The 49,265-nt window shown below is 70.7% G+C and carries 50 protein-coding genes and 1 riboswitch; of the genes, 20 read left to right on the top strand and 30 right to left on the bottom strand.

All coding sequences use genetic code 11. The annotated features are described in order from the left end of the window. Nucleotides 1–85: 85 nt before the first annotated feature. From AB0915_RS20160 to AB0915_RS20150, 3 genes are all read right to left on the bottom strand, one after another. Nucleotides 86–478, bottom strand: coding sequence for a DUF3040 domain-containing protein (locus AB0915_RS20160; protein ID WP_037697061.1), 393 nt, complete (start codon nucleotides 476–478; stop codon nucleotides 86–88). Nucleotides 479–751: 273 nt separating this feature from the next. Beyond that, on the bottom strand, nucleotides 752–1,510 hold the full coding sequence (locus AB0915_RS20155) for a methyltransferase (protein ID WP_366692380.1): 759 nt from the start codon (nucleotides 1,508–1,510) through the stop codon (nucleotides 752–754). 102 nt (nucleotides 1,511–1,612) lie between these two features. Beyond that, nucleotides 1,613–2,167 carry an SAV_6107 family HEPN domain-containing protein gene (locus tag AB0915_RS20150; RefSeq protein ID WP_366692379.1) on the bottom strand — a complete coding sequence of 185 codons (555 nt, stop codon included), beginning with the start codon at nucleotides 2,165–2,167 and terminating at the stop codon, nucleotides 1,613–1,615. 166 nt (nucleotides 2,168–2,333) lie between these two features. Here AB0915_RS20150 and AB0915_RS20145 point away from each other — a divergent pair, with 166 nt between their 5' ends. The 5 genes from AB0915_RS20145 (at nucleotide 2,334) to AB0915_RS20125 (ending at nucleotide 8,370) form a co-directional block, all read left to right on the top strand. Then, nucleotides 2,334–3,134 (top strand): ATP-binding cassette domain-containing protein, encoded by an 801-nt coding sequence (locus AB0915_RS20145; protein ID WP_366692378.1) that lies wholly within the window; start codon nucleotides 2,334–2,336, stop codon nucleotides 3,132–3,134. Beyond that, nucleotides 3,106–5,193 carry a YhgE/Pip domain-containing protein gene (locus tag AB0915_RS20140; protein ID WP_366692377.1) on the top strand — a complete coding sequence of 696 codons (2,088 nt, stop codon included), beginning with the start codon at nucleotides 3,106–3,108 and terminating at the stop codon, nucleotides 5,191–5,193. Before AB0915_RS20145 ends, AB0915_RS20140 begins: the two co-directional genes overlap by 29 nt. Nucleotides 5,194–5,222: 29 nt before the next feature. Beyond that, the gene (locus AB0915_RS20135) at nucleotides 5,223–5,834 is read left to right on the top strand and encodes a TetR/AcrR family transcriptional regulator (protein ID WP_366692376.1); all 612 of its coding nucleotides are present in this window, start codon (nucleotides 5,223–5,225) and stop codon (nucleotides 5,832–5,834) included. 354 nt (nucleotides 5,835–6,188) lie between these two features. Next, a complete protein-coding gene (locus AB0915_RS20130; RefSeq protein ID WP_366692375.1) occupies nucleotides 6,189–6,818 on the top strand; it encodes a DUF4126 domain-containing protein in 630 nt (209 codons plus the stop codon). A 31-nt stretch (nucleotides 6,819–6,849) separates the two neighbouring features. After that, on the top strand, nucleotides 6,850–8,370 hold the full coding sequence (locus tag AB0915_RS20125; protein ID WP_366692374.1) for an NAD(P)/FAD-dependent oxidoreductase: 1,521 nt from the start codon (nucleotides 6,850–6,852) through the stop codon (nucleotides 8,368–8,370). A gap of 129 nt (nucleotides 8,371–8,499) precedes the next feature. Here the strand turns inward: AB0915_RS20125 and AB0915_RS20120 are convergent, their stop codons facing one another. The 7 genes from AB0915_RS20120 to AB0915_RS20090 all read right to left on the bottom strand — a co-directional run bounded on the left by AB0915_RS20120 (nucleotide 8,500) and on the right by AB0915_RS20090 (nucleotide 15,208). Next, nucleotides 8,500–9,405 carry a hypothetical protein gene (locus AB0915_RS20120; protein ID WP_366692373.1) on the bottom strand — a complete coding sequence of 302 codons (906 nt, stop codon included), beginning with the start codon at nucleotides 9,403–9,405 and terminating at the stop codon, nucleotides 8,500–8,502. A gap of 50 nt (nucleotides 9,406–9,455) precedes the next feature. Further along, entirely contained in the window at nucleotides 9,456–10,373 is a 918-nt protein-coding gene (metF, locus tag AB0915_RS20115) for a methylenetetrahydrofolate reductase [NAD(P)H] (RefSeq protein WP_366692372.1), read from the bottom strand. Nucleotides 10,374–10,527: 154 nt separating this feature from the next. Continuing rightward, nucleotides 10,528–11,181 carry a thiamine phosphate synthase gene (gene thiE, locus AB0915_RS20110; RefSeq protein ID WP_366692371.1) on the bottom strand — a complete coding sequence of 218 codons (654 nt, stop codon included), beginning with the start codon at nucleotides 11,179–11,181 and terminating at the stop codon, nucleotides 10,528–10,530. Between the two features lie 127 nt (nucleotides 11,182–11,308). Continuing rightward, a complete protein-coding gene (locus AB0915_RS20105) occupies nucleotides 11,309–11,674 on the bottom strand; it encodes an Rv2175c family DNA-binding protein (RefSeq protein ID WP_345515685.1) in 366 nt (121 codons plus the stop codon). Nucleotides 11,675–11,716: 42 nt separating this feature from the next. Further along, nucleotides 11,717–13,465: a peptide-N4-asparagine amidase gene (locus AB0915_RS20100; protein WP_366692370.1), complete on the bottom strand. Its 1,749-nt coding sequence runs from the start codon at nucleotides 13,463–13,465 to the stop codon at nucleotides 11,717–11,719. Between the two features lie 119 nt (nucleotides 13,466–13,584). Then, nucleotides 13,585–14,838, bottom strand: coding sequence for an FAD-dependent oxidoreductase (locus tag AB0915_RS20095; RefSeq protein WP_366692369.1), 1,254 nt, complete (start codon nucleotides 14,836–14,838; stop codon nucleotides 13,585–13,587). A 28-nt stretch (nucleotides 14,839–14,866) separates the two neighbouring features. Continuing rightward, nucleotides 14,867–15,208, bottom strand: coding sequence for a hypothetical protein (locus tag AB0915_RS20090; protein WP_366692368.1), 342 nt, complete (start codon nucleotides 15,206–15,208; stop codon nucleotides 14,867–14,869). Nucleotides 15,209–15,320: 112 nt separating this feature from the next. Beyond that, a riboswitch (TPP riboswitch) is annotated at nucleotides 15,321–15,433 on the top strand. Between AB0915_RS20090 and thiO the strand changes: the two genes are divergently transcribed. The 6 genes from thiO (at nucleotide 15,431) to AB0915_RS20060 (ending at nucleotide 21,176) form a co-directional block, all read left to right on the top strand. Continuing rightward, nucleotides 15,431–16,639: a glycine oxidase ThiO gene (gene thiO / locus AB0915_RS20085; protein ID WP_366692367.1), complete on the top strand. Its 1,209-nt coding sequence runs from the start codon at nucleotides 15,431–15,433 to the stop codon at nucleotides 16,637–16,639. Its footprint overlaps the riboswitch before it by 3 nt. After that, a complete protein-coding gene (gene thiS, locus AB0915_RS20080) occupies nucleotides 16,636–16,854 on the top strand; it encodes a sulfur carrier protein ThiS (RefSeq protein WP_366692366.1) in 219 nt (72 codons plus the stop codon). The genes thiO and thiS overlap by 4 nt, the downstream gene beginning before the upstream one ends. A 2-nt stretch (nucleotides 16,855–16,856) precedes the next feature. After that, on the top strand, nucleotides 16,857–17,651 hold the full coding sequence (locus AB0915_RS20075) for a thiazole synthase (protein WP_366692365.1): 795 nt from the start codon (nucleotides 16,857–16,859) through the stop codon (nucleotides 17,649–17,651). A gap of 123 nt (nucleotides 17,652–17,774) precedes the next feature. Further along, nucleotides 17,775–19,676, top strand: coding sequence for a Stk1 family PASTA domain-containing Ser/Thr kinase (gene pknB / locus AB0915_RS20070; RefSeq protein ID WP_366692364.1), 1,902 nt, complete (start codon nucleotides 17,775–17,777; stop codon nucleotides 19,674–19,676). A 6-nt stretch (nucleotides 19,677–19,682) separates the two neighbouring features. Next, entirely contained in the window at nucleotides 19,683–20,540 is an 858-nt protein-coding gene (locus AB0915_RS20065; RefSeq protein WP_366692363.1) for a deoxyribonuclease IV, read from the top strand. 84 nt (nucleotides 20,541–20,624) lie between these two features. Further along, complete coding sequence (locus AB0915_RS20060) at nucleotides 20,625–21,176, top strand: DUF4396 domain-containing protein (protein WP_366692362.1); 552 nt, start codon at nucleotides 20,625–20,627, stop codon at nucleotides 21,174–21,176. A 146-nt stretch (nucleotides 21,177–21,322) separates the two neighbouring features. On the opposite strand, the gene AB0915_RS20055 is transcribed toward AB0915_RS20060, so the two are convergent. Next, nucleotides 21,323–21,955 (bottom strand): sulfite oxidase-like oxidoreductase, encoded by a 633-nt coding sequence (locus AB0915_RS20055; RefSeq protein WP_366692361.1) that lies wholly within the window; start codon nucleotides 21,953–21,955, stop codon nucleotides 21,323–21,325. Between the two features lie 154 nt (nucleotides 21,956–22,109). Here AB0915_RS20055 and bfr point away from each other — a divergent pair, with 154 nt between their 5' ends. Beyond that, nucleotides 22,110–22,589: a bacterioferritin gene (gene bfr, locus AB0915_RS20050; RefSeq protein ID WP_366135040.1), complete on the top strand. Its 480-nt coding sequence runs from the start codon at nucleotides 22,110–22,112 to the stop codon at nucleotides 22,587–22,589. A gap of 46 nt (nucleotides 22,590–22,635) precedes the next feature. On the opposite strand, the gene AB0915_RS20045 is transcribed toward bfr, so the two are convergent. Further along, the gene (locus AB0915_RS20045) at nucleotides 22,636–22,968 is read right to left on the bottom strand and encodes a (2Fe-2S)-binding protein (protein ID WP_366692382.1); all 333 of its coding nucleotides are present in this window, start codon (nucleotides 22,966–22,968) and stop codon (nucleotides 22,636–22,638) included. A 169-nt stretch (nucleotides 22,969–23,137) separates the two neighbouring features. After that, nucleotides 23,138–24,484, bottom strand: a complete 1,347-nt coding sequence (locus tag AB0915_RS20040) for a class II 3-deoxy-7-phosphoheptulonate synthase (RefSeq protein WP_366692381.1) — start codon at nucleotides 24,482–24,484, stop codon at nucleotides 23,138–23,140. A 405-nt stretch (nucleotides 24,485–24,889) separates the two neighbouring features. Between AB0915_RS20040 and AB0915_RS20035 the strand changes: the two genes are divergently transcribed. Continuing rightward, the gene (locus tag AB0915_RS20035; protein ID WP_076973970.1) at nucleotides 24,890–24,946 is read left to right on the top strand and encodes a trp operon leader peptide; all 57 of its coding nucleotides are present in this window, start codon (nucleotides 24,890–24,892) and stop codon (nucleotides 24,944–24,946) included. 98 nt (nucleotides 24,947–25,044) lie between these two features. Further along, nucleotides 25,045–26,913, top strand: a complete 1,869-nt coding sequence (locus AB0915_RS20030; RefSeq protein ID WP_366692360.1) for an anthranilate synthase family protein — start codon at nucleotides 25,045–25,047, stop codon at nucleotides 26,911–26,913. Between the two features lie 187 nt (nucleotides 26,914–27,100). Here the strand turns inward: AB0915_RS20030 and AB0915_RS20025 are convergent, their stop codons facing one another. The 5 genes from AB0915_RS20025 to AB0915_RS20005 all read right to left on the bottom strand — a co-directional run bounded on the left by AB0915_RS20025 (nucleotide 27,101) and on the right by AB0915_RS20005 (nucleotide 31,080). Beyond that, nucleotides 27,101–28,105: a 2-hydroxyacid dehydrogenase gene (locus tag AB0915_RS20025; RefSeq protein ID WP_366692359.1), complete on the bottom strand. Its 1,005-nt coding sequence runs from the start codon at nucleotides 28,103–28,105 to the stop codon at nucleotides 27,101–27,103. 77 nt (nucleotides 28,106–28,182) lie between these two features. Then, nucleotides 28,183–28,314, bottom strand: a complete 132-nt coding sequence (locus AB0915_RS20020; RefSeq protein ID WP_366692358.1) for a hypothetical protein — start codon at nucleotides 28,312–28,314, stop codon at nucleotides 28,183–28,185. A gap of 30 nt (nucleotides 28,315–28,344) precedes the next feature. After that, the gene (locus AB0915_RS20015) at nucleotides 28,345–29,055 is read right to left on the bottom strand and encodes a response regulator transcription factor (protein WP_366692357.1); all 711 of its coding nucleotides are present in this window, start codon (nucleotides 29,053–29,055) and stop codon (nucleotides 28,345–28,347) included. After that, nucleotides 29,052–30,284 (bottom strand): DUF5931 domain-containing protein, encoded by a 1,233-nt coding sequence (locus AB0915_RS20010; RefSeq protein WP_366692356.1) that lies wholly within the window; start codon nucleotides 30,282–30,284, stop codon nucleotides 29,052–29,054. The genes AB0915_RS20015 and AB0915_RS20010 overlap by 4 nt, the downstream gene beginning before the upstream one ends. Before the next feature lie 52 nt (nucleotides 30,285–30,336). Beyond that, complete coding sequence (locus AB0915_RS20005) at nucleotides 30,337–31,080, bottom strand: lysophospholipid acyltransferase family protein (protein ID WP_366692355.1); 744 nt, start codon at nucleotides 31,078–31,080, stop codon at nucleotides 30,337–30,339. Nucleotides 31,081–31,275: 195 nt separating this feature from the next. On the opposite strand from AB0915_RS20005, the gene AB0915_RS20000 reads away from it, so the two are divergent. Together AB0915_RS20000 and AB0915_RS19995 are read left to right on the top strand one after the other, a co-directional pair. Then, nucleotides 31,276–32,055, top strand: coding sequence for an alpha/beta fold hydrolase (locus AB0915_RS20000; RefSeq protein WP_366692354.1), 780 nt, complete (start codon nucleotides 31,276–31,278; stop codon nucleotides 32,053–32,055). After that, the gene (locus AB0915_RS19995; protein WP_366692353.1) at nucleotides 32,048–32,701 is read left to right on the top strand and encodes a hypothetical protein; all 654 of its coding nucleotides are present in this window, start codon (nucleotides 32,048–32,050) and stop codon (nucleotides 32,699–32,701) included. Before AB0915_RS20000 ends, AB0915_RS19995 begins: the two co-directional genes overlap by 8 nt. Nucleotides 32,702–32,716: 15 nt before the next feature. Here the strand turns inward: AB0915_RS19995 and AB0915_RS19990 are convergent, their stop codons facing one another. From AB0915_RS19990 to AB0915_RS19965, 6 genes are all read right to left on the bottom strand, one after another. Then, nucleotides 32,717–33,502 (bottom strand): endonuclease/exonuclease/phosphatase family protein, encoded by a 786-nt coding sequence (locus AB0915_RS19990; protein ID WP_366692352.1) that lies wholly within the window; start codon nucleotides 33,500–33,502, stop codon nucleotides 32,717–32,719. An 80-nt stretch (nucleotides 33,503–33,582) separates the two neighbouring features. Then, nucleotides 33,583–34,524: an ROK family glucokinase gene (locus AB0915_RS19985; RefSeq protein WP_366692351.1), complete on the bottom strand. Its 942-nt coding sequence runs from the start codon at nucleotides 34,522–34,524 to the stop codon at nucleotides 33,583–33,585. A 75-nt stretch (nucleotides 34,525–34,599) separates the two neighbouring features. Beyond that, nucleotides 34,600–35,058, bottom strand: coding sequence for a DUF5304 domain-containing protein (locus tag AB0915_RS19980; RefSeq protein WP_366692350.1), 459 nt, complete (start codon nucleotides 35,056–35,058; stop codon nucleotides 34,600–34,602). A 106-nt stretch (nucleotides 35,059–35,164) separates the two neighbouring features. Beyond that, complete coding sequence (locus AB0915_RS19975) at nucleotides 35,165–36,502, bottom strand: ArsA-related P-loop ATPase (RefSeq protein WP_366692349.1); 1,338 nt, start codon at nucleotides 36,500–36,502, stop codon at nucleotides 35,165–35,167. A gap of 4 nt (nucleotides 36,503–36,506) precedes the next feature. Next, nucleotides 36,507–36,956, bottom strand: a complete 450-nt coding sequence (locus tag AB0915_RS19970) for an SRPBCC family protein (RefSeq protein ID WP_366692348.1) — start codon at nucleotides 36,954–36,956, stop codon at nucleotides 36,507–36,509. Between the two features lie 105 nt (nucleotides 36,957–37,061). After that, nucleotides 37,062–37,868: a metallophosphoesterase gene (locus tag AB0915_RS19965; protein WP_366692347.1), complete on the bottom strand. Its 807-nt coding sequence runs from the start codon at nucleotides 37,866–37,868 to the stop codon at nucleotides 37,062–37,064. A gap of 281 nt (nucleotides 37,869–38,149) precedes the next feature. Between AB0915_RS19965 and AB0915_RS19960 the strand changes: the two genes are divergently transcribed. Continuing rightward, nucleotides 38,150–39,946 (top strand): AMP-dependent synthetase/ligase, encoded by a 1,797-nt coding sequence (locus tag AB0915_RS19960; RefSeq protein WP_366692346.1) that lies wholly within the window; start codon nucleotides 38,150–38,152, stop codon nucleotides 39,944–39,946. A gap of 67 nt (nucleotides 39,947–40,013) precedes the next feature. Here AB0915_RS19960 and AB0915_RS19955 read toward each other — a convergent pair whose 3' ends face one another. After that, the gene (locus AB0915_RS19955) at nucleotides 40,014–41,156 is read right to left on the bottom strand and encodes a glycosyltransferase family 4 protein (protein ID WP_366692345.1); all 1,143 of its coding nucleotides are present in this window, start codon (nucleotides 41,154–41,156) and stop codon (nucleotides 40,014–40,016) included. 98 nt (nucleotides 41,157–41,254) lie between these two features. Between AB0915_RS19955 and AB0915_RS19950 the strand changes: the two genes are divergently transcribed. Next, nucleotides 41,255–42,541, top strand: coding sequence for a glycosyltransferase family 87 protein (locus tag AB0915_RS19950; RefSeq protein ID WP_366692344.1), 1,287 nt, complete (start codon nucleotides 41,255–41,257; stop codon nucleotides 42,539–42,541). Here AB0915_RS19950 and AB0915_RS19945 read toward each other — a convergent pair. The 5 genes from AB0915_RS19945 to AB0915_RS19925 all read right to left on the bottom strand — a co-directional run bounded on the left by AB0915_RS19945 (nucleotide 42,498) and on the right by AB0915_RS19925 (nucleotide 47,973). Next, a complete protein-coding gene (locus AB0915_RS19945) occupies nucleotides 42,498–43,739 on the bottom strand; it encodes a hypothetical protein (protein ID WP_366692343.1) in 1,242 nt (413 codons plus the stop codon). The two genes, AB0915_RS19950 and AB0915_RS19945, sit on opposite strands and share 44 nt — an antisense overlap. A 17-nt stretch (nucleotides 43,740–43,756) precedes the next feature. Continuing rightward, nucleotides 43,757–44,788: an NlpC/P60 family protein gene (locus AB0915_RS19940; protein WP_366692342.1), complete on the bottom strand. Its 1,032-nt coding sequence runs from the start codon at nucleotides 44,786–44,788 to the stop codon at nucleotides 43,757–43,759. Nucleotides 44,789–45,018: 230 nt separating this feature from the next. Beyond that, on the bottom strand, nucleotides 45,019–46,047 hold the full coding sequence (locus AB0915_RS19935; RefSeq protein ID WP_366692341.1) for an NlpC/P60 family protein: 1,029 nt from the start codon (nucleotides 46,045–46,047) through the stop codon (nucleotides 45,019–45,021). Between the two features lie 284 nt (nucleotides 46,048–46,331). Beyond that, nucleotides 46,332–47,693, bottom strand: a complete 1,362-nt coding sequence (locus tag AB0915_RS19930) for an NYN domain-containing protein (RefSeq protein ID WP_366692340.1) — start codon at nucleotides 47,691–47,693, stop codon at nucleotides 46,332–46,334. 37 nt (nucleotides 47,694–47,730) lie between these two features. Continuing rightward, entirely contained in the window at nucleotides 47,731–47,973 is a 243-nt protein-coding gene (locus AB0915_RS19925; RefSeq protein WP_266986548.1) for a hypothetical protein, read from the bottom strand. A 163-nt stretch (nucleotides 47,974–48,136) separates the two neighbouring features. On the opposite strand from AB0915_RS19925, the gene AB0915_RS19920 reads away from it, so the two are divergent. Both AB0915_RS19920 and AB0915_RS19915 read left to right on the top strand, forming a co-directional pair. Continuing rightward, nucleotides 48,137–48,886 (top strand): rhomboid family intramembrane serine protease, encoded by a 750-nt coding sequence (locus AB0915_RS19920; protein WP_366692339.1) that lies wholly within the window; start codon nucleotides 48,137–48,139, stop codon nucleotides 48,884–48,886. Then, nucleotides 48,883–49,164 (top strand): Lrp/AsnC ligand binding domain-containing protein, encoded by a 282-nt coding sequence (locus AB0915_RS19915; RefSeq protein WP_037694047.1) that lies wholly within the window; start codon nucleotides 48,883–48,885, stop codon nucleotides 49,162–49,164. The genes AB0915_RS19920 and AB0915_RS19915 overlap by 4 nt, the downstream gene beginning before the upstream one ends. Nucleotides 49,165–49,265 lie beyond the last annotated feature (101 nt).

Here is a 49,265-nt window from a genome sequence, read left to right as displayed (position 1 = left end):
ACGAGTTCCTGGCGGGCTTCGGCAAGACCGCCCGCGACGGCCTGCACCTGAAGGCCGCCCCCTCACTCGTCGGTGTTCCGAAGCGTTACTGGCCCTGCTCGTCGCGGCGTCGCTGCCACCGCTGCTCGATCCGGTTCATCACCGTTCGGCGTTGCTTGGGCTGACGGCGCTCGCTCCCGCCGCCGGCTGCCTGTTGCTCGCCGGGCTTGGGTGCCTTGCGCCACCCAGTGACCGCAAGGACCGCGCAGCCCAGCATGACGAGGAATCCCACCACGCTGATCCAGATCTGCTGGGCGACCATTCCGGCCATGAGGAGCGCGATACCCACCAGGAAGCCTGCGACCGCCTGGTAGACCCGTCGTCGGGTGTATGTACGCAGCCCGCTTCCCTCGAGCGCTGTCGCGAACTTGGGATCTTCGGCGTACAGCGCTCGCTCCATCTGCTCGAGCATTCGCTGCTCGTGCTCCGAGAGCGGCACGGAGTCCTCCTCGTCGTCGGCCGCGGGGGGGCGGCCGGTATGCGGCCCTTCCAGGATAGGCAGGGAATCACCCCCGTGAAACCCGCCCGCATCGCCAATCAGCCAGTCCGGGCCGCCACGACGGCTCAGCTGCTGAGGCGTAGATTCCCCAACCTCCGATCCGTCATGCCGGATGGTGTCCCCCGATCATACGTGGCGCGGCCCCCGATCGGGCGTCCTGGGGCGTACTCCGTCTGCGGCTGCGTTGCTGATCAGCCGCGCTGCGGCCGCCCCTCAGGCGCCCTTGGTGCCCAGAACGTGCAGCTGGGTCGCGACCGACTGGAAGGCCGGCAGTTCCGCGACGGCGCTCTCCAGCTTGAGCAGCGCATCCATCGCACCGGGTTCGGTGTCCACCAGGACGCCCGGTACGAGGTCGGCGAAGACCCGTACACCGTGGACCGCGCCGACCTCGACGCCCGCTGCGGAGACCAGCTCGGTGAGCTGCTCCGCGGTGTACCGCCGGGGCACCGGGTCGCCCTCGCCCCAGCGGCCCGCCGGGTCGGTGAGCGCCCGCCGGGCCTCGGTGAAGTGCCCGGCGAGCGCCCGGGCCAGGACGGCGCCGCCGAGTCCGGCGGCGAGCAGGCTGAGTGCACCGGACCGGCGGAGCGCGTCAACCGCGTTCCGTACGCCCTCGGCGGGGTCGTCGACGTACTCCAGGACTCCGTGGCAGAGCACCGCGTCGTATCCACCGCGCTCGACCACCTCGAACAGACCGAGGATGTCGCCCTGGACGCCGCGGACGCGGTCGGCGACCCCCGCCTCGGCGGCGCGGCGCTCCAGCGCGAAGAGCGCGTTGGGGCTGGGGTCGACGACGGTGACCTTGTGGCCGAGCCGGGCGACCGGCACGGCGAAGTTGCCGGTGCCACCGCCGGTGTCCAGGACGTCCAGGGCGTCCCGGCCGGTCGCCTTGACCTGGCGGTCGAGGGCGTCCTTGAGGACCTCCCAGACCACGGCGGTACGGAGGGAGGCGCGGGGGCGCAGCTGGTCCGACACGGCAGATGACTCCTCGGCACGGTGCCGCCGCTGACGGCGGAGCGTGAACAGTGCAGGTGATGCAGGTGCTATCCACCCTATTGCCTCGGGCCACCACCGCCGTCATCCCGCGTCGGACCGCTCCCTCCGGGCCTGTGGGAGTGTCGGCTGGAGCACCAGCAGCCGCTCGACGAGGCGCAGGAACATGGCCGCGTCGCGCAGCAGATCGTCGGCGTCACGGCTGCTGGCCGCCCCAGGTATGCCCGCTTCCGCGCGGGCCCGGCGGCGGGCCCCGGAGGCGAACAGGGCGCTCCATTCGGTGAGCTCCGGGGCAATCTCCGGGAGGACCTCCCAGGCGCTGCGGATCCTTTCCCGCCGCCGCCTGGTGGTCTCGGGCCGTCCCCGTGCGGCGAGCACGGCGGCAGCAGTGCGCAGGGCCGCGAGGTGGGCGGTGGCATAGCGCTCGTTCGGCACGGTGAGCACCGCGGCCTCGTCGAGGCCGATGCGGGCCTGGGTGAGCAGATCGAGGGCTGCGGGCGGCGCCGTGGCGCGGCGCAGCACGGGGTGGACGTCGTTCGCCGGACCGCTCGATGGGGAGGACGGGGCGGGGCCGGTCGGTGAGGGGGCAGGGCCGCCTGCGCGGCGCCGAGAGGCGGCTGCTGCGGACGAGTTGGCCATGACGAACCTCCTGTCGTCGTGTGACGGCTCCGTGGCCGTGTGTATCCATCGTGGGGGTCACCACTGACAATCTGCCCCGATCGGCCCCTGACCTGCACTTTTGCTTCAATCGCGAGTTCGGGCTATTTTTTTTGCACTGACTGGTCAGTCTAAAAAAGGAGAGTCTGTGGACAGCCCGCACGGGGCAGCTGTCACCGCCGAGGACTTCGGGCTCAAAGGACCGCGCGGCTGGGCCTTCCGGAGCGTGCGGATCGACGCCGGGCCCGGAGCACTGGTCGCGATCGAGGGCCCCTCCGGCTCCGGCCGCACCTGTCTGCTGCTCGCCCTCACCGGTCGGATGCGTCCCTCCGAGGGCAGTGCGGAGGTCGGCGGTCTGCGCCTGCCACGCCAGATGGCCGCCGTACGCAGGATCAGCGCCCTCGGCCCGGTCCCCGGGGTCAGCGAGCTCGACCAGGCCCTCACCGTCTCCGAGCACCTGCGCGAGCGGGCCCTCCTGCAGCGCCGCTTCGACGGCTCGCTGCGTGCCCTGCTCCGCCCGCGCGCCGAGCGCGCCGCCACGGCCCGGGCCCGGATCGACGCCGCGCTGGACGCCGCCGGACTCGACCCCACGACCCTGCCCAAGGCCGAGCGGACCTCCGTACGCGATCTGGAACGGCTGGAGGCGCTGCGGCTGTCCGTCGCCCTCGCGCTGATCGGCCACCCGCGGCTGCTCGCCGTGGACGACACCGATCTCAAGCTCTCCGACGCCGAACGCGCCGACGCCTGGAAGATGCTGCGCTCCGTCGCCGCCGACGGGACGACCGTGATCGCCGTCTGCAGTCAGGCTCCCGAGGGCGCGATCACTGTGCGAACGGACAGCGCCGGGGCCACGGACACCACCGACACCACAGAGACCACCGACGCCCCTGCGGCGACGGCGTCCGAGGAGGGGACGGCCGATGCGATCGCCGAGACTTGCCGCGCTTGAGCTGAAGCGTTTCGGCAGGGGGAAGCTGCCCCGCGCCGCACTCGTCGCGCTCGTGCTGCTGCCCCTGCTCTACGGAGCCCTGTACCTGTGGTCCTTCTGGGACCCGTACAGCCGCCTCGACAAGATCCCCGTCGCTCTGGTCAACGACGACAAGGGCGCCACCGCGGCCGGCAAGCGCATCGAGGCGGGTGACGAGATCACTGCCGAGCTGCTCGACTCCAAGGTCTTCGAGTGGCACGAGGTGAGCTCCGCCGAGGCCGGCCGGGGCGTCGAGGACGGTACGTACTACCTCTCGCTGACCATGCCATCGGATTTCAGCAAGCGGATCGCGTCCAGTTCGGGTGACTCCCCCGAGACCGGCGCTCTCCAGGTCCGGACGAACGACGCCAACAACTACATCGTCGGGCAGATCTCCCGGACGGTGTTCTCCGAGGTCCGCACCGCCGCCTCGACCAACGCCTCGCGTGAATTCCTGGACCGGATCTTCATCTCCTTCTCCGACCTCCACGACGCGACGGCCGAGGCGGCCAAGGGCGCCGACGATCTGAAGGGCGGGATCAGCAAGGCCAAGAAGGGCTCGAAGGACCTCGCGGACGGGCTGAAGGACGCCAAGGCGGGCAGCGGGCGCCTGGAGAGCGGGATCGTCAAGCTGAACAAGGGCGCGGGAGACCTCGAAACCGGCTCCCGGCAGGTCGCCGAGGGCACCCAGCTCCTCGCCGACAAAGTCAACGGCGTGGCTGGTGACGTCCGCCCGTTCCTGAAGGACAACGGCAAGTCGATCGGTGACACCGCCCGGCTGGTCGCCGATTCCTCGCAGACCGTACGGGACAACCTCGACGTGCTGGTGAAGGCGGCGCCCTCCGCGGCGACCGCCGCCCACAAGGCCTCCGACGATCTGGCCGATGTCTACCGCACCCGCTGCACGGAGCAGCTGCCCCCCGATCCCACCGCCTGTCCCCCGCTGAAGCGCGCCACGACCGCGGCGGCCGATGTCGCGAAAGTCGCCGACGATGTGAACATCCTGGTGAAGGACCAGACCGGAGACCTGAAGAAGCTGCGCGGGCAGCTCACCACTCTGCAGAAGCAGGCCGACGCCCTCGCCGAGCGCTCCCCGCACCTGGACGAGGACCTGAAGTCCGCCGTCGCGAAGATCAACGCGCTCAACACCGGCGCCCACAAGGTCGCCAGCGGCGCGGACGAACTGCACACGGGTCTCGCCACGGCCAAGACCGGATCCTCCGATCTGAACACCGCCGTCGGCAGGCTGAAGACGGGCGCAACCGACCTGGACGGTGGGCTGATCCGGCTGAACGACGGTTCCGCCACGCTCGCCCAGGGGCTGAACGACGGCGTCGGCAAGATCCCGGACTACGACAAGCAGGATCGCGACCGGCGCACCGACGTCATGGCCGATCCGGTCAAGCTCGCCTCCCAGTCCATGCACCAAGCCGCCAACTACGGCACCGGATTCGCGCCCTACTTCATTCCGCTCTCCCTCTGGGTCGGCGCGATGGTGGCGTACATGCTGATCCAGCCGCTCAACCGACGGGCGCTCGCCGCGGGGGCCTCCGCCTGGCGCATTGCCTTTGCCGGATGGCTGCCGGTGGCCGCGATCGGTCTGCTGCAGGTGGCCGCCCTGATGTCCGTACTGCACTGGGGGCTGGGGCTGCAGATGTCCCATGCCGCCGGGACAATCGGCTTCCTCGCCCTCGTGACCTGCTGCTTCGGTGCGATCGTGCAGTGGCTGAACGCCCGGTTCGGTGCGGCGGGACGGATCCTCGTGCTCGCGGTGCTGATGCTGCAGCTGACCTCGGCCGGGGGCACGTACCCCGTCCAGACCAGCCCCGGCTTCTTCGGTGCGATCCACCCGTACCTGCCGATGAGTTACATCGTCGAGAGCCTGCGCCGGCTGATCACGGGCGGCGGGCTGGGCCCGGTCTGGCAGGACTGCGCAGTGCTGCTGGCGTTCACTGCGGGGGCGCTGGCCCTGACCGCGGTATCCGCCCGGCGCAAGCAAGTGTGGACGCTGGACCGGCTGCATCCGGAGCTGAGCCTGTGAGCGCGCCCGGACCTGTGAGAATCGGGCGCATGGAAAGCAGTAGCAGCACGCGCCGCCAGGCCACCCGGCAGAAGCTCTACGAGGCGGCCGTCACTCTCATCGCCGAGAAGGGCTTCTCGGCGACCACGGTCGACGAGATCGCCGAGCGCGCCGGGGTCGCCAAGGGCACGGTCTACTACAACTTCAAGAGCAAGACCGAGCTCTTCGAGGAGCTGCTGCGGCACGGCGTCGGGCTGCTGACCGCTTCGCTGCGGTCCGCGGCCGAGGAGACGGCGGAGCGCGGCGGTACCCGGGTCGATGCCCTGGACGCGATGATCAGGGCCGGTCTGACCTTCATCGACCGCTATCCGGCCTTCACCCAGCTGTACGTCGCCGAGTTGTGGCGCACCAACCGTGCCTGGCAGGCGACCCTCCTGGTGGTACGTCAGGAGGCGGTCGCCGTGGTCGAGGACGTGCTGCGCGAGGGCGTCGCCAACGGTGAGCTCAGCCAGGAGATCGACATCCCGCTGACGGCGGCCGCGCTGGTCGGCATGGTCCTGGTAGCGGCCCTGGACTGGAAGGCGTTCCAGCCGGAGCGGCCCATGGACGATGTGCACTCGGCACTGTCGCTGCTGCTGCACGGCCGGGTCAGCGGGCACTGACACACCCTCCCCGGGGCGACGTCCCACACGCAAAAGCGCCGGTCGGGCGAGGCTCGATCCCCCCAAGCCTCGCCCGACCGGCGCTTCCTGTACTGCCGAAGAGCCTTCCCCCGTGGTCCACGGCCCTCCGTTGCGCACCCCCGTGCGCCCCCGCTCCGGAAGGAGTGCGGCACCCGTTCCGCCGCCCCGTGTCGGCGGTACCGGCGCTGCGCCCCTTCCGTGCTCCCCACTCTTCCGTCTGCGCAGGTGGGAGCCCATCCGCGTACCTACTCATCTCGCCGACTAGGTACGGATACTCAGAGCTGTGCACCGGACCCCACCCGGAGCGGCACGCTCCTGGTTACGATCGCGTCCGTGTCCGTACTCCCCCTGGTGTTCACAAGTGGCTGGGCGAGCGGGATCAACGCCTATGCGGTGGTCCTGTTGCTCGGCATCTTCGGCGCGACCGGAGTCAGCGACGAGGTGCCCGCGTCGCTGCAGCGCACCGATGTGCTCGTGGTGGCCGCCGTGCTCTTCCTGTGCGAGACGGTCGCGGACAGGATCCCGTACGTGGACTCGGTCTGGGACTCGGTGCACACCGTCGTCAGACCGGTCGCCGGGGCCGTCGTGGCGGCGCTGCTGGCCGGAGAGAGCGGTTCGCTGCCGGAGCTCGCGGCCGGGGCCGTCGGCGGCTCCACGGCGCTGATGAGCCACCTGGTGAAGGCGGGCACCAGGATGGCGGTGAACACCTCCCCCGAGCCGTTCAGCAACATCGCGGTGAGCACGGCCGAGGACCTCGGCGTCGCCGGGATCATCACGTTCGCGATATTCCATCCGCTGGCGGCGGCGGTCATCGCCGCGACCCTGCTCCTCCTCGGCCTGGTGGTACTGATCTTCCTGGCCTCCCGCATCCGCCGGTTCCTGCGCCGCAGAGCGCAGCGGCGGGAGGAGAAACACCTGGCCGGGACAGGTTCGGAGCCTCGTTCGCACTGGCCTTCCGGCTGAGCTGTCGGTACCGGCCGCTAAGGTCACTGACATGGCACGTATTGCGGTGATCGGCGCCGGGATGGGCGCAATGGCAGCGGCCGCCCGGCTGGCCGTGGCAGGCAACCGGGTGACGGTGTACGAGCGGTCGGAGACCTTCGGCGGCTCGGTCGGCCGGTATGCCCGCGACGGCTTCGCTTTCGACACAGGCCCCTCGCTGCTGCATCTGCCGGCCGTCTACCGCGACCTGTTCGTGAAGACCGGCAAGGAGCCGCTGGAGCGGTGCGTCACGATGACGCAGGTCGATCCGGCGAGCCGCCATCTCTTCGCCGACGGCACGGCGGTCTCGCTGCCGAACGCCTCGCGCGCCGGGGTGGTCGCCGCCCTGGACAGTGCGCTGGGGGCCGGTGCGGGCGGCAGCTGGGGCGCGTTCCTGGACCGGGCCCGCGATGCCTGGGACCGGTCCCGGCGGCCGTTGCTCGAGGAGCCGTTGCGCCCCGACTGGGAGGTGCTGGGCCGTGATCCGTACCCGGCACTCCGGCAGCGCCGACTGCTGCGCTCGGCCCGTCTGGCGGGCACGGTCGCAGAGGTCGGCGCCTGGGAGCTGACGGACCCCCGGCTGGCCGCTCTCCTCGACGGATACGCGTTGTCGTACGGCCTCGATCCGCTGCGCGCACCGGCGAGCGCGGCTCTTCTGCCGTACATGGAGGAGACGTTCGGCAGCTGGTACGTGGCGGGCGGAATCCGGGCGCTGGCGCAGGCGGTGTACGAGCGGTGCCTGGCCCGGAAGGTGGAGTTCGTCTTCGGCGCCGAGGTGGCCCGGGTCGTGGAGAGGGACGGCCGCGCAGCGGGCGTCGAGCTGGCCGCGGGCACGGTCACGGAGGCCGACCATGTGGTGCTGGGCGCCTGGCCGCACCCCGATCTGATACCGGGTCAGGGGCTCTGGCAGAGCGATGATGTGACGGCTCAGCCACGGCCGGGCGGCGGGACGGCGGTGCCGGGCCGGTTCCAGGTCCTGCTGTCACTGCGCGGCGCCCGGCCCGCGGACGCGGTGCACCGGACGGTGGTGCACGGCGCGGACGGCGCGGCGGAGCGCGAGGCGGTGTTCGGCGGCCGGCTCGCCGCAGGTCCCACGGTGACGGTGATCCGCCCCGACGACCCCACGACCCGCCCCGACGACGCGCACGAGGCAGTGACGCTCACGGCGACGGTCGCCCCGCACGGCGCGGTGGACTGGACAGACGGTGCGCTGCGCGAGCGGTACGCCGCCACGCTGATCGAGGCGGCCGGCGCAGCCGTTCCCGGGATACGGGAGCGGGTGCTCCACGCCGAGGTGCGGACGCCCGCGGAGAGCGCGGCCGACACCGGCGCCGAGGGCGGTTCGGTGCCCGCGCCCGCGCTGGCCGGGGCCGGGGGCGCGTATCTGCATCCAGGCAACCGCACCCGGTTGCCCGGGCTCTACCTCGCGGGCGGCTGGTCGCACCCGGGCGGCGGGCTCGCGCACGCCGGGATGTCGGGGGCACTCGTCGCCGGGCTCATCGTGGAGGGGGACGGCTTCCTCGGCTCCCGGTAACGGCCTCCCGGGGGAGGCCGTAAGGGGCCCGATGACCCCGAGGGGGCGGGCGCCGGGCACGTCCGGTCGCCGCTCCGTCCTCCAGCAGCCGTCGGGTTCAGCCTTCGCCCGACGGCGCGGCTCGCCCTGTCAGTAGCGGTACTGGTCGTTGTAGCCGGTGTCGTAGCCGTTCGGGAACGGCGCGGGCTGCTCCGGTGGCAGCGGCGGGTACTGCTCGCCCTCGCGCTGCTGCGGCACCCAGACGCCGCCCGGCGGCGTCTCGGAGGCGTACTGCTGGGCGTAGGGGTCTGCCGTGAACTGCTGCTGACCGCCATGGCTGTCATGGCCCGCGTACGGGTCCTGCGCCCCGTGCTGCGGGGAGCCGGTGGTGGTGCCGATGTACGGGTCGGAGTACGCGGCGTACTGCTGCTGGCCCGTGCCGTAGTCGTAATGCCCGGCGTCCTGGCTCGCGTACGTGCCCTGCCCGCCGTAGCCGTCCTGGCCGGCGTACGAGTCCTGGGCAGCCGCGGTGTACGCGGAGGAGTCCGGGTGCGGGTCGTAGGAGGCGTACTGGGGCTGCGAATGCTGTGCGGGCCGGGGGTCGGTGTAGATGCCGTACTGCCCGGTGTCGTCGGGCAGCGGCTCCGGCTCGTAGACCGCGGCCTGGCTCACCGGAGCAGGGCTGTTCGCCTCGTCCCGGTCCGAGCGGTCGTACTCCATCTGCAGGTCCGACACCTCCAGCGTCGGCTCCCGGCGGGTGCCCCGGTTGCCCCCCGACCGGCGGCGACGGCTCTCGCCCGGGCTGCCCCCTATGGCCCAGCCGGTCGAGAAACCGCGCCGGAACGAGAGCGTGACGTACGTCTGGCCGGTGGCGAACGCGATCGCGCCGACGGCGATGACGAACACGGAAGGTATCAGTACGCCGACGACCACACAGGCGAAGCCGCCGAAGGCGAGCAGGCGCCAGCGAAGGCGCGCCTTGTACTGCAGCAGCACCTCGCCGAGCAGCCACAACGCCACGATGCCGAACGCGATGTAGAGGACCGTCCAGCCCATGCCCGCCCCCTTCTACGGCCACCGCCCCGGGTCGTGGCGGGTACGGCCGGTCACGACTGCTTGTGCAGTCCGAGATTCTCGTAGATTTCGAGCGTCGCCGTCGAGTTGTTGAGCGTGATGAAGTGCAGTCCGGGCACACCCTCGGAGCGCAGCCTCGCGCAGAACTCCGTCGCGAACTCAATCCCAATGGAGCGTACAGCGGCGGGATCGTCCTTGACGGCGAGGATGCGTTCTTTCAGCGACGACGGCAGCGACGCGTTGCTGAGCTGCGGAAACCGCTCCAGCTGCTTGACGCTGGTGAGCGGCATGACCTCGGGGATGATCGGCGTGTCGCAACCCGCAGCAACCACTCGGTCACGCATACGCAGATAGTCGTCCGGATTGAAGAACATCTGCGTGATCGCATAGTCGGCGCCGGCGCGGCACTTGTCCACGAAATGCTGGATGTCGGTGTCCCAGTCGGTCGAGCGCGGGTGCATCTCGGGAAATGCGGCGACGCCGACACAGAAATCGCCGGATTCCTTGATGAGCCGGACGAGATCGGCCGCGTACCGCACACCCTGCGGGTGCTCGACCCATTCGCCCATCGGGTCGCCCGGCGGGTCGCCGCGCACGGCGAGGATGTTCCTGATTCCGGCGTCCGCATACTGCCCGATCATGTTGCGGAGTTCGGCGACGGAGTGGTCGACGGCGGTCAGATGGGCGACCGGGGTGAGCGTGGAATCGGCAGCGATCTGCTGGGTGGCCCGCACCGTCCCCGCCCGGGTGGAACCGCCGGCGCCGTACGTCACGGAGACGAAGCTCGGCCCCACTGCCTCGACACGGCGCAGGGCATTCCAGAGATTCCGCTCGCCCTTCTCGGTTTTGGGTGCCCAGAACTCGAACGAATACGACGTCTTGCCGGTCGCGAGAAGCTCACGCACAGTGGGTGCGTGATCTGTCCTGGTAGAAGGAGTGCCAAGGGCCATACTGAAGGTTAACCAGGGCGCGAGGGTGTCTCGACCAGCCCAGCGGCAATTGCCCGAATTGACTGGTGGTTTGTCCAGCCCTCGGACACTCTTCGCGCAGTCTCCGGGCGGACCCGGCCGTACATGGATGCTCGCGGCATTCCTGACGTACTTGTCAGACGTCAGCGCGTGCCCTGATCCGCTTCGCGAGCCCGGCGGCGGCCGCGGCCGGGTCATCGGCCTCGGTGATGGCCCGTACGACCACGACCCTGCGCGCCCCCGCGTCCAGCACCTCGTCGACGTTGTCCGCATCGATCCCGCCGATGGCGAACCACGGGCGCGTCCGGCCCAGCGAGGCGGCGTACCGCACGAGGTCGAGGCCCGGGGCGTGCCGGCCGGGCTTGGTCGGGGTGGGCCAGCAGGGTCCGGTGCAGAAGTAGTCCACGCCGGGCTCGGCGACGGCCGCGTCGACCTCGGACTCGGCGTGTGTGGAGCGGCCGATCACCACGTCCCCGCCGATGATGGCCCGGGCGGCGGGCACGGGCAGGTCCCCCTGGCCGAGGTGGAGCACATCCGAGCCGATGGCATGGGCGACATCGGCCCGGTCGTTCACCGCGAGGAGCGTGCCGTGGCGCCTGCAGGCGTCGGCGAAGACAGCGAGGTGTTCGAGCTCCTCGGCCGCTTCCATGCCCTTGTCGCGCAGCTGGACGATGTCGACGCCGGAGGAGAGCACGGCGTCGAGGAACTCGGGGAGGTCACCCTCGCGCCTGCGGGCGTCCGTGCACAGATAGAGCCGGGCGTCGGACAGCAGCGCGCGAGGCGTGGGCATGGTGCGGTTCCCCCTTGGGACGGAGCGGTACTGCTGGTGGCGCGAAGCGGTACGGCGGGGCGGCTCGATGCGGCGGTACGGGCCGCGCAGAGGCGCACGGCCCGTACCCCGCGTACGGTCGTCCCGGTCAGACGGCGAGCGCCTGGGCGCGGCGCTTCACCTCCGTGCCGCGATTCTCGCTCAGCGCCTGTGCGGGGGTACCCGGCAGGGTCGGGTCAGGGGTGAAGAGCCATTCCAGCATCTCTTCGTCGGAGAAGCCGTCGTCCCTCAGGAGCGTCAGGGTGCCGGAGAGGCCCTTGACCACCTTGTTGCCGTCGATGAAGGCAGCAGGCACCTGGAGCGCCCGGTTCTCACCACGTCGTACGGCGATGAGCTGGCCTTCCTTGACCAGCTGCCGCACGCGCGTCACCTCGACATCGAACATTTCTGCGATGTCGGGGAGGTGGAGCCAGGCAGGGACAAGAGCATCGATCTTTGCGTCAATCTCGGTCACAGGACAAGCCTGCCATCCCGCACTGACAGCCGATACCCGGACTCATCCCTTCAGGGCCTCGCGAACCACGTCCGCGACGCGGCAACGGGACTCCTGGTCGCTGGTGATCCAGCCGTGGGCGGACTCCAGGACACGCGAGTAGCAGGCCCCGGTGTCGGTGGTGCCCCGGTACTTCTCGGCCGAGGCTCCGTCCGCGGCGGTGACCACACCGCCCGTGCGGGCGAGGTTGCCGGTCGAGTCCACGGTGTCGTCCGTGACGGCGTCCGTGCGCCACACGCGCGCGGAGCCCGTCCGGGAGGTGTCGATCAGCACACGGCGCTGGGTGACGGCGGCCCTCAGGTCGTAGTTGTTGTAGTCGCCGTAGACCGGGATGTCCATGTCGACGTCGATGGGGTAGGACCAGGCGTGCCGCTGTGCGCTGGTACGCCCGCCCGTCCTGGTCGTCACCGTGGTGGCGCCGTGGTCGCGCTGGTGCACCGTCTGCTGCTGCCCGGTCCTGGAGACCGTGTCCGTGTTGGTGTACGCGAATTCCTGCTCGACGGTGGTGGTGACCCGGCCCTTCGAGGTCTGGACGTAGCCCGAGATCTTCCACGAGCGGCCGGTCGACACGGAGACGTGGGTGGAGCCGTCCTCACGCGGGGTCTGAACGGTCTTCACGGCGGGAGTGCCGGTGAGCGTGTTGACGGTCACCTGGCCGCTGGTACGTGACGCGTGCGCGTCCGTGTCGAGGAAGAGCGAACCGTCGACGATCCAGGTGTCGGCCGCGCCGTACGGAGTGATCCCGATGGCGTGCGGCCGGCCGTCGGCCAGTTCGCCCGCGAAGGGGGTGAGGTCGATGTCGTACGCCTCGGTCCGGAACTGGTCGATGGCCGGGACCGGCCGCCACAGGGTCGGCACGATGCCGCCGGAGTAGACGACCGGATACGGCTGGGCGAGGCCCGCGGGGCGCCCGTCCACCGTGACCTGCACCTCGCGGTAGGGGCCGCCGCCGCAGAGGTAGTCGGGGGCGGTGGCCGCGAGGTCGCTGGGGACCGCGTCGAACCACTGCTCGTCGCAGCCGCCGCCGCGTGCGTAGACCTGCAGGCGCGCGCCGGTCAGATTGCGCGGGAAGGTGACGTCGGTGCTGGTGGAGCCGCCCTTGCCGACGCTCAGCCAAGGGGCGTCGGTGGAGGCGGTGTTGCCCAGGGGGACGATCCGGTCGGCCGTGGTGGCGGCCGGGTGGCGCCGGTCGGCCCGGTAGTACGTGATCGTCAGCTTCACGTGGTACACGCCGGTGTACGTGTCGTTGACAACGTTTCCGAGCTCCAGCTGAAGCTTCTGCGGGTCCTTGAGGAGCGGCGCGAACTCGGTGATGTCCTTGGCGACGTGCCAGCTGATGCCGTCGTCGTCGGGCTCGGCCGTACTGGTGCGGAACACCTCCGCGCCGCCGACGAACACCGCGGCGAGGCGGTCGTACTGACGCCCCTTCACGCTGCCCGACCAGTCGAGGACGACCTTGTTCCAGGGACCCTCGCACCGGGCGGGCGGGGTGAGCGTGGTGGTGTACGGCGGCCCGCCGAGCGTGTAGCCGAAGTCGTGCTCGACGGCCGTCACCGCGCAGTGCTCGGTGTCCGGGCGGGAGACCGGCGGCAGCGCGTCGACCGGGTCCTGGTAGGCGACGGCCGGGTTGGAGCCGGGGGCGGGGGCGGTACCTGCGTACGCCGGGGCGGCAACTGCGGCGCCGATGAGGGCGATCGAGGCCGCCGCCACGGATATTCCGCGCAGGGCGCGGACCCATCGGTAGGGGGACATGCACATCCTTCGGAAGAGGGTCGGTGATCCAAAAGCTGCACACTGCACCAATTTCGCCCCGCAGCCAAGAGGTGTCCGCATAGCGGAGATTGCCCACCGGCCCCTTCAGGGGGAGGCCATTACTGACGTACCGTCGATTTCAGCGGCACGGAGGGATCGGCCGCCCGCACCTCATCGAGCCGCGCCCCCGCCTCGATGAGCTTGCGCCCCTGGGTCAGGTCGCGCGGCCGGCCGACGGCCAGGACGGCGACCAGCGCGCCGTCCCGCAGCCAGAGCACCGACCAGGCGGGACCGTCCGGGTCGCCGCGCCACAGCAGGGTGTCGGCGCCCCCGTGATGGCCCGCGTACTGCACGAACCGGTCGAACTGCTCGGACCAGAAGTACGGCACGGGGTCGTACGTGAGCGGCTGCGGCGCCCCGCGGGAGCCGGCGCCGATGATGTTGGCGGCGGCGGTCCGCGGCCCCTGGACGGCGTTGTCCCAGTGGTGGACGAGGAGGCGCGTGCCGTATCGCGCGGAGGGGAAGGAGGCGCAGTCCCCGACGGCGTACACATCGGGCAGCGAGGTTCGCAGCGCTTCGTCGGCGGTCACCGATCCGTCCGGTCCGAGCGCGATGCCGGAGCCGGCCAGCCAGGCGGTGGCGGGCCGGGCGCCGATCCCGACGACCACCGCTCCGGCCGCGAGTGCGCGGCCGTCGGCGAGGACCACCCGGCCGGGCTCGATGCGGGCCACCGGGGCACCGGTGAGGAGTTCCGCGCCGCTCTCCCCGTACCAGCGGGCCATCGGAGCGGCGACCTCGGCGGGCAGGACGCCCGCGAGCGGCCGGTCGGCGGCCTCGACAACGGTGACCTCGCAGCCCGCGGCACGGGCCGCGGTGGCGAACTCCGCGCCGATCCATCCGGCGCCGACGACCACGACGGTGTGCTGCTCGCCGAGGACCGGCCGCAGCCGTGCGGCGTCGTCGAGGGTGCGCAGCAGATGGACGCCGCGCACACCCTCGGAGCCCGGCAGCTCGACCGGTTCGGCGCCGGTGGCGATGACCAGGACGTCGTACGGGACGGGGCCCGTCGGGGTGTCCAGTTCATGCGCCTCGGACCGGAGGCCGATCACGTCGCGGCCCAGTTGCAGCTCGATGTCGAGCGCCTCGAAGTCGATGTCGAAGGCAGAGTCCTCGGCCTCGCCGAGCAGCACCGCCTTGGACAGCGGCGGCCGGTCGTAGGGCTGGTGGGGTTCGGCGCCGATCAGGGTGACCGGGCCGGCGAAGCCCTGTTCCCGCAGGGCCACCGCGGTCTGCACACCGGCCATGCCCGCACCGACGATGACGATGCGGCGCTCGGTCCGCCGGTCCGGCTGCTCAGTCTGCTGCTCGCTCACCTGTCCACCTTAAACACCTGACACCCCGTCAGCTAGACACTTCCTCGACCACGCTCGTCCCGCTGCCCTCCTGCGACTCCCACTCCCACCGCTCGTCCAGCCGCACACGGCCGTCGGCGAGGTCGACGACGGTGGAGAGGCAGTGTCCGGAGGATGTCGTCCCGTCCTGTTTCAACTGGACGTACCGGAAGTCGAGCCGATCGGCGGTCCTGGTGCCGACGAGATGGCCGCGGACCACGTCGCCGCCCGCGTACTCGGCCCAGATCCGGCCGTCCTCCTCGTGGTACGTGAAGCGGGTACGGGTGCCGACCTGGCCCGGCGCCTGGTCGGCGACCGGCGAGAGGACGAGTCCGTCGAGCGAACGAGCCACGGTGGCTGCTCCCTTACAGGGTCCGGAGGATGGGGTCCAGGGCCGTGACCGGCCATGTTTGCCCTACGCGACGGGGCAGAGCCTGCCGGGAGGGGCACTAGGGTGGCCACCGTAAGACACTCGCGGGAGCCCGGACGCACCGGGCTGAGAGGGAGGCTGGGCGGCCTCCGACCGTACGTACCTGATCCGGGTCATGCCGGCGAAGGGAGGGGCTGGACGCCCATGCGTTCTTCCGGGAACACATCCGTATCCGCACAAGGATCCGACGTCCTCGTCATCGGGGGCGGGATCATCGGTCTGGTGACCGCCTGGCGGGCTGCGCAGCGCGGTCTGCGCACCGCGGTCGTCGACCCCGAACCGGGCGGCGGGGCCGCCCAGGCAGCGGCCGGGATGCTCGCCGCCGTCACCGAACTCCACTACGGCGAGCAGATGCTGCTCGGCCTCAACGTCGCGTCCGCCGCGCGCTACCCGGCATTCGCGGCCGAACTGGCGGCGGCGAGCGGCCAGGACATCGGATTCCGCGCCTGCGGCACCCTGGCGGTCGCCCTGGACTCCGACGACCGCGCCCATCTGCGGGAGCTGCACGCGCTGCAGCAGCGTTCGGGGCTGGGGTCGGAGTGGCTCACCGGCCGTGAGTGCCGCCGACTGGAGCCCATGCTGGCGCCGGGCGTGCGCGGCGGTCTGCGGGTCGACAGCGACCACCAGGTCGATCCCCGCCGGCTGGCCGCCGCTCTGCTGACGGCCTGCGAACGGGCCGGGGTGGTCTTCCACCGCGACTGGGTGGAACGCCTCGGGGTGGCACGCGGCCGGGCCACCGGAGCCGTACTCGCGGCCGGTACGGAGCTGGCCGCCGACCAGGTCGTACTCGCCTCGGGCAGCCTCAGCGGGCGGCTCGCCGGGCTGCCGGACGACGTCGTCCCCCCGGTGCGGCCCGTGAAGGGACAGGTGCTCCGGCTGGCCGTGCCCGCCGCTTACGCACCGTTCCTCACCCGCACCGTGCGGGCCATGGTCCGGGGCAGCCATGTCTATCTCGTCCCGCGCGAGAACGGCGAGCTCGTCGTCGGCGCGACCAGCGAGGAGATGGGCTGGGACACCACCGTCACGGCGGGCGGGGTGTACAAGCTGCTGCGCGACGCCCACGAGCTGGTGCCCGGCATCACCGAACTGCCGCTCACCGAGACCCGAGCCGGCCTTCGCCCCGCCTCCCCCGACAACGCCCCGCTGCTCGGCCCCACCGCCCTGCCCGGCCTCCACCTCGCCACCGGCCATCACCGCAACGGCGTACTGCTCACCCCCGTCACGGGTGACGCCATGGCCGAGTTGCTGACCACCGGCGAGCTGCCCGCCGTGGCCCGCCCCTTCGCCCCCGGACGATTCGCACCCGCCGCCGTACCGCCCTCCGCCTCCGTACGTCAGGAGCAGCCCGCATGACCGACTCCCGTCCGCTCACCGTCTCCGTGAACGGCGATCCCCGTTCGATCGCCGCGGGCACCACCCTGGAGACCCTTGTGGCGACTCTCACGCAGGCGCCCTCCGGGGTCGCCGCGGCTCTCAACGAGACCGTCGTCCCGCGCAGCCGCTGGTCGGCCGCCGCCCTCGCCGACGGCGACCGGATCGAAGTCCTCACCGCGGTCCAGGGAGGCTGACCATGTCCGACGATCTCTTCACCCTCGGCGGCACCACGTTCGGCTCCCGGCTGATCATGGGAACGGGCGGGGCGCCCAGTCTCGACGTGCTCGAACGCTCCCTGACGGCGTCCGGCACCGAGCTGACCACCGTCGCGATGCGCCGCCTCGACCCGACCGTGCAGGGCTCGGTCCTCTCCGTTCTCGAACGCCTCTCGATCCGCGTCCTGCCGAACACGGCGGGCTGCTTCACCGCGGGCGAGGCCGTGCTGACCGCCCGGCTGGCCCGCGAGGCGCTGGGCACCGACTGGGTCAAGCTGGAGGTCGTGGCCGACGAGCGGACTCTGCTGCCCGACCCGATCGAGCTGCTGGACGCCGCGGAGACTCTGGTGGACGACGGGTTCACCGTCCTGCCGTACACCAGCGACGACCCGGTGCTCGCCCGGAAACTGGAGGACGTGGGATGCGCGGCGATCATGCCGCTCGGCTCCCCCATCGGCTCCGGTCTCGGCATCCGCAATCCGCACAACTTCCAGCTGGTCGTCGAGCAGGCCCGGGTGCCGGTCATTCTCGACGCGGGCGCCGGAACCGCCTCGGACGCGGCCCTCGCGATGGAGCTGGGATGCGCGGCGGTGATGCTGGCGTCGGCGGTGACCCGGGCGCAGGAGCCCGAGCTGATGGCGGCGGCGATGCGGCACGCGGTGGACGGTGGACGACTGGCGTACCGCGCGGGCCGGATCCCGCGGCGCCACTTCGCCGAGGCCTCCTCGCCGGTGGAGGGGCGGGCGGTGCTGGACCCGGAGCGGCCGGCGTTCTGAGCGCGCGTCCCCGGGTCCGTACGCTGCTGAAGCGCATGTCCCTGTCACGGCTCGGCTGCAGTACGGACCCGGGATCGCCCCGGCCCGTCGGTCGTGTCCGCGGTGGCTCGTAGACTCGGCTGCGTGGATAAGACCCTCCAGGACCCCCTTGTCGGGCAGCTGCTCGACGGCCGTTACCGCGTCGATGCCCGCATCGCCGTGGGCGGGATGGCCACGGTCTACCGGGCCATGGACACCCGGCTCGACCGGGTGCTCGCCCTCAAGGTGATGCACCCGGCGCTCGCAACCGACGCCTCGTTCGTCGAGCGTTTCATCCGCGAGGCCAAGTCGGTGGCCAGGCTCGCCCACCCCAATGTGGTCGCGGTCTTCGACCAGGGCGCCCAGGGGGCGTACGTCTACCTGGCGATGGAGTACGTCGCGGGCTGCACGCTGCGCGACATCCTGCGCGAGCGCGGCGCCCTGCAGCCCCGCGCCGCCCTGGACATCTTGGAGCCGGTCCTCGCCGCACTCGGTGCCGCACACCGGGCGGGGTTCGTGCACCGCGACATGAAGCCGGAGAACGTCCTGATAGGGGACGACGGCCGGGTGAAGGTCGCGGATTTCGGTCTCGTACGGGCAGTGGGCGCCGTCACGAACACCACCGGATCCGTCCTGGGCACCGTCTCCTACCTCGCCCCCGAGCAGATCGAGCACGGCACGGCGGACACCCGCGCCGATGTGTACGCCTGCGGTGTCGTGCTGTACGAGATGCTGACGGGCGCCAAGCCGCACACCGGCGACTCCCCCGCCCAGGTCATCTACCAGCACCTCAACGAGGACGTCCCGGCCCCCTCGGCCGTCGTCCCCGGGCTCGCGGTCGAGCTGGACCGCCTGGTCGCGAGCGCCACCGCCCGCGACCCCGAGGTCCGCCCGTTCGACGCGGTGGCCCTACTGGCCGAGGCCCGCACCGCGCGCGCCGCGCTCGCCGACGAACAGCTGGACGCCGTACCGCCGCAGTCCCTCGCCGAGGTGCACGACGTCACCGAGGACCGCACGAGCGTGATCCCCCGGGTACTCCCGGACGGTCAGGGCACGGCCCACCACACCAGTCGGCTCGAGATGCCCCCGCCGCCGCCGCCCGAGCAGGCCCGACGCGGGCCGCGGCGCGGAATGATTGCCGCGATCGTCGCCGTGCTGCTGGTGCTCGGGGCCGGTGCCGGTGTCTGGTACATCAACTCGGGACAGTTCACCCGGGTCCCCTCCCTGCTCGGCCAGACCGAGAAGGAGGCCGGGCAGCGGCTCTCCGACTCCGGGCTGGAGCTGAAGAGCATCAAGCGGGCCTACAGCGACAGCGTCGAGCGCGGCAGGGTCGTCGACAGCGATCCGAAGTCCGGCGCCCGGATCCGGGGCAACGGCTCGGTGACGATCACCGTGTCGCGCGGCCCGGAGATCGTGAAGGTGCCCGCCGTCGAGGGCATCGCGCTGGCCGAGGCCAGGCAGGCGCTGAAGAAGAGCGGGCTGGTGCCCGGCATGGTCACCAGGGAGTTCAGCACGGAGTTCGACCGGGGCGACGTGATCCGTACGGATCCCGGAGCGGGCGCCGAGCGCCACCCCGACTCCGCGGTCGCCCTGGTCGTCAGCAAGGGCACCCCGGTCGATGTCCCCGATGTCACCGGACTGTCGGTCCAGGACGCCACCGCCGCACTGGACGAGGCAGGGCTGAAGGCCAAGGTGCAGCCCGGCCGCGTCAACTCTCCCGAGGCCGAGGGCGAGATCGCGCACCAGTCCCCGGGCCAGGGTGCCCAGGTCGCCGAGGGCGACACCATCACGCTCACGGTCTCCAAGGGCCCGCGGATGATTGACGTACCGGACGTCACCGGCAAGGACGTCGACGAGGCGACGAGGCTGCTGAAGGCAGCGGGCTTCGAGGTCAAGGTCGACCGCCCGTTCCTCTCCTTCAGCGACAAGATCGCCAGTCAGTCCGTGGACGGCGGCAAGCAGGCCCCCGAGGGCAGCACCATCACCATCAAGACCAAGGGGCTCTAGATCCATATGCGCAACCCCGTCGGCGGCCATGTCCCCGTGGCCGGCGGCCTCGCGAAAGTCGGTCTGCCCTACGCCCGCGAGATGGGGGCGGAGACCGTCCAGGTCTTCGTCGCCAATCCGCGCGGCTGGGCCACGCCCACCGGGAACCCGGCGCAGGACGAACAGTTCCGTGCCGAGTGTGCCGCCGAGTCGATACCGGTCTACGTGCACGCCCCGTACCTGATCAATTTCGGCTCGCACACCGCGGCCACCGTGGAGAAGTCCGTGGACTCGCTGCGCCACTCCCTGCGCCGGGCCCGTGAGATCGGCGCCCTGGGCGTCGTGGTGCACACCGGCTCGGCGACCGGTGGCCGGCCACGCGCGGAGGCCCTGGCGCAGGTACGGACGCACATGACGCCGCTCCTCGACGAACTGACCCATGACGACGACCCGTATCTGCTGCTGGAGTCGACCGCCGGACAGGGATTCTCGCTCTGCTCGCGGGCCTGGGACTTCGGCCCGTATTTCGACGCACTCGACGCCCACCCCAAGCTCGGTATCTGTCTCGACACCTGCCACATCTACGCGGCGGGGCACGATCTGGCGGGCCCCGCGGGCATGAAGCAGACCCTGGACCTGCTGGTGGACACGGTCGGCGAGGGGCGGCTGAAGCTGATACACGCCAATGACTCCAAGGACGTGGTGGGAGCCAACAAGGACCGGCACGAGAACATCGGCGCCGGACACATCGGCGAGGAGCCGTTCCGGGAACTGTTCGCCCATCCGGCGACGGCGGGAGTACCGCTGATCATCGAGACGCCGGGCGGCAAGGAAGGCCATGCGGCGGATGTGGCGCGACTGAAGGGGCTGCGCGACTGCGGCTGACCGCGAAACCCAATGGAGGAATACCCCTCGGGGGTATATGGTTCTTGTTGTCGACAGGAACCGCTACGGCATTGGGGGATCGCCATGCAGCACGACACGCGTAACGGAGAGCACCAGCAGCACCACGGGCAGGGCCACGACGGAAGCAGCCACGCCGACCACTCGGCTCACGTCGGCCACACTGCGCACTCCCCCGGCCGGGTCGACTGGGCCATGGCCGCGCGCGCCACACTGCACTGCCTCACCGGATGCGCCATCGGCGAGATCCTCGGCATGGTGATCGGCACGGCGCTCGGCTGGGGCAACACGGGGACGATGGCCCTCGCGATCGTCCTGGCGTTCTTCTTCGGCTACACGCTGACGCTGCGCTCGATCCTGAAGGCCGGCGTCGACTTCCGTACCGCGTTCCGGGTCGCCCTGGCCGCTGACACCCTCTCCATCGCGGTGATGGAACTGATCGACAACGGCGTGATCGTCCTGTGGCCGGGCGCCATGGACGCACAGCTCGCCGACGCGCTGTTCTGGGGAACGCTCGCGCTGTCGCTGGCCGTCGCCTTCGTCGTCACCACACCGGTCAACAAGTGGATGATCGGCCGCGGCAAGGGCCACGCGGTGGTGCACCAGTACCACCACTGACGATCTTCCCCGTGATAGGGAGTGGATCAGCGAGCGGCGTCATGCGGCTTCGCCGACAACGCCACAAGCGCAGTCGCGGGGCGTCGGGAGCCCACTCCCTGTCGTGGGGGAGGCCGTGAGGACGGCCCCGCACCGGGACCGTCAGGTCAGAGCTCGGGGCCTTCCCCGGGCTCTTCCTGGTAGGAGTAGCGCTGCTCGCGCCACGGATCGCCGATGTTGTGGTAGCCGCGCTCCTCCCAGAAGCCCCGGCGATCGGCCGTCATGTACTCGACGCCCCGGACCCACTTGGGCCCCTTCCAGGCGTACAGGTGCGGTACAACAAGGCGCAGCGGGAAGCCGTGCTCCGCGGTGAGCAGCTCACCGCCCTTGTGGGTGGCGAAAAGCGTACGGTCCGAGGTGAAGTCGGCGAGTCGCAGGTTCGAGCTGAATCCGTACTCCGCCCAGACCATCACATGCGTGACCTGGGGCGCGGGTGGCGCGAGTTCCAGAATCGTACGGGCGAGGACCCCGCCCCATTCGGCCCCGAGCATGCTGAATTTCGTGACGCAGTGCAGATCGGCGACGACCGAGGAGAACGGCAGGGCCGAGAATTCCTGGTGGTTCCAGCAGTGCTTCTCGCCGTCCGCGGTGGCTCCGAAGACCCGGAACTCCCAGCGATCCGGCTTGAACTTGGGAACGGGCCCGTAGTGGGTAACCGGCCAACCGCGCTGCAGTCGCTGACCCGGCGGAAGCCCGGACTGCTCTGATTCGCGGTATTCCCGGCTTTCCGGCTGACCCATGCCTCCATGGTGACAGACAGGCAGGGGTGGTCATGACCAGGGTAGCGACTATTCGGGCAACTCATACTAAGCATGCACTTACTGGACGGCTGGGGGGTGCGGTGCGAGGATGCGGCCAACGTGCCCAGTTCACCGGTTGGAAGGAGCCTCTGCGATGCAGGGCGACCCCGAGGTCCTCGAGTTCCTGAACGAACAGCTGACCGCCGAATTGACTGCCATCAATCAGTATTTCCTGCACGCAAAGATGCAGGACAACTTCGGCTGGACGAAGCTCGCGAAGTACACCCGGTCCGAGTCCTTCGACGAGATGAAGCACGCCGAGACCCTGACGGACCGCATCCTCTTCCTCGATGGACTCCCCAACTACCAGCGGCTCTTCCATGTACGCGTGGGCCAGACGGTCACCGAGATGTTCCAAGCCGACCGCCAGGTCGAGGTGGAGGCGATCGACCGGCTCAAGCGAGGTGTCGAGTTGATGCGCGGGAAGGGCGACATCACGTCCGCAAACATCTTTGAATCGATCCTTGAGGACGAGGAGCATCACATCGACTACCTCGACACTCAGCTGGAACTGATCGAGAAGCTCGGCGAGCCGCTCTACATCGCGCAGCAGATCGAGCAGCCTGACAGCTGAGTCCGGGACAGCCGAGTCCGGGACGGCAGGTCCCGGAGAGCCGGGTTCAGGCCGCGTCGGGGAGCCGGATGCCCGGGACCGGACCGGGACCGATGTCCGGGATCCGTCCGGGGGCGACGCCCGGACCGATGCGGGGGGCCGCACCCGGTGCGGTCGAGAGGTTCTGCCCGGGGGCGTCACCGGGGGCCTGCTTCTGGTCCAGCAGTTCCCGGCGCGTGCACGCACCGCGGCCGAGCATCGCCTGAATCCGGCGGACACAGCCACCACAGTCGGTGCCCGCCTTGCAGGCGTTGGCTATCTGGCGGGGGGTGCACGCCCCGGCGTCCGCATGTTCCTTGACCTGCTGCTCCGTAATGCCGAAACACGAGCAGACGTACATGCGGTTCACCTCCCGGCAGAATGGGTCACGGATGCCACCCCGCTGAACGGTGAGGCTTACCTAACCTTACCCGGCGCCCAGTACCGGTAAAAGTCCCGGAATGCCCTGTGGGGCACGGATCACATCGATCCGTGCCCCACAGTCGTACGCGCGCTACCTGCCGTGACGGCTACTGGTCCCGGTACATCTCGGCGACCAGGAACGCCAGGTCCAGCGACTGGCTGCGGTTGAGCCGCGGGTCGCAAGCGGTCTCGTAGCGCTGGTGCAGGTCGTCCACGAAGATCTCGTGGCCGCCGCCGACGCACTCGGTGACGTCGTCACCGGTGAGCTCGACGTGGATGCCGCCCGGGTGCGTACCGAGGCCCTTGTGCACCTCGAAGAAGCCCTTGACCTCGTCCAGGACGTCGTCGAAGCGACGGGTCTTGTGGCCGGAGGCCGCCTCGAAGGTGTTGCCGTGCATCGGGTCGGTGACCCAGGCGACGACCGCACCGGAGGCGGTGACCTTCTCGACCAGCGCGGGGAGCTTGTCGCGGACCTTGTCGGCGCCCATCCGGACGATGAAGGTCAGCCGACCGGGCTCGCGGTCCGGGTCGAGGCGGTCGATGTAGCCGAGCGCCTCGTCGACGGTGGTCGTCGGGCCGAGCTTGATGCCGATGGGGTTACGGATCTTCGAGGCGAACTCGATGTGCGCGCCGTCCATCTGGCGGGTGCGCTCACCGATCCAGACCATGTGGCCGGAGGTGTCGTACAGCTCACCGGTGCGCGAGTCGATGCGGGTCAGCGCCGACTCGTAGTCCAGCAGCAGCCCCTCGTGCGAGGAGTAGAACTCGACCGCCTTGAACTCTGCCGGGTCCGTGCCGCACGCCTTCATGAAGTTCAGCGCGTTGTCGATCTCGCGGGCCAGCGCCTCGTAACGCTGACCGGACGGGGACGACTTGACGAAGTCCTGGTTCCAGGCGTGGACCTGGCGCAGGTCGGCGTAACCGCCGGTGGTGAAGGCGCGGACCAGGTTCAGCGTGGAAGCGGACGCGTGGTACATCTGCTTCAGCCGGTCCGGGTCCGGGACGCGGGCCTTCTCGGTGAAGGCGAAGCCGTTGACGGAGTCGCCGCGGTAGGTCGGCAGGGTCACGCCGTCGCGGGTCTCGGTCGACTTGGAGCGCGGTTTGGAGTACTGGCCGGCGATCCGGCCCACCTTGACGACGGGCACGGAGGCCGCGTAGGTGAGGACGGCGCTCATCTGGAGCAGCGTCTTCAGCTTGGCCCGGATGTGGTCGGCCGACACCGCGTCGAAGGCCTCGGCGCAGTCGCCGCCCTGCAGCAGGAACGCCTCGCCCTTGGCGACGGCTCCCATGCGGGCGCGCAGCTGGTCGCACTCGCCCGCGAAGACGAGCGGCGGATACGACGCGAGGTCCGCGAGTACATCGCGCAGAGCCTCGGCATCGGGGTACTCGGGCTGCTGCGCCGCGGGAAGGTCTCGCCAGGTGTTGCCACCGGCGACGGAGGTATGGGCGTTCACGGTCACAACCACAACATTACGGGGTCGTGTCCCCTGATATTCCCCGTGCTCAATGGCTGAGACGGCGTTTCCCGCCGGGCAGTGACGGTCGCCACAAGGAGCCCTGCCAGCCTCACGCCTTTCGAATTCGAACAAAGCCACCGCAGAGGTGGGGCGTTGAAGCGGAATCACCGCGAGCGACGTCCAGCAGGCGAGCAGCACGGTCCCGGACGCGGGCACCAACCGCTACAACATCCTCGGCCGTGACTCCTCCGGTGTCCTCTGGCAGTACCAGGGCACCGGCAGCGCCACCGCGCCGTACGCCGCCCGCGTGAAGGCCGGCGGCGGCTGGAGCATCTACAACCTGCCGTTCTGACCGGTTCCTCACGGATCTGCCGGGGCCCGTCGTGGGTTAGGGTGCAAAGCATGTTCGCGCATTCGATCCAGAACTGGTGGTGGACCGCTCATCCGGCGGCCCACTGACTGCGCGTACGCACCATCGCAGAGGCCGCCCGAGGGGCGGCCTTTTTCGTGTCCGGGGCCGTTCCTCCCAGCTGAACCCAGGGGAAGGAACACCACCCATGCTCATCGAGAAGCTCCTCGCCGCCGACTGCCCGCCCTTCGCACTCCTCCGCCGCCGGACACCGGGCCGTGATCACGACACCGTCGAGGTCCTGATCGGCGCGGTGCACGAGGCCGAGCGGCTCGCGGACCTCCCGGTGGGCGAACTTCCCACGTTGGCGCTGGTGCCGTTCCGGCAGATCGCCGAGCGTGGCTTCGACGTCCGCGACGACGGGACGCCACTGTCGGTGCTGGTCGCGCAGGAGACGTACGAACTGCCGCTCTCCGAGACCCTCGCGCAGCTGCCCACCCACGACGTACGGGTCGAGGGCGGTGCCTTCGACGTCCCCGACGAGGAGTACGCCGGCGTCGTCCGACGGGTCATCGAGGACGAGATCGGGCAGGGCGAGGGCGCGAACTTCGCCATCCGGCGGACCTTCCAGGGCGACATCCCGGGGTTCGGGCGGGCCGACGCGCTGGCCCTGTTCCGTCGGCTGCTGGACGGTGAGCGGGGTGCGTACTGGACGTTCGTCGTGCACACCGGGGAGAGGACGCTGGTCGGCGCCAGCCCGGAGGTGCATGTGCGGATGTCCGGCGGGACGGTCGTGATGAACCCGATCAGTGGAACGTACCGCTACCCCGCCGAAGGGCCGACCGCCGAGAGTCTGCTGACCTTCCTCGGCGACCGCAAGGAGACCGAGGAGCTCTCCATGGTGGTCGACGAGGAACTGAAGATGATGTGCACCGTCGGCGACATGGGCGGCGTGGTGATCGGGCCGCGGCTCAAGGAGATGGCGCATCTCGCGCACACCGAGTACGAGCTGCGCGGGCGCTCCTCGCTGGATGTGCGGGAGGTGCTGAAGGAGACCATGTTCGCCGCGACCGTCACCGGCTCGCCCGTGCAGAACGCGTGCCGGGTCATCGAGCGGTACGAGCCCGGCGGCCGCGGCTACTACGCGGGCGCGCTGGCCCTGCTACGGCAGGAACCGGGCGGGGCGCAGACCCTGGACTCGCCGATCCTGATCCGTACCGCCGACATCGCGGCCGACGGACGGCTGCGGGTGCCGGTCGGGGCGACGCTCGTACGCCACTCCGATCCGGACAGCGAGGTCGCCGAGACCCACGCGAAGGCGGCGGGGGTACTGACCGCGCTGGGCGTGCGGCCGAGACGCCCTCGGACGGAGGAGACGCGTCCGCGACTGGCCGGCGACCCCCGGGTGCGAGCCGCCCTGGACGCCCGGCGGGACGGGCTCGCGCCGTTCTGGCTGCGGATGCAGGAGCGCACGCAGGAGCTCTCCGGCCATGCGCTGGTGATCGACGGGGAGGACACCTTCACCGCGATGCTGGCGCATCTGCTGCGCGCCTCGGGCCTTGAGGTGTCGGTGCACCGCTACGACGAGCCGGGGCTGCGCGAGACCGTACGGGCGCACACGGGCCCGGTCGTGCTGGGCCCCGGCCCCGGGGATCCGGCCGACACCGGCGATCCGAAGATGCGGCTGCTGCGCGAGTTCGCCGCGGAACTGGTACGGGAGCACCGGCACGGGCTGCTGGGGGTGTGCCTGGGCCATGAACTGATCGCGGCGGAGCTGGGTCTGGAGATCGTCCGCAAGACCGTGCCGTACCAGGGCGCGCAGACCCGGATCGAGCTGTTCGGGCGCCCGGAGACGGTCGGTTTCTACAACAGCTTCACCGCATGCTGCGACGACGAGACGGTCGCCGAGCTGGCCGCGCACTCCATCGAGGTGAGCCGGGACGCGGCCACCGGGGAACTGCACGCGCTGCGCGGGGGCGGGTTCGCGTCGGTGCAGTTCCACCCGGAGTCGGTGCTGACGCTGCGCGGCGCGTCGATCGTCGCCGAGCTGCTGGCGGGGCTGCCCGTGCCCGGCTGAACGCGGACGCGGACGGGGCTCCGGAATCCGCCGAGGCGGTCCGGGGCCTCAGGGCCTGGCGGCGTCTGGTGCGTGCGATCGATAGGCGGAGGGTCGCCCCGGTACTGGGCGTATCGGGGCGAGCCCGACAACGCGGGGAGCGTGCGGGCCAGGCGTCGCCTGGCAGGCGGGACTTTCGACACAGGCTCTAGTCCCGAGGAAGCCTGGGGACGAGGACGTTGTCGCTGCGGCGGCGGGCCAGGTAGTCGGCAACGTTCTGCACGGTGGCGTCGATGATCTGCGTCACGGCGTCCTCCGTGTAGTACGCCTGGTGCGAGGTGACGATGACATTTGGGAAGGTGACGAGCCGGGCCAGTGTGTCGTCGTCGACGACCTCCAAGGACTTGTCGAGGAAGAAGAGCCCGGCCTCCGCCTCGTACACATCGAGTCCGACACCGGTGAAGCGGCCCGCCCGCAATGCGGTGACCAGCGCCGAGGTGTCCACCAGTCCGCCACGGCTGGAGTTGATCAGGATGGCGTCGTCCTTCATCGCGGCCAGGGCGTCCCTGCCGATGATGTGGTGGGTCGTGGGCACCAGCGGAACATGGAGGCTGATCAGGTCGGACTCGGCGAGGAGCTGGTCCTTCTCGACGTAGGTCATGCCGAGTTCAGTGCAGGCGGGGTTCTCGACCACGTCCCAGCCGAGCAGCTTCATCCCGAAGCCATGGGCGATACGGGTGAAGGCCTCGCCGATCTTGCCCGTGCCGATCACGCCGACCGTGCGGCCGTGCATGTCCCGGCCGAGGAGACCGTCGAGCCGGAAGTCGAAGTCGCGGGTGCGCCTCGTGGCGCGGATGATGCGGCGGTTGACCGCCATGGCGAGCGTCCAGGCGAACTCGGCGACCGAGTACGGCGAGTAGTACGAGACCCGGGCGACCCGCAGGGCGAGGCGTTCGGCGACATCGAGGTCGATGTTGTTGAAGCCCGTGGAGCGCTGGGCGATCATCTGCGTGCCGCCCGCGGCGAGCGTCTGCAGAACGCCACTGCCCAGGTCGGCGTTGACGCTGGTGGAGATGATCTCGTAGCCCGCCGCGATGGGTGCGGTGTCCTTGTTGAGGAATACGTCCAGGCAGCGGACCTCGTGCTGTCCGGCGAAGGCCTTCTCGATCAGCGGCTTCTCGTCGGACTGCACACCGAATGCCAGGATTTCCACGATTTCTCCAGAAAGACAGAGTCACGGGCCGGATAGCCGCGAATATACGGCCCGTATCCCTGGTGCGCCGCTCTCACTCAGCCGAAGAAGACGCCGACCTCCGCGTAGAACGCCGGATCGACCGTCTTGAGCCGGTGGTCGCATCGGCGATCGGCACCCCCACTGGTCTCGCGCTCCAGTGGGCCGCGGCGGCCGTCCCGGAAGTCCATGAAGTCGAAGCCGTACGGACGCCGTTGGGTTCAGGCGTCGTCGAGGCCGCGCTCGATCGCATACCGCACGAGCTCCACCCGGTTGTGCAACTGGAGCTTGCCCAAGGTGTTCTGGACATGGTTCTGGACGGTGCGGTGCGAGATGACCAGCCGCTCGGCGATCTGTTTGTACGAGAGTCCCTTGGCGACCAGCCGCAGCACCTCGGTCTCCCGGTCCGTCAACTGCGGTGCATTCGGCTCGTCCGACGCGACGGGCGCGGGCTCGGATGCCAGCCTGCGGTACTCGCCGAGCACCAGTCCGGCGAGGCCCGGGGTGAAGACCGGGTCGCCGACGGCGGTGCTCCGCACGGCCTCGGTCAGCTCCTGCGTACTGGCCGACTTGAGCAGATAGCCGGTGGCGCCGGACTTCACCGCCTCCAGTACGTCGGCGTGCTCACCGCTCGCCGAGAGCACCAGGACCCGCAGGCCCGGGTGGGAACCGACGAGTTCCTTGCAGACCTGGACGCCGGGCATCCCCGGCAGGTTCAGGTCGAGGACCAGGACGTCAGGGGTGGCGGCCCTTGCCCGGCGGACGGCCTGCGGTCCGTCACCCGCGGTCGCCACCACGTCGAAGCCGGACTCGGCGAGGTCGCGGGCGACGGCGTCGCGCCACATCGGATGGTCGTCGACGACCATCACCCTGATGGTCCGCTGCTCGGCATCCTGCGCGCTCTCGGCGCCCGCGGTGTTCTCCGTACTCATCGGCCGGATCCTGCCTTCCCCCGTAAAACCTTCGGAACCTTCAACTCGACCTCGGTGCCCTGGCCGGGCACCGAAATCAACTCTGCTGTGCCACCCAGGTCGCGCAGCCGCCCCCGGATCGACAGGGCGACCCCCATCCGGCCTTCCCCCTCGGCCTGGGCCAGCCGCCCCTCCGGGATGCCGGGGCCGTCGTCCCGGACCGTGACGATCACCTCGTCCGGCCAGTCCTCGACGAGTATCCACGCCTGGGCGTCCTGTCCGGCGTGCACTCTGACATTGTCCAGGGCGGCACTGACAGCGGCCGCGAGTTCCTTCGCCGCCGCCGGGGCGAGCAGGACCGGAGCACCGGGCTCCGCGAAGCTGACCCGGGAGCCGGCGTGCGGGGCCAGCAGGGCGCGCAGATCGCAGTCGGCCGAACCGGACAGGCCGTCCTCCCGGCCGTCGACCTCGACCGTACGGACCACCGCCCCCTCGGAAGCGTCCTCGGAGACCCGGGTGGTGGGCACCAGACCGCTGGAGACGAGGGTGCGCAGGGCGACCTCCTGCTCCCCTGCCATCCGGCCCAGCTCGGCGGCCTCGCCGCCCAGCGCCGTGCCGCGGCGCTGCACCATGGCGAGGACCTGGAGCACGCTGTCGTGGATGTCACGGGCCAGCCGCTCCCGCTCCCGGGTCGCCGCCTCGATCTCCAGGGCGCGGGCGAGAGTGCGCTCACTGGCACGGGCGACCTCGACGACGTACCCGACGGCGATGGAGGCGACCCAGACCAGCAGCACGTTGTGAAAGGTGTCCCGGCTGGGTTCACCGCGCTCGATGATGTTGGCGACGGCGACGAAGGTGGAGGCCAGCGCCGCCCATCGCCAGCCGCCCTTGATCGCGAACGCCAGGACGGAGCCCGCGGTCCAGATGGACGGCAGGGTCGGGCCGTCGAGGTGCTGGGCGTCGACGTCGGCGAGCGGGGTGAGGAGGATGCCGACCAGAGCGAGGGCAAGGTCGGCGCCGAGGAACCGCTTGGTGCAGCTCGCGGCGTTCGCGACCTTCGGGAGGGTGGCGAGCGTCCAGACCGCAATGACGGCCAGGAAGGCGATGGCCACCCAGGGCCGCTCGTACTTGTCCCGGCCGAAAGTGGCCAGCAGGATCGCGTAGACCGTCGTCAGAAGCCGGTACGCGGTCAGCGCGCGCCACAGCGGCTGTTCGACCGACATCCGTAGGACCCGCTCGCGCTTGGCCATGCCCCCCACCCCCCCGGACGGACGCCGACGCGGTGACGCGCCGGCTGTTCCGTCACCCTTCCGTGCCGGACTTTCTGCCCGCGTGCTTCTCTTCCTCCGCGCGGCGCTTCGCCTCGTCCGCGATCTGGCGCTTGGCCGCGGTCGCGTAGATGTCGACGTACTCCTGCCCGGAGAGCTTCATGATCTCGTACATCACCTCGTCGGTGACCGAGCGGAGAATGAAGCGGTCGCCCTCCATGCCGAGGTAGCGGCTGAAGTCGAGCGGCTTGCCGATCCTGATGCCGGGGCGCATCAGCTTGGGGATCACCTGACCGGGCGGCTGGATCTTCTCCGTGTCGATCATCGCCACGGGGATGACGGGTGCTCCGGTGGCAAGCGCCACCCGGGCGAGACCGCCGGGCTTGCCGCGGTACAGGCGGCCGTCGGGCGACCGGGTGCCCTCCGGGTAGATGCCGAAGAGCCCGCCGCTCTCGATGACCTCTATACCGGCCTTGATCGCCGCCTCACCGGCACCGCGGGCACCGGATCGGTCCACCGGGAGCTGGCCGACGCCCTTGAAGAAGGCAGCGGTCAGCTTGCCCTTCACGCCGGGCGCGGTGAAGTACTCGGCTTTGGCGATGAAGGTGACCTTGCGGTCCAGTACGGCCGGCAGGAAGAAGGAGTCGGAGAACGAGAGATGGTTGCTCGCGAGTATCGCCGGCCCCTGAGCGGGGATGTTCTCCAGGCCCTCCACCCACGGCCTGAAGGCGAGCTTCAATGACCCGCCGATGGAGAACTTCATTGCGCCGTAGATCAACTCGGGTGCCTCCTGTGTGCTGTCGCACTGACCTTAACCCGTGGTGCTGCCGCCGTTCCTGCCCGGCACGGAGCCGAAGCACGGCTGTGACCGGTGACGGCCCTGGTCGGTGTCACTCCGGTCGCGTACGGTGAGGTAATCCTTCTCGCACTCCCCCTTTCGCTCCCTTTCGAGCCTCACGAACAGGAGACCCCGGTGCCGGTCCTTCCTGGAGCCGAGCCGTTCCGCCACGAGGGCGGAGAGGTCGGCGTCCTCCTCTGTCACGGATTCACCGGTTCACCTCAGTCGCTGCGCCCCTGGGCCGAGTATCTCGCGGAGCGCGGACTCACGGTCGCGCTGCCGCTGCTGCCCGGGCACGGCACCCGCTGGGAGGACATGCAGGTCACGGGCTGGCAGGACTGGTACGCGGAGGTGGACCGGGAGCTGCGGGCCCTGTCGGAGCGATGCCGTCAGGTCTTCGTCTTCGGGCTGTCCATGGGCGGTGCGCTGGCGTTGCGGCTGGCGGCGAAGCACGGGGACGCGATCAGCGGTCTGGTGCTCGTCAACCCGGGCAACAAGGTGCATGGCCTGGCGGCGTACGCACTGCCGGTCGTCCGGCATCTGCTGCCGTCCACGAAGGGCGTGGCGAACGACATCGCCCGGGAAGGCTCCACCGAGATCGGCTACGACCGGGTGCCACTGCACGCGGCGCACTCCCTGCGGAACTTCTTCCGGCTGGTCGACGGGGAGCTGCCGCAGGTCACCCAGCCGCTCCTGCTGCTGCACAGCCCACAGGACCATGTGGTGCCGCCGGCGGACTCGGCCCGGATCCTCAGCCGGGTGTCGTCCACGGATGTCGAGGAGATCCTGTTGGAACAGAGCTACCACGTGGCGACGTTGGACCACGATGCGGAGCGGATCTTCGACGAGAGCTACTCGTTCATCGGCCGCCTCGCTCCGAGCGTCGGGAAGAAGGGGAGCACGTCAGGTGGCTGAGCACGACGCGGAGCGCGCGGGCAGCGAGGAGGAGCGCGAACCGCGCCCCACCGAGGGCACGGCCGTGCCCGAGGACGGCGCGGGTGCGCCACACGCACCCGGGGGTCCGGGCCAGGGTGACGCGCTCGACGAGGACGCCGCCTGGGAAGCGATCGTCGCGGGCTACGGCGAGGAGCCGCCGGACCCGCCGGGCGCCAAGCCGTTCAAGTCGATCGAGGACCTCGCGCTCCTGGAGGACGGCGATCGCAACATATTGGAGCCGGACAAGGGCATCAACAAGAAGAAGCCGCCGGAGAAGCCGCTCGGCGGCTCGGTCGTCTTCGCCCCCGGTGTTCGCGGTCCCCGCGACTACGAGGTGGCGGAGCCGGCGGACAACGACGACGCGGACGACAGCGACGAGGGACACTTCGTCCCGCCGGAGCCGCCTCCGCTGCCGGAGGCCGATGTCACGGCGAAGTTCGCCTGGCTCGCGGTCGTCGGCGGACCGGTGCTGATGCTGCTCGCCGTGCTGTTGCAGTGGGAGATGACGTGGTGGCTCACCACGGTCTGCGTCGGCGGTTTCCTGGGCGGCTTCGTCACCCTGGTCGCGCGGATGCAGCACGACGACGAGGACGACGACGACCCAGGGCGCGGCGCGGTGGTCTGAGCCGGCTCCCCCGGATCAGGCCGGCCGAGGGTGTCCGGTCGTGGGCGAGGACACGGCGGGCACCCTGAGCGCGGCCAGCACCGGCAGATGGTCGGTGGCCGCGCGCAGGTCCTGTTCCGTGACGCCGGGCAGGCCCGACGGGACTCCGCAGCCGAGGACTTCGATGCCTCTGCTCGCGAAGACCGCGTCGATGCGCAGGCGCGGATCGTGGGCCGGGAAGGTGAGCTCGCCACCCCACGGCCGGACGGACCGGCCGTCCTGGAGCCGCCCGGCCAGCATCTGGAAGGCTTTCCCCTCCGGTGCGTCGTTGAGGTCGCCCGCCACGATGACGTGCTCGACCGCCATGGCGTCCAGCCGGTCGAGCAGCAGGTCCGCCTGGACCACGCGCTCCTCGTGGCGCAGGCTCAGATGGCAGCTCAGCAGGCCGATCCGGGTGCCCCCGATCCGTACCACCGCTGTGGCGAAGCCTCTGCGGTGCAGTCCGGGGGTGCGCGGCAGCAGCAGGTCCTCCGTGCGTTCCACGGTGGCGCGCAGCGAGCACAGGAGCAGGGGCCCGGCGGCGGTGGCGCCGCCGGAGAGGACCACCAGGTCGGTGTGGGCGGCAAGCCAGGCGGCGCGCTTGCGCCAGCGGAAAAAGCGCGGGGCCTCCTGGATGAAGACCAGATCGGGTGCGCAGGCTCGGATGACACGGGCCAGCGCCTCACGGTCGTCGCGCATCGACCGGATGTTGTAGCTGAGCACTCTGATGACGGCCGAACCGTCCGGCTCGGTACGGGAGTCGGGCAGCTCTGTCATGACCATACGGCTCACCATACGACGGACGCCCGCCGCTCCCGGTGAGGGCGCGACGGGCGTCCGGTGTTGTCCGTGACGTGGTGGGCTCAGCCCTGGCGGGCCAGGTCGGCCGCGCCCACCAGGCCTGCCTTGCCACCCAGTTGGGCCGCGAGCACCTGGGCGTGCGGCCGCCATTCGCCGCCGATCAGCCAGCGCCGGAACGACTTGCGGATCGGGTCGAGGACGAGATCGCCCTCGTCCGAGACGCCGCCGCCGACGATGAACGCGGACGGGTCGAAGAGCGAGGCGAGGTCGGCGAGTCCGGCGCCGGCCCAGCGGGCCAGCTCGCGGAACGAGTCGATCGCCACCGGGTCGCCCTGCCGGGCGGCCGCGCTGATGTGCTTGCCCTCGATACCGTCCACCGTGCCGTCGCCCAGAGCGAGAAGGACTGCGGCGTTCTCCGGGGTGGCGTTGGCACGCTGCTTCGCGTACCGGACGAGCGCGCGCCCGGATGCGTACTGCTCCCAACAGCCCTGACTGCCGCAGCCGCAGAGCAGCCCGTCCGGGACGACCCGGATGTGGCCGAATTCGGCGGCCACACCGAAGCGTCCGCGGCGCAGTTTGTTGCCGATGATGATGCCGCCGCCGAGGCCGGTGCCGAGCGTGATGCAGATGACGTCGTCGTGGCCCTGGCCTGCACCGAAGCGGTATTCGCCCCAGGCCGCCGCGTTGGCGTCGTTCTCGACGACGACGGGGAGGCCGACGCGCTGCTCGACCTTGTCCTTCAGCGGCTCGTGCCGCCAGTTGATGTTCGGCGCGAACAGCACAGTGGCCCGCTTGTCGTCGACGTATCCGGCAGCGCCGATGCCGACCGCTTCGACCTCGTGTCCCTCGCTGGCGCCGGACACCGCCGCCGCGATCGCGTCCACGATGCCTTCAGCCGTCGGCGGGGTCGACACCTTGAACATCGAGAGGATCCGGCCCTCTTCGTCGACCACTCCAGCCGCGATCTTCGTGCCGCCGATATCGACGCCGATGGTGAGTCCCATAAATCCCTCAGTTTCGGTCGAGCCCCGCTATGGCCAACCGTACCCGAGCCCCGCTTCCCGCCCTATCGGTGCCGGTCAGTCCAGGTCGATGTGTTCGCCCGGCCCGCTGTCGTCGTCACGCGGGTCGGTGGGGTCGCCGGCCTTCTTCGAGGCGCCGCCGGGGTCGGCGGCGCCCTGGGTCCAGCGGCGTTCCTGGCCTTCGACGGCGGAGCGGTAGGCGGCGAGGAGTTCACTGCCGGCCGCGGCGATGTGGCCGAAGACGTCCGGATTGCGTTCGATGACGGGCTCGACGGCGGCCTTCGCCTGCTTGATCACCTGCTGTACGGCGCCCTGGGCGGCGACGCCGAACAGCGGTGACTGGAGGGAGGCGACCTTGTCGGCCACGGCATCGACCAACTTGCGGAGCTCCTCGGCCGCGGAACCGGTCGGCGGGCCGTACTCGGCGCGGCGACGGGCCTTCTCGGTTTCCAGGTCCTCGGCGCAGGCCTTGGCCCACGCGTCGTCGTCGGCGGGACGATCGGTGGCTTCGCTCATGGCGGACTCCTGCGACGTGGTTGCGGACGTCGCGCGTGCGGGGGTGTGGTCCACCGCCGTGTACGGGACGCGTACTACCGACGTTACCCGAACGGTGGTACGCCGTTCAGGAGGTACGCGGCCACAGTGCGGGGTCCGGTGTGAACCGGACCCGCAGCACACCGTCCGTCAGCGCGGCGCCGGAGACGGTGCAGCGGCGCAGTCCGGACTCCAGCGGCACGATCCGGTGGAACGGGCCGACGGTCAGGAGCAGTTCGTCGCCGCGCCGGACCAGCTGCAGGTTCTCCTTGACGGCTCCGGGCAGCGGCAGGCACCAGACCAGGACCCCGTCGCCGTCCTCACCGACGGCCGGCCGCGGCGAGGCGGTCGCGTCCGGTCGGCCACGGAGCGGTTCCCGCAGCTCGTCGTGGCCGTCCGGGGCGTTCGGGTCCTCGACCCACCAGGGGTCCTCGGCGCGTCCGCCCGGCCGGTCGTCCAGCTCGACGGCGAGCCCGTCCCCCGCGAAGAGCCCGCCGCCGGTGCCCGCCGCCTCGAAGGTGGTGCAGCTCGACAAGGTGTCGAGAAGGGTGAGGTCGTCGAGCCCCTGCGGGTCCCGGCCGAGATGGGGCACCTCGCGCAGGGACGCAGCCGGTACCCACTCCTCGTACCAGTGGCCGATGCACTTTTCCTGCTGGGCGGCGAGATCGGCGAACCAGGGGTCGGAGGAATGCCTGGGCAGCACCCGGTTGACGGTGAGCGTGTCGACGCGCAGCCCGTGCAGGGCGAGTCCGGTGCGGGCGGTGTGCAGGGCGTCCTCGGCGGCGGGTCCCGGTTCGGCGACGAGGCGGACCGTGGTGCTGCGGTCCTCGACCAGGGTCTGGACGGAGGCCAGCTCGGCGTCCCGGCGGGCGGCGGTCTCGTACAGCCACTGGGCGGGCATCGGGACGCCGGCGAGCTGGGCGAGCATCGGGCGCAGGGCGCGGGCGGCCTGGCGCTCCGGGGGGAGCAGGCGGCGCAGATAGCGGCGCAGCTGTTCGGGCAGGGCGAGTACGGCGAGGGCTTCGCGCAGCGGGGGCAGGTCGACGACGAGGGTGTCGTAGCCGTCGCGCGACCAGTCGCCCCGGGCGGCCCGGCGCAGGGTGTGCAGCAGGGCCAGCTGGGTGCTGCCGGGGAGTTCGGTCAGCTCCTCGCCGTCGAGCCGGTTCCCGCCGAGCAGGCCGAGTACGGAGGACGCCTGGTCCTGGAGGGCGAGAAGTTCGGTACGGAAGTGCTCGCCGGAGTCGATGCGGGCGAACCGGAGTCCCTCGGTGACCTCGGTGGCTTCCGTGCCGGTGGGGAAACCGGGTATGGCGTCGGCGGAGAGCAGCAGTGTGCGGCGGCCGCGGCGGGCCGCGGCCAGTGCGGTCGCCGCCGCAATAGTGGTACGGCCGGCGCCGCCGGGGCCGGTGACGAGGACCGTACGCATCCGGTCAGCCTCGCGGAAGTGACTCGACGCGCTTCTTCAGACCGGCCAGCGCGCGGTCGATGATGACCTTCTCCGCCTTGCGCTTGATCATGCCGAGCATCGGGATCTTGACGTCGACGGTCAGCCGGTAGGTGACCTCGGTGCGGCTGCCGTCGCCGAGCGGGGCCAGTGCGTAGGAGCCGTCGATGGCGCGCAGCATCTGGGACTTGACCAGGGTCCAGCTGACCTCGTGGTCGTCGGTCCAGGTGTAGGCGAGCGTGTGGTCGTCCTTGATCGCACCGGCGTCGAGGACCAGCCGGACCTTCTCGGCGCGGCCCTGCTCGTCCTTGGCGAGGACCTCGGCCTCCTTGACCTCACCAGTCCACTCCGGGTACCGGTCGAAGTCGGCGATGACGCCCATGACGTCGGCCGGTGCCGCCTCGATCGTGATGGTCGAGCTGGTGTGTTCAGCCATCGCTGTGGCTCCTCCAGTGCGGTGTACCGGTCGGTCGGCAGAGGCCTGCCGCCAGAAGGCTATCGCGTGCGGGGAGCGCATCGTCCCAGGGTCAGGGCCGTGTGGTCACCACTCCAGGGCCCAGGGCCGGCCGGTCGAGGCGAAGTGACCGACGTTGACGCATTCGGTGGCGCCGATCCGCATCCGGCGGACCAGCGGCTGGTGGACGTGGCCGAAGACGGCGTACCGGGGGCGGGTCCGGCGGATCGCGTAGAGGAGCGCCCTGCTGCCGCGCTCGAACCGCCGCGCCACCGTGTCGTAGGTCAGCTCCGGTACGTCGGGCGGGATGTGCGTGCACAGGACGTCCACCTCACCGACCGCCTCGATCTTGGCGGCGTACTCCTCGTCACTGATCTCGTACGGGGTGCGCATCGGGGTTCGGAGTCCGCCGCCGACGAAGCCGAAGACGCGACCGCCGATCTCGATGCGTTCGCCGTCCAGGACGGTGGTGCCGGGGCGGGCGTATTCGGGCCAGAGATCAGGGATATCGACATTGCCGTACGTGGCATACGTCGGTGTGGGGAAGGCCGCGAACATCTCGGCGTACTGATGGCGCACCGCACCGACGATGGCGGCATCGCGGTCCAGGCTTGCCCAGAGACGGCGGCCGAAGTCACGGGCCTCCTCGTAGCGGCGGGCGGTGCGCAGCTCGACGATCCGGTCGGCGTTCTCCACGCCGAAGAGCTGGGGGAAGATGCCGCGCGAGTGGTCGGCGTAGTCAAGGAAGAGCACCAGGTCGCCCAGGCAGACGAGGGCGTCGGCGCCGTCCCCGGCCCGGGCCAGGGCTTCGGTGTTCCCGTGCACGTCGCTGACCACGTGGATCCGGGTACGGCGGGCGGTTGCACCCTCGCGGCTGTTCGCTCCGGCTGGCATGACGATCACCCTAGGGCGCCACCGACGGCCTGGGTAGAGCCCGCCGGACCTGCGAATACTTCATGCTTGTCACCTGGGTGCACTACTGTGCGCGCGAGGATCACCGATATGTGTGACGCATAAGACATCTGGCCGGAACCCCCTATCCGGAACCGAGTACTGGTGGGTAACGTCCGGGCAGTCCAGTCGTGCTCACCTCACTGAGCACCCTGCCAGTCTTGGACCGCAGCCGGTGCGTCACACAGAGCCGTGGCACCGGAGCCCGATGAGGAGCAGCAGTCTTGCGCGAGTTCAGCCTTCCGGCCCTGTACGAGGTCCCCTCGGACGGCAACCTGACGGATCTCATCCGCCGCAATGCCGCGCAGCATCCCGACGCAGCGGTGATGAGCCGCAAGGTGGCGGGCGTGTGGACCGATGTCACCGCCACCCAGTTCCTGGCCGAGGTCAGAGCCGCCGCCAAGGGCCTGATTGCCGCAGGCGTCGAAGCGGGCGACCGGGTGGCCCTGCTCTCCCGCACCCGCTACGAGTGGGTACTGCTCGACTTCGCGATCTGGAGCGCGGGCGCGGTCACCGTCCCGGTGTACGAGACCAGCTCGCCCGAGCAGATCCAGTGGATCCTCGGTGACTCCGGTGCCGCCCTGTGCATCGTGGAGTCCGAGGCACACCAGGCCTCCGTGATCTCGGTCCAGGCGGATCTGCCTTCTTTGAAGGGCATCTGGAAGATCGAGGACGACGCGGTCCGGCAGCTGTCCACGATCGGCGAGGACGTCTCGGACGAGACCCTGGACCGGCGGATGGCGAGCGCCAAGGCGGACGACCCGGCCACCATCGTCTACACCTCGGGCACCACCGGCCGTCCCAAGGGCTGTGTACTCACGCACCGCAGCTTCTTCGCCGAGTGCGGCAACGTGGTGGAGCGGCTGAAGCCCCTCTTCCGTACCGGCGAGTGCTCCGTACTGCTCTTCCTGCCCGCGGCCCATGTCTTCGGCCGGCTGGTCGAGGTGGCCGCGGTGATGGCCCCGATCCGGCTCGGCTGCGTACCGGACATCAAGAACCTCACCGATGAGCTGGCCGCGTTCCGGCCGACGCTCATCCTCGGTGTGCCGCGGGTCTTCGAGAAGGTCTACAACTCGGCGCGTGCCAAGGCGCAGGCCGACGGCAAGGGCAAGATCTTCGACAAGGCCGCAAACGCGGCGATCGCCTACAGCCGCGCGCTCGGTACCCCTCAGGGCCCGTCCATGGGCCTGAAGTTCAAGCACAAGGTCTTCGACCGGCTGGTCTACAGCAAGCTGCGCGCCGTGCTCGGCGGCCGCGGCGAGTACGCGATCTCGGGCGGTGCGCCGCTGGGCGAGCGGCTCGGGCACTTCTACCGCGGTATCGGCTTCACGGTGCTGGAGGGCTACGGCCTCACGGAGACGTGCGCGGCCACCGCGTTCAACCCGTGGGACCGGCAGAAGATCGGTACGGTCGGCCAGCCGCTGCCCGGCTCGGTCGTCCGGATCGCCGACGACGGCGAGGTGCTGCTGCACGGCGAGCATCTGTTCGCGAGCTACTGGAACAACGAGGCGGCGACGGCCGACGCGCTGGCCGACGGCTGGTTCCACACGGGCGACATCGGCACCCTCGACGAGGACGGCTATCTGACGATCACCGGCCGCAAGAAGGAGATCATCGTCACGGCAGGCGGCAAGAACGTCGCTCCCGCAGTGATCGAGGACCGGATCCGCGGGCACGCCCTGGTCGCGGAGTGCATGGTGGTCGGCGACGGGCGGCCGTTCGTCGGTGCGCTGATCACCCTGGACGAGGAGTTCCTGGGCCGCTGGGCCGAGGACCACGGCAAGCCGGCCGGCTCGACGGTGGTGTCGCTGCGCGAGGACCCGGAGCTGCTGGCCGAGGTGCAGCGGGCGGTGGACGACGGCAACGCGGCGGTGTCCAAGGCGGAGTCGGTACGCAAGTTCCGCATCCTGGCCTCGCAGTTCACCGAGGAGGCCGGCCACATCACGCCCTCGCTGAAGCTGAAGCGGAATGTCGTGGCGAAGGACTTCGCGGACGAGGTGGAGTCGATCTACCACGGCTGATCCCGCGGTTGCAGGTGTACGGGGAGGGGCTCGCGCGACAGGTCGTGCGGGCCCCTCCCACGTGTCTTCAGAGCAGCGCCTTGAGATGCTCCGCGAGCAGGTCCCAGCGCCACTTCTCCTCGACCCAGGCCCGGCCCCGCTCCCCCATCCGCCGGCACAGTTCGGGGTCGCCGAGCAGGGTGGCGACGCGGTCGGCGGTCTCCTCGACGGAACCGCCCCGCACCACCCAGCCGGTCTCGCCGTCGAGTACGGCGTCGGGGGCGCCGCCCGAGTCGCCCGCCACCACCGGCAGTCCGGTAGCGGATGCCTCAAGGTAGACGATGCCGAGCCCCTCGACGTCGAGGCCGCCGCGACGGGTGCGGCACGGCATCGCGAAGACGTCGCCCGCGCCGAAGTGGGCGGGCAGCTCCTCCCAGGGCACCGGCCCGGTGAACCGCACCGAGTCGGTGACGCCGGTCTCCGCGGCCAGCTTCTCCAGCTCCTTGGCGTACGGTCCGCCCCCGACGATCAGCAGGACGGCGTCCGGCTCCCGCGCCAGAATCGCGGGCATCGCGAGGATCAGGGTGTCCTGGCCCTTGCGGGGCACCAGCCGCGACACACAGACGACGACGGGCCGGTCCGAGAGTCCGAGCCGGGCCCGGATCCGGTCCCCGCCCGAGTCCGGGTGGAAGGTCTTCTCGTCGACGCCGGGCGGCAGTTGGACCATGCGGCCGACGGCCTCGGGGGTGAGCGCGCCGGCGATCCGGGAGCGGGTGTACTCGCCGAGGTACGTGATCGTGTCCGTGCCCTCGCCTATCCGGCGCAGCAGTTGGCGGGACGCGGGAAGCTGGGCCCAGCCGGCCTCGTGCCCGTGGGTGGTGGCGACCAGTCGCCGGGCACCCGCCCTCCGCAGTGCCGGTGCCATCAGCCCGAGGGGGGCCGCGGCCCCGAACCAGACGGAGGCGCAGTCGTGTTCGCGCAGCAGCTGGACCGCGCGCCGGGTCACCCGCGGGGTCGGCAGCAGCATCGTCGTAGGGTCACGGACGACGGTGAACGGCTGCTCGGCGTCGAAGGCGGCGGTGGCCGCGACGCCCTCGGGGCTCCGCTTCCAGGTGGAGGCGTAGACGACGAGCCGGCCGGGGTCCAGGCGGAGTGCCATATTGTGCAGGAATGCCTGGATACCGCCGGGTCGGGGCGGAAAGTCGTTGGTCACGATCAGGGTCTTGTCCATCGCCGCCGACAGTACCGAACGGCCCGGCTCGGTGGCTCGCCCCCCGTCAGGCCGTGCATCATGGCTCGGAGCCACTGGCGAAGGGGATGGGCGCGGGCATGACAGCAGCAGGCGGCACCGGCAGATTTCTCGCACCCGTCGCGGTGTGGACGCTCACCAGGGCCGCGTTGCTGCTCTGCGTCTTCAAAGTCGTCACGTTGCCGGGCCCTGACGTGACGAGCGACGTCTCGGTGATCTACCACGGCTGGTCCGAGGTGCTGAAGAGCGGCACGTATCCGCTGGACGATGTCACCTGGCAGTACCCGCCCGCTGCGGCGCTCGCCATCCTCTCCCCCGCCCTGCTGCCGTTCCTGGACTACGCCTCGGCCTTCTTCGTCCTCGCCTGCCTCTGCGACGCGCTGGTGCTCGGCCTGCTGCTGTACGCGGGCCGCGGTACCGGCAGGCGGACCGCAGGCGGCTGGGTGTGGGTGGCGGGGGTGCCCCTGCTCGGCACGACCGCGTACGCGCGGTACGACGTGATGGTGACGGCGGTCGCGGTGGCGGCGCTGCTGGCGGGGGTACGGCATCCGCGGGTGCTGGGGGCGCTGGCCGCCTTCGGCGCGCTGCTGAAGGTGTGGCCGGTGCTGCTGCTGGCCGGGACCGCGCGCGGGGAGTCGACCCGCCGTTCATGGACGGCGGCGGCGGTGACGGCGGCCGGGCTGCTGCTGGTGTGCACGGCCGCGTTGCCGGGAGCGCTGGCCTTTCTCGGGTTCCAGCGCGACCGCGGCACCGAGGTCGAGTCGCTGGGGGCGCTGGTCTTCCATGTGGCGCGGCAGTTCGGCTGGCAGGGCCGGGTGGAGCTGAACTACGGGTCGCTGGAGTTCCTGGGCCCGCATGTGCCGCTGGTGAGCACGCTGGCGCTGGGGCTGAGCATCGCGGCGTTCGGCTGGCTGGTGGTGTGGCGGCTGCTGGCCCGTGACTTCGGGGTGAGCACGCCGGCCGACGCGGCGTTCACGGCGGTGCTGCTGTTCACGACGACGAGCCGGGTGATCAGCCCCCAGTACATGCTGTGGCTGGTCGGTCTCGCGGCGGTCTGTGTGGTCTTCCGGTCCACCCGGATGGGGCTGCCGGCCGTTCTGGTGCTGGTCGCGACGGGCGTCACCCAGCTGGAGTTCCCGTTCGGGTTCATCCACGTGGTGACCAGCGACGCGCACGGCGTGACGCTGATGTTCGTACGCAACGGTCTGCTGGTCGCGGCGGCCCTGGTCGCGTCCCGGCGGCTGTGGAAGGAGACGGTGCCCGCGCCGGTCCGCCGGGACCGGCACCGGCTGCCGGTCCCGGCGTCCGCTCCGGTGGGGCGGATCAGCCGAGACGGGACCGCAGATACTCCCGCCAGCGCGCCGTGAACTCCTGCGGCGTCGTGCCGAGCACGTCCTGCATCGCCTGCTCCACCGCTCCGTCCCGTCCTGAGTGCCCCCCGACGGCCCGGTAGAAGGCGAAGAGTTTCTGCTCGCCCCAGTGGTCGGCGACGAGTGCGCACGCCAGCCAGCCGCCCTCGTAGGCCCTCGCGAGGCGCCCGGAGTCTCCCGCGAACCCGAAGTCCTCGTCGGCGGGCAGTTCGGCGGGCAGCTCACCGCGCCGGACCGCGTCGGCCAGTTCGGGTGCGGCCTGCTCGGCGGTCCGGTGCTCGGCACGGTAGGCCGCCCAGTCGGCGAAGCCCTCGGAGAGCCAGGTCGGGGTGGACGCGGAGGTGCGGGCGCGGGTGGCGACATGGGCGGTCTCGTGGGTGAGGACGATCCGCTGACCGAACGTGCCGAGCGTCGCGTACGCCTGAGGGTTGACGATCACCCGGTCCGCGGGCGCCCGGCCGCCGGTCTCCCCGGTGGTGACGGCCGCTATGCCCCGGTAGTTCGCCGCCGGTGACCCCAGCAGCCCGGCCATGTCGTCGACCGTCTCCGGTACGAGGACCACCACGCGGCCGGCCCAGCGCTCCGGCCAGGCGGCGGAGACGGCGGGCACCGCACGGTCCGCGGTACCCGCGATCGCGCGGAGCTCCGCCGTTGTCCGCCCCACACCGAGGACGAGACTTCGCCTGCCCCGTACGACCTGGACGTCGCCCTGCTGCCACAGCTGCGGGCCACCGTCCCGGCCGGCCCGGTCCGCGGTGATGTACCAGCGGCCGTCCGCCGGGTCCCGCTCCAGGTCGAGCACCCGGTCCGCGGTGACCGGAGCACTGTCGTAGCCCGCGATCCGGTAGCGCAACTCGACGTCGGCGGTGGCCCGGTCGGCTCCGCGCCTGCGCACGTCCGTCACCTTGTACGCCCATGAGCTCAGCGGCACGTCGGCGAGATGGGCCAGCTCGCGGCGCTGGGCCGTCCGCAGCCCGGTGGCCCCGGGGGCGAGTGCGGCGAGGAAGCCGTCCGGGTCGTGGTCCAGGACGGCGGCGGCGCGGCGGTCCAGGGTGGCGCTGATGGCCCGGACGGTGGGGTCGGGGGTGGCGGGGGCCGTGCAGGCGGACGCGAGCAGCAGTCCGGCGAGCGCCGCGCCCGCCGCGCGCCGCCGCCCGTCATGTCCTCGCCCTGCGGTGCACCCCTGATCAGCCACCTGACCGAGGGTACGGGTCAGACGCGGGTCACCGAGGAGACCGGCATCATGCCGACCGGGTCGTAGCGGACCGGAGCACCCGGGTGCGGGGCGTGGATCACCTGCCCGTTGCCCACGTACATCCCGATATGGCTGGCGTCCGAGCGGTAGGCGACCAGATCGCCGGGGCGGGCCTCGGAGAGCGGCACCATGTGGCCGGCGTACCGCTGTGTCTGCGAGGTGCGCGGCAGGCTGACACCGGCCTGGGCGTACGCCCACTGCATCAGCCCGGAGCAGTCGAATCCGGCGGGTCCGTTGGCGCCCCAGATGTACGGGAGTCCGACGGCCCGGCGGACGGCCATGACGGCGGCCGCCGCCCGGGACGAGCCGGCAGGCAAACCGGCCAGGGCGGAGAACGAGGTATCGCGGCCGGAGCGCGAGGCGTGATCGAAGGCCGCCCGGTCCGCGGCGGGCAGCGAGGCCAGCAGCTGCCGGGCCTGCCGGAGCTTGCCCTCGACGGTCCGTTTGTGGCGGGCGGCGGCTGCCTTGTCGCGCTCCAGGCAGGCGAGCGAGCGGGCGGCCTCCGCACGAACCTGCGCGAGGCCGCGCCGGGCGTGCTGGAGTTCGCGCAGGGCGGTGGTCTGACGGGCGTTCAGCCGGTCCAGGGTGGCTGCCCGGTCGAGGTAGCTGTCCGGATCGGCGGAGAGCAGCAGGGCGAGCGAGGGGTCGATGCCACCGGAGCGGTACTGCGCGGCGGCGGCCGAACCGATCGCCATGCGCATCCGGTTGATCCGTTCCTGACCGAGGGCCGCCCGTTCCTGGGCCCGGTTCAGCTCGCCCCGCAGCCGGTCGGCGTCCTCCACCGCCTTGTTGTACTGCTCGGTGGCGCGCTCGGCCTCGCTGTACAGCCGGTCGATCTCGGCCCCGGCGGTCCGGGACGTGCCCTTCGGGTCGGCGTGCGCGGCTGCTGCCCCGAGCGTGGCGGCGGCGGTCGCCGCGGCCGCGGACAGGACTGTGACCCGGACGCTCCGGTTGACGCCGGGCTGTGTGGAACGGCGATGGGACACCACAGGACGCCGCACTCCCTTCCGCTGTACGCGGCCCCCTGCCACCCGGGACGGGCGGACCGACGGACGGGAGCCGCACAGCAGACAGACAGTAGTCGGACGACTACGGAGCGCACGAACGGCCGTGGCGGATGGGTGCAGGTCAGATACGACGGCGCCCCGCCGGTGACCTGTGGTCTCCGGCGGGGCGGGCCGTCTGTGCGGGGCGCGGTAATTCCCCCGTTCGGGCGTCGTCAGCTGACGCGCACGCCGAACTGGAAGCTGCCGATGGTGTTCATCGACTCGTAACGAACCACCGCGCCCGGGTACGGGGCGTGCACAACGGTGTTGTTGCCCGCATACAGAGCCACGTGCGACGTGCTGTTGAAGAAGACGAGGTCGCCCGGCTTGAGGGCGCTGCGGCCTATCTGCACGCCGTCGTTGATCTGGGTGTACGTGACGCGGCTGATGTGGACACCGGCCTGGGCGTAGGCCCACTGGGTCAGGCCCGAGCAGTCGTAGGAGTTGGGGCCGGTGCCGCCGCGGAAGTACGGCTTGCCGATCTGGCTGGCGGCGGCATTCAGGGCGGCGGCGCCGCGGGCGGAAGCGGGAACCTCGTTGCCCAGGTTGACCCGGTCGCTGGCGGCGCGGCTGGCGCGCTGGTCGTCCTGGGCCATCTTCTCGCGCTCGGCGGCGGTCAGGGTGTTGAGCAGGCGCTGCGCCTCGGCGAGCTTGCCCTGGAACTTCTTCTTGTTCTCGCCGAGCGTCTTGCGGACGTCCGCGATGTCGTTCAGTTTGTCCTGGGCCTCCTTGCGCTGCTGCGCGAGGGCCCGCTGCTTCTCCTGGATCTTCTCCAGCGAGTCGGCCTGCTTGGCCGTCAACTGGTCGAGGGCCGAGGCCTCGTCGAGGAAGGTGTCCGGGTCCGAGGCGAGGAAGAGCTGCACGGACGGGTCGATGCCACCGGAGCGGTACTGCGCGGCAGCGAGCGAACCAAGGCCGCTGCGGAGCGTGTTGAGCTCCTGCTGACCGCGGGCCACTTTGTCCTGCAGCGCGCCGACCTGCTTTTCGAGCTTCTTCTGCTGCTCCTGGGCCCCGTTGTACTTCTCGGAGGCCTTCTCCGCCTCGTGGTAGAGCTTGTCGACCTTCGCCTTGACCTCACTCTTGGTCGGCTTGGGGTCGGCGTGGGCGGCCTGGGAGGTCAGGGCCACGGCCGCGGCGGCGGTCGCGGTGAGCACGGTCACACGGGCGCGGCTCGGCTGCTTGGGACGACGGTGGGACGCCACGAAGGCGAGCTCCTTCTTCCTCAGAGCCGCCTACCGGGCTGTGGGGGAATGAATCCCCGGCTCCGTGCACGTCACGGACTCGGCGGTTCCTTCGCCGCCACCCCGGATGGGTGATCAACCGTGCGAAGGTTCGAAGCCCGACCCTAGTGACCATCTTGTGATCAGTTCAAATCCTCACAAGAAAAATCTCGCCTCAACAGGTACTTCTTTACTCTCATCACACTGGGTGTAGCGGCGACCTGACGGTACGTTCCCTGATTTCCGACAAGTGGCCGCAAGGCGCGTCAGACGCGCGAAAGCCGCTTCAGGAGCAAGACGGACGCAACGGGCCTGGCCCCTGCCTTCGCCACACCGTCCGCCACTTCACGGTCGGTGGAGACCACCACGACGGGCCTGCCCGGCGGTTCGGCGCGGGCGAGCTGGCGAATGAGTTCGTCGGCCGTCACGCCCGGCTTGCTGAACAGCACACGCACCCCGCGCGGAGGTGCGAGCAGCACCGGAGCAGCCAGTTCGGCCCCGTCGAAGACACAGGTCATCTCGGCGCCGGACTGCGCGGCGAGCACCGCGAGACCGCCCAGCAGCCGCAGCCGCTGCTTCTCCAGCGGGAGCTGCGGATAGCCGGTCTTGGTGACGTTGTAGCCGTCCACGATCAGATGTGCCTGCGGCAGCGCGAGCAACTGGTCGAGCAGGGCCGGATCGGTCTCCGAAAGAGCCCTGGCGGCAATGTCCTTGGGCGACATCGCGCCGGGCTCGACCGCGTCGACACCGTCCGCGGGGCGGATCGAGGAGGGTGGCAGGGCCAGTTCGCGGCGCAGCCCCCGGGCCGCGTCGAGCACCGTGTCGAGGAGCAGCCGCAGCCGCATGTCCTCGACCGAACGCCCCTCCCTGGAGGCCCTGCGGCTCGCCTCGACGGATGCCTCCGCCTCACCGAGCCGGGCCCGCAGCCGCCGGGTCTCGCTCTCGGCGGCGGAGATCCGGGCGGCCGCCTCGGCCCGCAGCGCGTCGGCCTCGGCCTTGCCCCGGCGCACCGCGGCCTCGCCGCGCTTGACCTCGTTGAGGGCGGACCGCAGTTTGCGGTGCAGCGAATCGGCTTCCCTGCGGGCCGCGTCGAGTTCGGCGCGGAGCCGTTCGGTCTCGCTCTTCGTCTGGGCCCGGGCCTGGGCGAGCTCCTCGCGCAGGCGCTCCAGCTCGCGCCGGCTCTCCTCGTCGGCCCGCTCGGCGTCGGCACGCTGGACCTCCTCGCCGGCGGCGGCGACCAGTTTCACCCAGCCGACCGGGCGCAGCACATAGGCTGCCGCGGCCACATCGACGGGATCGGCAGCGGCCGGCGGCGACCCGGCCTCCACGGCAGCGGCCAGCTCCGACTGGGACTCCCGGAGCCGTTCGCCGATGCGCTGACGGAACAGGGTGTCGCTCTCCAGGGCGGCCGCCATCGCATTCCCGGCGAACTTGGCGCGCCGGGTCGGGGTGAAGCGGGCGTACTGCCTGAGCTGGGCCGGGAGTTCGGTGACGGTCAGGCCGCCGAACGCGTCCGAGACCAGCGCGACGACCCGCCGCCGAACGCCTTCGGGCAGCGGGCGGTCGAGCGCCTCGACGGCGTCGCCGGCTCCATCGGCCGACTCGGCGCCGCTATCGGGCTGCTCCACGATCCGTCACCCCAAAATGTCTGTCCGCACGGCCCCGTCAGGAGTCGGCACCCGGCCTGTCGACTAGTTCGATCTGGTCCACCGCGTTGCACCAGCGGCAGCGGACCGACTCGATGGTCTCACTGACCACCTCGCGTTCCTCGACGGTCGACTCACCGGCCAGGTCGAGATGGACGTATTCGACGACCTTGGAGGTGCGGGTCACGTCGAAGCGGGTGAGATTTCCGCAGAGCGTGCAGCGCCAGCGGGTCCCGTCGGTCGGCTGGGGAACCGTCGTCATCGTTGCGTCCTCTTTCGTCGAGCGTCGTACTGCTTCCCGCACAGGATCTCGCGGTGCGCCGTCGAACTGCGGATCTCCTCCTGTAACCCTACGGCCTTGCACATACCCATAGACACGGCGAGGCGGTCTGTCCCGTTCCGTCACCTTGCGTCATGCTCTGTGCATGATCGATCGGCGGGCCGCGAGAGACGGAGTGACCGGCAGGCTCCTGCGCGCCGCCACGGCGGCCGGTTCGCAGGTGACGTATGCGCTCATCGCCCTGTGCTGCGCCGTCTTCCTGATCAGCCCGCTCTCCGGCTTCAACTCCACCTACGGCACCGCCGACACCCTGCTCGCCGCCCAGGCCGGGTACTTCGAACGCTGGGGGGTGATCCCGAGCGAGCTGTGGGCGGGCTCCGCGCAGGCCCTGCTCACCCCGCTGACCGCACTGTTCGTGCACGGCAGCTGGCTTCATCTGCTCGGCAACATGCTCTTCCTGTACGTGTTCGGGGCGATGACCGAGGAGCGGATGGGCCGTGCCGAATTCGCCTTCTTCTACCTCGGCTGCGGCTATCTCGCACTGCTGGCGTACGCGGCGGCGCACGCGAACTCCGACCAGACCCTCGTCGGCGCATCAGGAGCGATCTCCGCGGTGCTCGGGGCGTTCCTCTACCTGTTCCCCAGGGCGCGGGTGACCAGCCTCTTCCCGTTCCTGCTCTTCGTTCCGCTGCGCTTTCCCGCCTGGATCGTGCTGATCTTCTGGTTCGCACTGCAGTGGATGGCGGCGCAGGGCGCGGGCAGCGGTCCCGGGGTGGCGTATCTCGCCCATGTGGTCGGCTTCGTCTGCGGCTTCCTCTACGCCTGGGGGCGCTACCGCGGTGGGGCTAGAGTGAAGGCTCCAGCCGCGGCCACCGAGGGAGAAAGCCAGCCGTGATCACCGCGATCGTGCTCATCAAAACCAGCGTGGACCGGATTCCGGAGATCGCCGAGGCCATCGCCGCGCTGGACAATGTCAGCGAGGTCTTCTCGGTCACCGGTACGTACGACCTGATCGCCATGGTCCGGGTGGCCAGGCACGACGACCTCGCGGACGTCATCCCCGGCCGGATCAGCAAGATCCCGGGCGTCGAGGGCACCGACACCCATGTCGCGTTCCGTACGTACTCGCAGCACGACCTGGAGGCGGCCTTCGCCATCGGTCTCGACGCGTAGGTTCGCGTCGTACTTCGGCCGGGGACGGGCACTGCTGCCCCGGCCCCGCCGGAGGAAGAAGGGGCCCGCACCAGAGCGCAGCGCCCCCCGCGGGGGCACCG

Origin of the sequence: Streptomyces sp. NPDC048411 (assembly GCF_040704695.1) — a bacterium.
Lineage (GTDB): Bacteria > Actinomycetota > Actinomycetes > Streptomycetales > Streptomycetaceae > Streptomyces.
The sequence above is the reverse complement of the archived record's forward strand: the minus strand, read 5'-3'. Positions and strand labels throughout refer to the sequence as shown.

What these genes read in the sequence shown, in the direction of transcription:
- AB0915_RS20150 (WP_366692379.1), bottom strand. Translation starts at nt 2,167, where the DNA reads ATGGCCAACTCGTCCGCAGCAGCCGCCTCTCGGCGCCGCGCAGGCGGC.
- AB0915_RS20140 (WP_366692377.1), top strand. Translation starts at nt 3,106, where the DNA reads ATGCGATCGCCGAGACTTGCCGCGCTTGAGCTGAAGCGTTTCGGCAGG.
- AB0915_RS20135 (WP_366692376.1), top strand. Translation starts at nt 5,223, where the DNA reads ATGGAAAGCAGTAGCAGCACGCGCCGCCAGGCCACCCGGCAGAAGCTC.
- AB0915_RS20125 (WP_366692374.1), top strand. Translation starts at nt 6,850, where the DNA reads ATGGCACGTATTGCGGTGATCGGCGCCGGGATGGGCGCAATGGCAGCG.
- AB0915_RS20120 (WP_366692373.1), bottom strand. Translation starts at nt 9,405, where the DNA reads ATGGGCTGGACGGTCCTCTACATCGCGTTCGGCATCGTGGCGTTGTGG.
- metF (WP_366692372.1), bottom strand. Translation starts at nt 10,373, where the DNA reads ATGGCCCTTGGCACTCCTTCTACCAGGACAGATCACGCACCCACTGTG.
- thiE (WP_366692371.1), bottom strand. Translation starts at nt 11,181, where the DNA reads ATGCCCACGCCTCGCGCGCTGCTGTCCGACGCCCGGCTCTATCTGTGC.
- AB0915_RS20100 (WP_366692370.1), bottom strand. Translation starts at nt 13,465, where the DNA reads ATGTCCCCCTACCGATGGGTCCGCGCCCTGCGCGGAATATCCGTGGCG.
- thiO (WP_366692367.1), top strand. Translation starts at nt 15,431, where the DNA reads ATGCGTTCTTCCGGGAACACATCCGTATCCGCACAAGGATCCGACGTC.
- thiS (WP_366692366.1), top strand. Translation starts at nt 16,636, where the DNA reads ATGACCGACTCCCGTCCGCTCACCGTCTCCGTGAACGGCGATCCCCGT.
- AB0915_RS20075 (WP_366692365.1), top strand. Translation starts at nt 16,857, where the DNA reads ATGTCCGACGATCTCTTCACCCTCGGCGGCACCACGTTCGGCTCCCGG.
- AB0915_RS20065 (WP_366692363.1), top strand. Translation starts at nt 19,683, where the DNA reads ATGCGCAACCCCGTCGGCGGCCATGTCCCCGTGGCCGGCGGCCTCGCG.
- AB0915_RS20060 (WP_366692362.1), top strand. Translation starts at nt 20,625, where the DNA reads ATGCAGCACGACACGCGTAACGGAGAGCACCAGCAGCACCACGGGCAG.
- AB0915_RS20055 (WP_366692361.1), bottom strand. Translation starts at nt 21,955, where the DNA reads ATGGGTCAGCCGGAAAGCCGGGAATACCGCGAATCAGAGCAGTCCGGG.
- bfr (WP_366135040.1), top strand. Translation starts at nt 22,110, where the DNA reads ATGCAGGGCGACCCCGAGGTCCTCGAGTTCCTGAACGAACAGCTGACC.
- AB0915_RS20045 (WP_366692382.1), bottom strand. Translation starts at nt 22,968, where the DNA reads ATGTACGTCTGCTCGTGTTTCGGCATTACGGAGCAGCAGGTCAAGGAA.
- AB0915_RS20030 (WP_366692360.1), top strand. Translation starts at nt 25,045, where the DNA reads ATGCTCATCGAGAAGCTCCTCGCCGCCGACTGCCCGCCCTTCGCACTC.
- AB0915_RS20020 (WP_366692358.1), bottom strand. Translation starts at nt 28,314, where the DNA reads ATGGACTTCCGGGACGGCCGCCGCGGCCCACTGGAGCGCGAGACCAGT.
- AB0915_RS20015 (WP_366692357.1), bottom strand. Translation starts at nt 29,055, where the DNA reads ATGAGTACGGAGAACACCGCGGGCGCCGAGAGCGCGCAGGATGCCGAG.
- AB0915_RS20010 (WP_366692356.1), bottom strand. Translation starts at nt 30,284, where the DNA reads ATGGCCAAGCGCGAGCGGGTCCTACGGATGTCGGTCGAACAGCCGCTG.
- AB0915_RS19990 (WP_366692352.1), bottom strand. Translation starts at nt 33,502, where the DNA reads ATGGTCATGACAGAGCTGCCCGACTCCCGTACCGAGCCGGACGGTTCG.
- AB0915_RS19985 (WP_366692351.1), bottom strand. Translation starts at nt 34,524, where the DNA reads ATGGGACTCACCATCGGCGTCGATATCGGCGGCACGAAGATCGCGGCT.
- AB0915_RS19980 (WP_366692350.1), bottom strand. Translation starts at nt 35,058, where the DNA reads ATGAGCGAAGCCACCGATCGTCCCGCCGACGACGACGCGTGGGCCAAG.
- AB0915_RS19975 (WP_366692349.1), bottom strand. Translation starts at nt 36,502, where the DNA reads ATGCGTACGGTCCTCGTCACCGGCCCCGGCGGCGCCGGCCGTACCACT.
- AB0915_RS19970 (WP_366692348.1), bottom strand. Translation starts at nt 36,956, where the DNA reads ATGGCTGAACACACCAGCTCGACCATCACGATCGAGGCGGCACCGGCC.
- AB0915_RS19965 (WP_366692347.1), bottom strand. Translation starts at nt 37,868, where the DNA reads ATGCCAGCCGGAGCGAACAGCCGCGAGGGTGCAACCGCCCGCCGTACC.
- AB0915_RS19955 (WP_366692345.1), bottom strand. Translation starts at nt 41,156, where the DNA reads ATGGACAAGACCCTGATCGTGACCAACGACTTTCCGCCCCGACCCGGC.
- AB0915_RS19950 (WP_366692344.1), top strand. Translation starts at nt 41,255, where the DNA reads ATGACAGCAGCAGGCGGCACCGGCAGATTTCTCGCACCCGTCGCGGTG.
- AB0915_RS19925 (WP_266986548.1), bottom strand. Translation starts at nt 47,973, where the DNA reads ATGACGACGGTTCCCCAGCCGACCGACGGGACCCGCTGGCGCTGCACG.
- AB0915_RS19920 (WP_366692339.1), top strand. Translation starts at nt 48,137, where the DNA reads ATGATCGATCGGCGGGCCGCGAGAGACGGAGTGACCGGCAGGCTCCTG.